At 52.7% G+C, this 57,671-nt stretch carries 52 protein-coding genes and 1 pseudogene (2 of these 53 cut by a window edge); 38 read left to right on the top strand and 15 right to left on the bottom strand.

Features of this window, described 5'->3' with window-relative positions; translation table 11 throughout:
• Together OGY04_RS09915 and OGY04_RS09910 are read left to right on the top strand one after the other, a co-directional pair.
• Positions 1 to 546 carry the 3' portion of a capsule biosynthesis GfcC family protein gene (locus OGY04_RS09915; protein WP_286585205.1) on the top strand. 192 nt of this gene lie to the left of the window's left edge, so 546 of the gene's 738 nt are visible here — the last part of the coding sequence; the start codon falls outside the window, past its left edge; it ends in the stop codon at positions 544 to 546.
• The gene (locus OGY04_RS09910; protein WP_286585204.1) at positions 546 to 2,642 is read left to right on the top strand and encodes a YjbH domain-containing protein; all 2,097 of its coding nucleotides are present in this window, start codon (positions 546 to 548) and stop codon (positions 2,640 to 2,642) included. The genes OGY04_RS09915 and OGY04_RS09910 overlap by 1 nt, the downstream gene beginning before the upstream one ends.
• Positions 2,643 to 2,739: 97 nt before the next feature.
• Here OGY04_RS09910 and OGY04_RS09905 read toward each other — a convergent pair whose 3' ends face one another.
• The gene (locus OGY04_RS09905) at positions 2,740 to 3,192 is read right to left on the bottom strand and encodes an acyltransferase (RefSeq protein ID WP_286585203.1); all 453 of its coding nucleotides are present in this window, start codon (positions 3,190 to 3,192) and stop codon (positions 2,740 to 2,742) included.
• 138 nt (positions 3,193 to 3,330) lie between these two features.
• Between OGY04_RS09905 and psiE the strand changes: the two genes are divergently transcribed.
• Positions 3,331 to 3,741 carry a phosphate-starvation-inducible protein PsiE gene (gene psiE, locus OGY04_RS09900; RefSeq protein ID WP_003031674.1) on the top strand — a complete coding sequence of 137 codons (411 nt, stop codon included), beginning with the start codon at positions 3,331 to 3,333 and terminating at the stop codon, positions 3,739 to 3,741.
• 45 nt (positions 3,742 to 3,786) lie between these two features.
• Here psiE and xylE read toward each other — a convergent pair whose 3' ends face one another.
• The 4 genes from xylE to malE form a co-directional block, all read right to left on the bottom strand.
• Complete coding sequence (gene xylE, locus OGY04_RS09895; protein ID WP_008786913.1) at positions 3,787 to 5,262, bottom strand: D-xylose transporter XylE; 1,476 nt, start codon at positions 5,260 to 5,262, stop codon at positions 3,787 to 3,789.
• A 324-nt stretch (positions 5,263 to 5,586) separates the two neighbouring features.
• Positions 5,587 to 6,477 (bottom strand): maltose ABC transporter permease MalG, encoded by an 891-nt coding sequence (gene malG / locus OGY04_RS09890; protein ID WP_003826575.1) that lies wholly within the window; start codon positions 6,475 to 6,477, stop codon positions 5,587 to 5,589.
• 14 nt (positions 6,478 to 6,491) lie between these two features.
• Entirely contained in the window at positions 6,492 to 8,036 is a 1,545-nt protein-coding gene (gene malF / locus OGY04_RS09885; protein ID WP_137377440.1) for a maltose ABC transporter permease MalF, read from the bottom strand.
• Between the two features lie 130 nt (positions 8,037 to 8,166).
• Entirely contained in the window at positions 8,167 to 9,357 is a 1,191-nt protein-coding gene (gene malE, locus OGY04_RS09880) for a maltose/maltodextrin ABC transporter substrate-binding protein MalE (protein ID WP_003031680.1), read from the bottom strand.
• 360 nt (positions 9,358 to 9,717) lie between these two features.
• Between malE and malK the strand changes: the two genes are divergently transcribed.
• The 10 genes and pseudogenes from malK to ubiA all read left to right on the top strand — a co-directional run bounded on the left by malK (position 9,718) and on the right by ubiA (position 20,587).
• Entirely contained in the window at positions 9,718 to 10,827 is a 1,110-nt protein-coding gene (gene malK, locus OGY04_RS09875) for a maltose/maltodextrin ABC transporter ATP-binding protein MalK (protein ID WP_048215134.1), read from the top strand.
• Between the two features lie 77 nt (positions 10,828 to 10,904).
• The gene (locus OGY04_RS09870; RefSeq protein WP_048215133.1) at positions 10,905 to 12,245 is read left to right on the top strand and encodes a maltoporin; all 1,341 of its coding nucleotides are present in this window, start codon (positions 10,905 to 10,907) and stop codon (positions 12,243 to 12,245) included.
• 113 nt (positions 12,246 to 12,358) lie between these two features.
• The gene (malM, locus tag OGY04_RS09865) at positions 12,359 to 13,306 is read left to right on the top strand and encodes a maltose operon protein MalM (RefSeq protein ID WP_286585200.1); all 948 of its coding nucleotides are present in this window, start codon (positions 12,359 to 12,361) and stop codon (positions 13,304 to 13,306) included.
• A 177-nt stretch (positions 13,307 to 13,483) separates the two neighbouring features.
• Positions 13,484 to 13,930: pseudogene (gene tnpA / locus OGY04_RS09860) on the top strand (IS200/IS605 family transposase).
• A 201-nt stretch (positions 13,931 to 14,131) separates the two neighbouring features.
• On the top strand, positions 14,132 to 16,357 hold the full coding sequence (locus tag OGY04_RS09855; RefSeq protein ID WP_286585198.1) for a type VI secretion system Vgr family protein: 2,226 nt from the start codon (positions 14,132 to 14,134) through the stop codon (positions 16,355 to 16,357).
• A gap of 2 nt (positions 16,358 to 16,359) precedes the next feature.
• Entirely contained in the window at positions 16,360 to 18,000 is a 1,641-nt protein-coding gene (locus tag OGY04_RS09850; protein WP_286585196.1) for a LysM peptidoglycan-binding domain-containing protein, read from the top strand.
• On the top strand, positions 18,000 to 18,518 hold the full coding sequence (locus OGY04_RS09845) for a hypothetical protein (RefSeq protein ID WP_286585194.1): 519 nt from the start codon (positions 18,000 to 18,002) through the stop codon (positions 18,516 to 18,518). The genes OGY04_RS09850 and OGY04_RS09845 overlap by 1 nt, the downstream gene beginning before the upstream one ends.
• Positions 18,519 to 18,562: 44 nt before the next feature.
• A complete protein-coding gene (locus tag OGY04_RS09840; RefSeq protein ID WP_267452283.1) occupies positions 18,563 to 18,847 on the top strand; it encodes a type VI secretion system PAAR protein in 285 nt (94 codons plus the stop codon).
• Between the two features lie 356 nt (positions 18,848 to 19,203).
• A complete protein-coding gene (gene ubiC / locus OGY04_RS09835; RefSeq protein WP_003826587.1) occupies positions 19,204 to 19,701 on the top strand; it encodes a chorismate lyase in 498 nt (165 codons plus the stop codon).
• A 13-nt stretch (positions 19,702 to 19,714) separates the two neighbouring features.
• Entirely contained in the window at positions 19,715 to 20,587 is an 873-nt protein-coding gene (gene ubiA / locus OGY04_RS09830; protein ID WP_003826589.1) for a 4-hydroxybenzoate octaprenyltransferase, read from the top strand.
• Between the two features lie 55 nt (positions 20,588 to 20,642).
• On the opposite strand, the gene plsB is transcribed toward ubiA, so the two are convergent.
• Positions 20,643 to 23,063, bottom strand: a complete 2,421-nt coding sequence (plsB, locus tag OGY04_RS09825; protein WP_008786919.1) for a glycerol-3-phosphate 1-O-acyltransferase PlsB — start codon at positions 23,061 to 23,063, stop codon at positions 20,643 to 20,645.
• A gap of 170 nt (positions 23,064 to 23,233) precedes the next feature.
• Here plsB and OGY04_RS09820 point away from each other — a divergent pair, with 170 nt between their 5' ends.
• The 4 genes from OGY04_RS09820 (at position 23,234) to OGY04_RS09805 (ending at position 26,114) form a co-directional block, all read left to right on the top strand.
• Complete coding sequence (locus OGY04_RS09820; RefSeq protein ID WP_286585191.1) at positions 23,234 to 23,602, top strand: diacylglycerol kinase; 369 nt, start codon at positions 23,234 to 23,236, stop codon at positions 23,600 to 23,602.
• 109 nt (positions 23,603 to 23,711) lie between these two features.
• On the top strand, positions 23,712 to 24,317 hold the full coding sequence (lexA, locus tag OGY04_RS09815; RefSeq protein WP_137370415.1) for a transcriptional repressor LexA: 606 nt from the start codon (positions 23,712 to 23,714) through the stop codon (positions 24,315 to 24,317).
• Between the two features lie 131 nt (positions 24,318 to 24,448).
• A complete protein-coding gene (gene dinF / locus OGY04_RS09810; RefSeq protein ID WP_286585190.1) occupies positions 24,449 to 25,768 on the top strand; it encodes an MATE family efflux transporter DinF in 1,320 nt (439 codons plus the stop codon).
• A gap of 136 nt (positions 25,769 to 25,904) precedes the next feature.
• Positions 25,905 to 26,114: a CsbD family protein gene (locus OGY04_RS09805; RefSeq protein WP_003031706.1), complete on the top strand. Its 210-nt coding sequence runs from the start codon at positions 25,905 to 25,907 to the stop codon at positions 26,112 to 26,114.
• Positions 26,115 to 26,163: 49 nt separating this feature from the next.
• Here OGY04_RS09805 and zur read toward each other — a convergent pair whose 3' ends face one another.
• Positions 26,164 to 26,682, bottom strand: coding sequence for a zinc uptake transcriptional repressor Zur (gene zur, locus OGY04_RS09800; RefSeq protein ID WP_003031709.1), 519 nt, complete (start codon positions 26,680 to 26,682; stop codon positions 26,164 to 26,166).
• A gap of 115 nt (positions 26,683 to 26,797) precedes the next feature.
• On the opposite strand from zur, the gene OGY04_RS09795 reads away from it, so the two are divergent.
• From OGY04_RS09795 to pspG, 3 genes are all read left to right on the top strand, one after another.
• Positions 26,798 to 27,286 (top strand): cupin domain-containing protein, encoded by a 489-nt coding sequence (locus tag OGY04_RS09795; RefSeq protein ID WP_286585189.1) that lies wholly within the window; start codon positions 26,798 to 26,800, stop codon positions 27,284 to 27,286.
• Positions 27,287 to 27,393: 107 nt separating this feature from the next.
• Positions 27,394 to 28,392: a tRNA dihydrouridine(20/20a) synthase DusA gene (gene dusA / locus OGY04_RS09790; protein ID WP_060683093.1), complete on the top strand. Its 999-nt coding sequence runs from the start codon at positions 27,394 to 27,396 to the stop codon at positions 28,390 to 28,392.
• Between the two features lie 133 nt (positions 28,393 to 28,525).
• Positions 28,526 to 28,768, top strand: a complete 243-nt coding sequence (gene pspG / locus OGY04_RS09785; RefSeq protein WP_003031713.1) for an envelope stress response protein PspG — start codon at positions 28,526 to 28,528, stop codon at positions 28,766 to 28,768.
• 179 nt (positions 28,769 to 28,947) lie between these two features.
• On the opposite strand, the gene OGY04_RS09780 is transcribed toward pspG, so the two are convergent.
• Complete coding sequence (locus OGY04_RS09780; protein ID WP_008786924.1) at positions 28,948 to 29,931, bottom strand: quinone oxidoreductase; 984 nt, start codon at positions 29,929 to 29,931, stop codon at positions 28,948 to 28,950.
• Between the two features lie 64 nt (positions 29,932 to 29,995).
• Between OGY04_RS09780 and dnaB the strand changes: the two genes are divergently transcribed.
• From dnaB to OGY04_RS09755, 5 genes are all read left to right on the top strand, one after another.
• Complete coding sequence (gene dnaB, locus OGY04_RS09775; RefSeq protein ID WP_003826610.1) at positions 29,996 to 31,411, top strand: replicative DNA helicase; 1,416 nt, start codon at positions 29,996 to 29,998, stop codon at positions 31,409 to 31,411.
• 16 nt (positions 31,412 to 31,427) lie between these two features.
• On the top strand, positions 31,428 to 32,507 hold the full coding sequence (gene alr / locus OGY04_RS09770) for an alanine racemase (RefSeq protein ID WP_003826612.1): 1,080 nt from the start codon (positions 31,428 to 31,430) through the stop codon (positions 32,505 to 32,507).
• 128 nt (positions 32,508 to 32,635) lie between these two features.
• A complete protein-coding gene (tyrB, locus tag OGY04_RS09765; RefSeq protein ID WP_258893365.1) occupies positions 32,636 to 33,829 on the top strand; it encodes an aromatic amino acid transaminase in 1,194 nt (397 codons plus the stop codon).
• A gap of 184 nt (positions 33,830 to 34,013) precedes the next feature.
• Entirely contained in the window at positions 34,014 to 34,727 is a 714-nt protein-coding gene (aphA, locus tag OGY04_RS09760) for an acid phosphatase AphA (RefSeq protein ID WP_003826615.1), read from the top strand.
• 127 nt (positions 34,728 to 34,854) lie between these two features.
• Positions 34,855 to 35,211 carry an MmcQ/YjbR family DNA-binding protein gene (locus OGY04_RS09755; RefSeq protein ID WP_008786927.1) on the top strand — a complete coding sequence of 119 codons (357 nt, stop codon included), beginning with the start codon at positions 34,855 to 34,857 and terminating at the stop codon, positions 35,209 to 35,211.
• Positions 35,212 to 35,295: 84 nt separating this feature from the next.
• Here the strand turns inward: OGY04_RS09755 and uvrA are convergent, their stop codons facing one another.
• Complete coding sequence (gene uvrA / locus OGY04_RS09750) at positions 35,296 to 38,118, bottom strand: excinuclease ABC subunit UvrA (protein WP_003826619.1); 2,823 nt, start codon at positions 38,116 to 38,118, stop codon at positions 35,296 to 35,298.
• Between the two features lie 251 nt (positions 38,119 to 38,369).
• On the opposite strand from uvrA, the gene ssb1 reads away from it, so the two are divergent.
• Complete coding sequence (ssb1, locus tag OGY04_RS09745; RefSeq protein WP_003826621.1) at positions 38,370 to 38,894, top strand: single-stranded DNA-binding protein SSB1; 525 nt, start codon at positions 38,370 to 38,372, stop codon at positions 38,892 to 38,894.
• A 66-nt stretch (positions 38,895 to 38,960) separates the two neighbouring features.
• Here the strand turns inward: ssb1 and OGY04_RS09740 are convergent, their stop codons facing one another.
• Positions 38,961 to 39,242, bottom strand: a complete 282-nt coding sequence (locus OGY04_RS09740; RefSeq protein WP_003826625.1) for a YjcB family protein — start codon at positions 39,240 to 39,242, stop codon at positions 38,961 to 38,963.
• Positions 39,243 to 39,794: 552 nt separating this feature from the next.
• Here OGY04_RS09740 and pdeC point away from each other — a divergent pair.
• The gene (pdeC, locus tag OGY04_RS09735) at positions 39,795 to 41,381 is read left to right on the top strand and encodes a cyclic di-3',5'-guanosine monophosphate phosphodiesterase PdeC (RefSeq protein ID WP_286585187.1); all 1,587 of its coding nucleotides are present in this window, start codon (positions 39,795 to 39,797) and stop codon (positions 41,379 to 41,381) included.
• Between the two features lie 2 nt (positions 41,382 to 41,383).
• Here the strand turns inward: pdeC and soxS are convergent, their stop codons facing one another.
• Positions 41,384 to 41,707: a superoxide response transcriptional regulator SoxS gene (soxS, locus tag OGY04_RS09730; RefSeq protein ID WP_003031731.1), complete on the bottom strand. Its 324-nt coding sequence runs from the start codon at positions 41,705 to 41,707 to the stop codon at positions 41,384 to 41,386.
• 86 nt (positions 41,708 to 41,793) lie between these two features.
• Here soxS and soxR point away from each other — a divergent pair, with 86 nt between their 5' ends.
• From soxR to OGY04_RS09710, 4 genes are all read left to right on the top strand, one after another.
• Complete coding sequence (gene soxR, locus OGY04_RS09725) at positions 41,794 to 42,252, top strand: redox-sensitive transcriptional activator SoxR (RefSeq protein ID WP_003826630.1); 459 nt, start codon at positions 41,794 to 41,796, stop codon at positions 42,250 to 42,252.
• A 608-nt stretch (positions 42,253 to 42,860) separates the two neighbouring features.
• On the top strand, positions 42,861 to 44,210 hold the full coding sequence (gene ghxP / locus OGY04_RS09720; RefSeq protein WP_003826632.1) for a guanine/hypoxanthine transporter GhxP: 1,350 nt from the start codon (positions 42,861 to 42,863) through the stop codon (positions 44,208 to 44,210).
• Between the two features lie 157 nt (positions 44,211 to 44,367).
• On the top strand, positions 44,368 to 46,014 hold the full coding sequence (locus OGY04_RS09715) for a Na+/H+ antiporter (RefSeq protein WP_003826634.1): 1,647 nt from the start codon (positions 44,368 to 44,370) through the stop codon (positions 46,012 to 46,014).
• 295 nt (positions 46,015 to 46,309) lie between these two features.
• Positions 46,310 to 46,801, top strand: coding sequence for an REP-associated tyrosine transposase (locus OGY04_RS09710; RefSeq protein ID WP_286585186.1), 492 nt, complete (start codon positions 46,310 to 46,312; stop codon positions 46,799 to 46,801).
• A gap of 75 nt (positions 46,802 to 46,876) precedes the next feature.
• Here OGY04_RS09710 and OGY04_RS09705 read toward each other — a convergent pair whose 3' ends face one another.
• Entirely contained in the window at positions 46,877 to 47,767 is an 891-nt protein-coding gene (locus tag OGY04_RS09705; protein WP_032942105.1) for a LysR family transcriptional regulator, read from the bottom strand.
• 101 nt (positions 47,768 to 47,868) lie between these two features.
• Between OGY04_RS09705 and OGY04_RS09700 the strand changes: the two genes are divergently transcribed.
• Positions 47,869 to 48,279, top strand: a complete 411-nt coding sequence (locus OGY04_RS09700; RefSeq protein WP_003826638.1) for a CidA/LrgA family protein — start codon at positions 47,869 to 47,871, stop codon at positions 48,277 to 48,279.
• Complete coding sequence (locus OGY04_RS09695) at positions 48,272 to 48,961, top strand: LrgB family protein (protein WP_003031745.1); 690 nt, start codon at positions 48,272 to 48,274, stop codon at positions 48,959 to 48,961. The genes OGY04_RS09700 and OGY04_RS09695 overlap by 8 nt, the downstream gene beginning before the upstream one ends.
• Positions 48,962 to 49,006: 45 nt before the next feature.
• Here the strand turns inward: OGY04_RS09695 and actP are convergent, their stop codons facing one another.
• From actP to acs, 3 genes are all read right to left on the bottom strand, one after another.
• Entirely contained in the window at positions 49,007 to 50,656 is a 1,650-nt protein-coding gene (actP, locus tag OGY04_RS09690; protein ID WP_008786931.1) for a cation/acetate symporter ActP, read from the bottom strand.
• Positions 50,653 to 50,967: a DUF485 domain-containing protein gene (locus OGY04_RS09685; protein WP_003031750.1), complete on the bottom strand. Its 315-nt coding sequence runs from the start codon at positions 50,965 to 50,967 to the stop codon at positions 50,653 to 50,655. Before OGY04_RS09685 ends, actP begins: the two co-directional genes overlap by 4 nt.
• Positions 50,968 to 51,209: 242 nt before the next feature.
• The gene (gene acs, locus OGY04_RS09680; RefSeq protein WP_286585185.1) at positions 51,210 to 53,168 is read right to left on the bottom strand and encodes an acetate--CoA ligase; all 1,959 of its coding nucleotides are present in this window, start codon (positions 53,166 to 53,168) and stop codon (positions 51,210 to 51,212) included.
• Between the two features lie 434 nt (positions 53,169 to 53,602).
• Between acs and nrfA the strand changes: the two genes are divergently transcribed.
• The 5 genes in view from nrfA to nrfF are tightly spaced (at most 44 nt apart) and all read left to right on the top strand, a layout consistent with a single transcriptional unit that may run on beyond the window.
• Positions 53,603 to 55,039 carry an ammonia-forming nitrite reductase cytochrome c552 subunit gene (nrfA, locus tag OGY04_RS09675; protein ID WP_286585184.1) on the top strand — a complete coding sequence of 479 codons (1,437 nt, stop codon included), beginning with the start codon at positions 53,603 to 53,605 and terminating at the stop codon, positions 55,037 to 55,039.
• 44 nt (positions 55,040 to 55,083) lie between these two features.
• Complete coding sequence (nrfB, locus tag OGY04_RS09670; RefSeq protein WP_003826649.1) at positions 55,084 to 55,650, top strand: cytochrome c nitrite reductase pentaheme subunit; 567 nt, start codon at positions 55,084 to 55,086, stop codon at positions 55,648 to 55,650.
• The gene (nrfC, locus tag OGY04_RS09665; protein ID WP_003031761.1) at positions 55,647 to 56,318 is read left to right on the top strand and encodes a cytochrome c nitrite reductase Fe-S protein; all 672 of its coding nucleotides are present in this window, start codon (positions 55,647 to 55,649) and stop codon (positions 56,316 to 56,318) included. The genes nrfB and nrfC overlap by 4 nt, the downstream gene beginning before the upstream one ends.
• Complete coding sequence (gene nrfD / locus OGY04_RS09660; RefSeq protein WP_032942109.1) at positions 56,315 to 57,271, top strand: cytochrome c nitrite reductase subunit NrfD; 957 nt, start codon at positions 56,315 to 56,317, stop codon at positions 57,269 to 57,271. The genes nrfC and nrfD overlap by 4 nt, the downstream gene beginning before the upstream one ends.
• A gap of 8 nt (positions 57,272 to 57,279) precedes the next feature.
• Positions 57,280 to 57,671, top strand: partial view of a heme lyase NrfEFG subunit NrfF gene (gene nrfF / locus OGY04_RS09655; protein ID WP_234096744.1) — the start only. Its footprint extends 1,822 nt past the window's final position; the window shows 392 of its 2,214 coding nt (coding positions 1-392); it begins with the start codon at positions 57,280 to 57,282; its stop codon lies beyond the right edge, outside the window.

Here is a 57,671-nt window from a genome sequence, read left to right as displayed (position 1 = left end):
GAGCGGGCAACGACGGAGGCGGAACGTCAGCAGCAGGCATTACTGGCTCGCCTGGCGACGCTGGGCGCTGAAGAAAGCGGTGACGATGCTGCCGCTATCAACACATTACGCCAGCAGATTCAGGCGTTGAAGGTGACTGGCAGGCAGATGATTAATCTTGACCCGGATGTTGTGCGCGTCAGCGAGCGAGGCAACCCGCCGTTGCAGGGCAATTACACGCTGTGGGTCGGAGCACAGCCAACGCATATCACGCTGTTTGGCCTGCTAAGCCATCCGGGCAAACAACCGTTTATGCCCGGGCGTGATGTTGCCAGTTATCTCGATGGGCAAAGTCGGCTCAGCGGCGCGGATCGTAGCTTCGCCTGGGTTATCTATCCTGACGGACGCACGCAAAAAGTACCGGTCGCTTACTGGAACCAACGTCACGTTGAGCCGATGCCCGGCAGCATCATTTATGTCGGACTCTCTGATGCTGTCTGGAGCAGCACCCCGGATGAAATTAATGCCGACATTCTTCGCACCCTGACCCAGCGGATACCCGAATAATGAGAAAAACTTACCTGCTCAGCTTACTGGCGCTGGGCGTAAGCGTTGCCTGCCACGGTGAAACCTGGCCCGCGCCCATTGGACCTTCGCAGTCCGATTTTGGCGGCGTGGGGCTGCTGCAAACCCCAACCGCACGCATGGCACGTGAGGGCGAAATGAGCCTTAATTACCGCGATAACGATCAGTACCGCTACTACTCTGCGTCGGTGCAGCTCTTCCCGTGGTTGGAAACCACGCTGCGCTACACCGATGTGCGTACCAAAAAATACAGTAGTGTGGAGTCGTTTTCTGGCGATCAGACTTACAAGGATAAAGCTTTTGATCTCAAACTACGGCTGTGGGAAGAGAGCTACTGGATGCCGCAGGTGGCGGTTGGCGCGCGAGATATTGGCGGAACTGGCCTGTTCGATGCGGAGTATATTGTGGCGAATAAAGCCTGGGGGCCGTTTGATTTCTCGCTTGGTCTGGGTTGGGGTTATCTCGGGACCAGCGGTAACGTCAGCAATCCGTTTTGCTCATACAGTGATAAATTCTGCTATCGCGATAACAGCTACAAGCAGGCCGGTTCTATTGACGGCAGCCAGATGTTCCACGGCCCGGCATCGCTGTTTGGCGGCATCGAGTATCAGACGCCCTGGCAGCCGTTGCGTCTGAAACTGGAGTATGAGGGAAACAATTACCAGCAGGATTTTGCGGGCAAGCTGGATCAGAAGAGCAAGTTTAACGTCGGCGCTATTTATCGCGTCACCGATTGGGCCGACGTTAACCTCAGCTATGAGCGCGGGAACACCTTTATGTTTGGGGTCACGCTGCGGACAAACTTCAACGATCTGCGGCCAAACTATAACGACAACGCCCGCCCGAAATATCAGCCACAGCCGCAGGATGCCATCCTGCAACATTCGGTGGTAGCTAATCAGCTAACGCTGCTGAAATATAACGCCGGACTGGCCGATCCTAAAATTCAGGTGCAGGGCGATACGCTGTATGTGACCGGCGAACAGGTGAAATATCGTGATTCGCGCGAAGGGATCGAACGTGCCAACCGGATCGTGATGAACGATCTTCCCGACGGGATCCGCACGATCCGTATTGCGGAAAATCGTCTTAACTTGCCGCAGGTGACGACCGAAACGGAGGTTTCCAGCCTCAAGCGTCATCTGGAAGGCGAACCGTTGGGCCATGAAACCCAGCTGGCGCAAAAACGCGTTGAGCCCGTGGTGCCGAAAACGACCGAGCAGGGCTGGTATATCGATAAGTCACGCTTCGATTTCCACATCGATCCGGTGCTTAACCAGTCGGTGGGCGGCCCGGAAAACTTCTATATGTATCAGTTGGGCGTGATGGGAACGGCGGATTGGTGGGTTACCGATCACCTGCTGACCACCGGGAGTTTGTTCGCCAACCTCGCCAATAACTATGACAAATTTAACTACACCAACCCGCCGCAGGATTCGCATTTGCCACGAGTGCGTACCCATGTGCGCGAGTATGTGCAAAACGATGTCTACGTGAATAACCTACAGGCCAACTACTTCCAGTCACTCGGAAACGGGTTCTACGGACAGGTTTACGGTGGCTATCTGGAAACCATGTACGGCGGAGCGGGGGCAGAAGTGCTGTATCGTCCGCTGGACAGCAACTGGGCGTTTGGTGTTGATGCCAACTACGTGAAACAGCGTGACTGGCGTAGCGCGCAGGACATGATGAAATTCACCGACTACAGCGTGAAGACCGGGCATTTGACGGCGTACTGGAATCCGTCATTCGCTCAGGATGTACTGGTGAAAGCCAGCGTGGGTCAGTATCTGGCGGGAGATAAGGGCGGAACGCTGGAAGTGGCGAAGCGCTTTGACAGTGGCGTTGTGGTAGGCGGCTATGCGACCATCACCGACGCCTCGCCGGATGAGTACGGAGAGGGTGATTTTACCAAAGGGGTGTACGTATCCGTGCCGCTGGATCTGTTCTCGTCAGGCCCGACCCGCAGCCGTGCGGCGATTGGCTGGACGCCGTTAACGCGTGATGGCGGCCAGCAGCTTGGACGTAAGTTTGGTCTGTACGACATGACCAGCGACAGAAGTGAGAACTTCCGGTAATCGAGCCGTTTGCCAGCCGGATGGCGCTACGCTTATCCGACCTACAAACTGCCTGTACTGCAGGCCGGATAAGGCATTTGCGCCGTCAGCAGGCAAGTTACAGGCGACGCAATAATTTTGCCGGGTTTCCTGCATACACGTCTTTCTCGGTGATCGATTTGGTCACCACGCTCCCCGCACCAATGACCGCGCCATCGCAGATGGTGACCGCCAGAATGGTCGCTCCACTGCCGATTGAGACATCGTTGCCAATCGAAATTCTTCCCCAACTGTTGCGGTCGGCGTTGGGTTTTCCTTCGCGAAACATATCGTTGGCGAACATCACGCCATGACCGATAAAACAGCGGGCGCCCAGGGTGACATATTCGCAGATGAAGGTGTGCGACTGAATTTTGCTGTCTGCGCCAATTTGCGTATTACCCTGGATTTCAACAAATGGCCCGACAAAAACGTTGTCACCCAATGTGCAATTGTAGAGATTTGCGGGTTCATAAATCACCACGTTCTCACCGCAGGTAACGTTGCGGACAGCGGATTGTCTTAGCTGCATACTTCATCCTGTGAAATGTGTCGTGACATTCATCATTCCCCGCTGACCTTTCTTGCACAAAACATAAACAAAAAATGTAGATCTCTGTCACATTTTTGCGTTATACAGGAACCTCGCCACTGAGTAAGAGGTGCTGTTATGACGTCGCTATCTCGTCCGCGCGTGGAGTTTATCTCCACCATCTTACAGACCGTGTTGAATCTGGGACTGCTGAGTCTGGGCCTGATCCTGGTTGTATTCCTCGGGAAAGAAACGCTGCATCTGGCGGATGTGCTGTTCGCGCCGGAACAAACCAGCAAGTATGAGCTGGTGGAAGGGCTGGTGGTTTACTTCCTCTATTTTGAATTTATCGCGCTGATTGTGAAGTACTTTCAGTCGGGGTTTCACTTTCCGTTGCGCTATTTTGTCTATATCGGGATCACCGCGATTGTGCGGTTGATCATTGTCGATCATAAAGCACCGATGGATGTGCTGATCTATTCCGCGGCGATCCTGCTGCTGGTGATCACCTTGTGGCTGTGTAATTCAAAACGGCTGAAGCGAGAGTAAAAGACAACGCGCCGCAATCGGGCTGCGGCGTGTTGCAGGTCAGGGTTACTGCGCAGAGGCTGGCTGGGTTTTCTCTGCGGCGGGTTCCCACAGTTCTTCAAGTTCTTCCAGCGTTTTGCCTTTGGTTTCCGGTACAAACTTCCACATAAACAGCGCCGCCAGAATACCCATACAACCGTAAATCCAGTAGGAGAAACCGTTGTGGAAATGGGAAACCAGCCACGAATTTTTGTCCATCATCGGGAAGGTCCAGGAGACGAAATAGTTCGCCAGCCATTGTGCGGCCACCGCAATGGCGAGCGCTTTGCCGCGAATCGCATTGGGGAAGATTTCTGCCAGCAGCACCCAGCAAACCGGTCCCCAGGACATGGCGAATGCGGCGACGTAAAACAGCATCGACAGCAGAGCAACCAGCCCGGAAGCTTGGGTATAAAACGCGGTACCGAGGCTGAACATACCGATGGCCATGCCCAGAGCGCCAATAATCTGCAGCGGTTTGCGACCAAATTTATCCACCGTCATAATCGCCAGCACGGTAAAGCTCAGGTTGATCACGCCAACAATGATGGTCTGTAACAGCGCCACATCGGTGCTGGCTCCCAGCGTTTTAAACACCTCCGGGGCGTAGTAGAGCACGACGTTAATACCGACGAATTGCTGGAAGATAGACAGCATTACGCCGATGACGATAACGCCTGCGCCAAACATCAGCAGGCGACCACCGGTTTTACGACCATGGTCCAGAGACTGATTGATCTCCTGCATGGCCTGGGTGGCGAGGGTGCTGCCCATAATTTTGCGCAGAATACCTTCCGCCTGCTCGTGTCTGCCACGCGCCATTAGCCAGCGCGGGCTTTCTGGCACGGTGTACAGCAGCAGTAAAAACAGCAGGGCGGGAATACTTTCGGACGCAAACATATAGCGCCAGCCATCGGTATTCAACCAGTTAGCGTCGCCAGAACGGGCGATAAAATAGTTAACGCAATACACCAACAGTTGACCAAAAATAATGGCGAATTGGTTAAATGACACCAATTTTCCACGAATATGTGCGGGTGCCAGTTCAGCAATATACATTGGTGAGAGCATTGAGGCTAAACCTACGCCAATACCACCAATGATACGATAAATAACAAATTCGGGAACGTATCCGGCCAAATAAACAGGTACGGCGTTATCTGGATTAATAGTTGTAAAACCTAATTCTGGCCAGGCGGAACCAATACCGGAAATAAAGAACAGCAGAGCCGCGATTTTCAGCGAGTCCCGGCGGCCAAACCGGTTACTGCAATAGCCGCCCAGTGCACCGCCGATGATGCAGCCTATCAACGCACTGGCGACGCAAAAGCCCAACAGCGAGTTGGCGGCGGATTCACTTAAATGTTGTGGCGCGACAAACACGGTATTCAGGGATTCTACCGTACCGGATATGACCGCAGTGTCGTAGCCGAATAATAGCCCTCCTAACGTTGCCACTAATGTAATCGAAAAAATATAACTGGAATTATATTGAGAGTTCATTCAGACCTGCCTTAGAGGATACAGCTCTTTTGATCAGTGTCGTGATGGTGAATTTAACAGGCAGGGAAGACAATTATCATTTTTTACATTGCAATTACGTTTTGTCTTTTCTGTGATCTTAATTCTGTTTAATTTATCTATATTCAGACAGGAAATAGAATTGCAGTGATGGAGAGCACGAAAGGAAATAATCGTAACAGTGATGCAAAATAACATAAAAAAAGGGCGCTCCGTAGAGCGCCGAATAACAGTCACAGGTTGGGATAACATAAGTTGAGGGTTGCAGTGGCATTGCCCGTTGCCGGGCAGGTACTTCGGTAAAACTTAACCTTTCACACCACCCGCGGTCAGACCGTTGACTAGCCAGCGCTGCGCCAGCAAGAACACCAGAGTGATCGGAATGGCTGAAAGTACAGCCGCGGCGGCAAAGTCGCCCCACAAATAGTTCTGTGGGTTGAGGTACTGCTGCATACCTACCGCAAGGGTATAGCTGTTCACATCACGCAGCAGCAGTGACGCGACCGGTACTTCGGTAATAGCGGCAATGAAAGACAGAATAAACACGACCGCCAGAATCGGAACGGAAAGCGGCAGCAGCACCAGGCGGAATGCCTGCCACGGCGTAGCGCCATCCAGCGCGGCCGCTTCTTCCAGTGAGCCGTCGATAGTTTCGAAATAGCCCTTAATCGTCCATACATGCAGCGCAATACCGCCGAGGTAGGCGAAGATCACGCCGCCGTGCGTGTTCAGGCCGATAAACGGAATGTACTGGCCCAGGCGATCAAACAAAGCATACAACGCGACCAGAGACAGCACCGCCGGGAACATCTGGAAAATCAGCATCCCTTTCAGCAGGGTTGCTTTGCCCGGGAAACGCATACGAGCAAAGGCGTAAGCACAGGTAGTGGAAAGCGTCACGATACCGATCGCGGTAATGCTGGCCACTTTCACCGAGTTCCACAGCCATAACAGTACCGGGAACGGCGGTGGCGTCACGCGGCCATCCGCGTGTTCAACGCTAAAGCCCAGCGCCAGTTTCCAGTGTTCCCAGGAGATGTTTTCCGGGATCAGGCTGCCGGTGGCAAAGTTACCTTCGCGCAGCGAGATAGCGATAACCATCAGCAGCGGGAACATGATCGCCGCGATAAAAATCAGCAGCCCTAAGTGCGTTGCGAATAAACGTAACTTTTGTGATTTCGGTTGGACCATAGCCATTGTCGTTATCTCCCTTAATCAAACTTCATACGTGTGGCTTTCAGGTTCACAATCGCCAGCGCACCAACCAGCAGGAAGATCAGCGTGGCAATCGCCGCCGCCAGACCGAAGTCCTGACCACCGCCGCCTTCAAAGGCGATACGGTAGGTGTAGCTTACGAGCAGGTCGGTATAACCGGCTGGTGTGGTGGTACCAAGACGGTCCGGACCACCGTTGGTCAACAGCTGAATCAGCACGAAGTTGTTAAAGTTAAAGGCGAAGCTGGCGATCATCAGCGGCGTCAGCGGCTTAATCAACAGCGGTAGCGTTATCTTAAAGAAGTTCTGGAACGGACCTGCGCCATCCATCGCCGAGGCTTCATACAGGTCGTCAGGAATCGCTTTCAGCAGACCCATGCACAGGATCATCATGTATGGATAACCGAGCCAGGTGTTGACGATAATAATCATCGAACGCGCGGTGGTTGGGTCGCTGAACCAGGCCGGTTTGATGCCAAACAGCGCGCTCAGCATCATGTTGATTTCACCAAAGCTCTGGTTGAATAAGCCCTTGAAAATCAGAATCGAGATAAACGACGGTACGGCATACGGAAGAATCAGCAGGACGCGGTAAATCGCTTTGCCTTTGAGAGACTCCCACTGTACGAGGCAGGCCAGCACCATGCCCACGGCAACGGTCAAAATAACGGTCAGTACCGAGAAGACCACCGTCCAGACGAAGATGGCGAAGAACGGTTTCTGGATGCCTTCGTCGGTAAACACGCGGGTGAAGTTATCCCAGCCGATGGCAACGGTGTAGCCAGGGCTGAGTTTTTCACTACCCCAGCTACCGTCAGCGTTAATCGACTGATAATAACCAATATCGTTGTTGGCGCGGTATTTTACGCCGCTCTGGCTGTTGGTGAGCGTACCGTCTTCAGCGAGCGTATAGAGTGGCTGCGTGCCGGAAAACTGGCGCAGCGAACTCATGGTAACTTTGCTTTCATCCGGCAGGATGGCGGTCAATTGGGTAAGCGCCTGGCGATTCTGCGTGATGATACGCAGCGTTGCACGTTCGCCTGCCGGCAGCGCCTCGGCTTCTTTCAGTTGCAGTTTCTGCTCGCCGCCAAATTTAAAGGCGTCAGAAAGGTAATTCTTGCCGGTTTCACCGTCGGTGAGGGCCAGTTGCCACTCATCACCCGCCGGATATAGGCCAAAGTTGTAGGTTTTCCCAGCCTGGTACGAACGATCCATCAGGACTTCCTGAGCACGCTCAAATGTCAGCTGGTTGGTACTGCTGTAGTTGGTAAAAGCAATGGCGATTGTACAAACCAGCGGAAACAGGACAAACAGCCCCATACCGGCAACGCCCGGGTAAACATAGCGCCAGGCATAGGCTTTACGGTTAGCGAAAATATACAGGCCAGCAGAGCTTAAAATCAGCGTCATGATGGCAAACAGGTACTCCCCCTGAGCGTACATCAAAACAACAAGGTAACCGACCAGCAGCCCAAGCAGACCCATCACTGACCATTTCAGCGTGTCGCTTTGCCACCAGTGTTTCTTTTTAATGACATCCATGGGGTTCAATCCTCAACAACAATGAAAACCTGTTGGTCAGCGTGCCTGATGGCGCTGCGCTTATCAGGCCTACAGGGTATGTAGGCCGGATAAGGCATTTATGCCGCCATCCGGCACGTTCACAACTGCATTACTTGGTGATACGACCCTGCGCGTCCTTCAGTGCGGCATCGACGGTCTGACGGCCGCTGGCTGCGTTGATCACTGCGGTACGAACGGCATACCAGAATGCGGACATCTGTGGGATGTTCGGCATGATTTCGCCTTTCTGGGCGTTATCCATGGTGGCGGCGATACGTGGGTCTTTCGCTAACTGATCCTGGAAGGATTTCAGCGCAACGGCGCCCAGCGGTTTGTCCTTGTTCACTTCATCCAGACCCTGATCGGTCAGCAGGTAGTTTTCGAGGAACTCTTTCGCCAGTTCTTTGTTCGGGCTGGCGGCGTTGATACCGGCGCTCAGAACGCCAACAAACGGTTTAGACGCTTTGCCTTTGAAGGTTGGCAGTAGCGTGACGCCGTAGTTGATTTTGCTCTTATCGATGTTGGACCACGCCCACGGACCGTTGATGGTCATCGCGGTATCGCCTTTGTTAAAGGCCGCTTCGGCGATGGAGTAATCGGTATCCGCGTTCATGTGTTTGTTCTTGATCAGATCAACCAGGAAGGTCAGACCCGCTTTCGCGCCAGCGTTATCCACGCCCACGTCTTTCACATCGTACTTACCGTTCTCAAACTTGAACGCGTAACCACCGTCGGCGGCAATCAGCGGCCAGGTGAAGTACGGTTCTTGCAGGTTAAACATCAGCGCGGATTTACCTTTCGCCTTCAGCTCTTTATCCAGTGCAGGAATTTCTTCCCAGGTTTTCGGTGGATTTGGAACGAGGTCTTTGTTGTAAATCAGCGACAGCGCTTCAACCGCGATCGGGTAGGCAATCAGTTTGCCGTTATAGCGTACGGCATCCCAGGTGAACGGATAGAGCTTGTCCTGGAACGCTTTGTCAGGCGTGATTTCAGCCAGCAGGCCAGACTGAGCGTAGCCGCCAAAACGGTCATGTGCCCAGAAGATGATGTCCGGGCCGTCGCCGGTCGCGGCAACCTGCGGGAATTTCTCTTCCAGTTTGTCAGGGTGCTCAATAGTGACTTTGATCCCGGTGTCTTTCTCGAATTTTTTGCCCACTTCAGCGAGGCCGTTATAGCCTTTGTCGCCGTTAATCCAGATAACCAGCTTACCTTCTTCAATCTTGGCGAGAGCCGAGGCGGAAAACATCATCGTCGTTAATGCAGACAATGCGAGGATGCGTGCGCCAGTTTTGATTTTCATAGTTCCCATCCTGTTTGGTGATTTTGCAGAGGTGGCTTAACGGTTACTAGTTTCTTTATACGACAACCTCTTTCCATCCTCCTTACCCCTACGCCCCACCCGCTCTTTATGTGATCTGTGTTACATAAATGTGAGTATTGCGTACTGGCGCACATAAAAACCCACCGATTTTTGCAGGCTGCATCACGAAATTCCTCTGAGGCTGGTGGCCCGGGTCTCAGACGCTGCTCTCTCATCCTCCCGCCTCCTCCCCCATAAAAAAGCCGGGGGGTGGAGGATTCACGCAGTCAAGGGATCGCGCATAGTCAGCCCATCATGAATGTTGCTGTCGATGACAGGTTGTAACGAAGGGAGAAGGGCATGGCGAGCGTACAGCTACGAAATGTAACGAAAGCCTGGGGTGACGTGGTGGTATCGAAAGATATCAATCTCGACATTCACGAAGGGGAATTCGTGGTGTTTGTCGGACCGTCAGGCTGCGGTAAGTCGACCTTGCTGCGTATGATCGCCGGACTTGAAACCATCACCAGTGGTGACCTGTTTATCGGGGAGACCCGGATGAACGACATTCCGCCCGCCGAACGCGGTGTGGGCATGGTCTTTCAGTCCTACGCGTTGTATCCCCATTTGTCTGTCGCGGAGAACATGTCGTTCGGCCTCAAACTGGCCGGGGCGAAAAAAGAGGTGATGAACCAGCGTGTGAATCAGGTTGCGGAAGTTCTGCAACTGGCGCACCTGCTGGAGCGTAAACCGAAAGCGCTTTCCGGCGGACAACGTCAGCGTGTGGCGATTGGCCGTACGCTGGTCGCCGAGCCGCGCGTATTCCTGCTGGATGAACCGCTGTCAAACCTCGACGCCGCTCTGCGCGTGCAGATGCGCATTGAAATCTCCCGCCTGCATAAACGTCTTGGCCGCACGATGATTTACGTCACCCACGATCAGGTCGAAGCGATGACGCTGGCCGACAAAATTGTGGTGCTGGATGCCGGTCGCGTAGCGCAGGTTGGTAAGCCTCTGGAACTGTATCACTACCCGGCTGACCGCTTTGTGGCGGGCTTCATTGGTTCACCGAAGATGAACTTCCTGCCGGTGAAAGTCACGGCAACGGCTATCGATCAGGTGCAGGTTGAACTGCCCAACCGCCAGCAAATATGGCTCCCGGTAGACAGCCATGCGGTACAGGTTGGCGCCAACATGTCTTTAGGTATCCGCCCGGAACATCTGCTGCCCAGCGATATCGCCGATGTCACCCTTGAAGGTGAAGTGCAGGTGGTCGAGCAGCTTGGTCACGAAACACAAATTCATATCCAGATCCCCGCCATCCGTCAAAACCTGGTTTACCGCCAGAACGACGTGGTGTTGGTAGAAGAGGGTGCCACATTCGCTATCGGCCTGCCGCCAGAGCGTTGCCATCTGTTCCGTGAGGATGGCACTGCATGTCGTCGGTTGCACCAAGAGCCGGGCGTTTAAGGTGTCCCATTAAAAAAAACGCAAATCCGTCAAGGTGAAGCGTTCAAAGAAAAGCAATGATCTCAGGAGATAGAACGATGATTACTCTGCGCAAACTCCCTCTGGCGGTTGCTGTAGCAGCAGGCATTATGTCTGTTCAGGCAATGGCTGTGGATTTCCATGGTTATGCTCGTTCCGGCATTGGCTGGACAGGTAGCGGCGGTGAACAACAATGTTTCCAGGCAACAGGTGCACAAAGTAAATACCGTCTTGGTAACGAATGTGAAACCTATGCGGAAATTAAATTAGGTCAGGAAGTGTGGAAAGAGGGCGATAAGAGCTTCTACTTCGACACTAACGTTGCCTACTCCGTTGCACAGCAAAATGACTGGGAAGGGACTGACCCGGCCTTCCGTGAAGCCAACGTGCAGGGTAAAAACCTGATTGAATGGCTGCCAGGCTCCACTATCTGGGCCGGTAAGCGCTTCTATCAGCGTCATGACGTGCACATGATCGACTTCTACTACTGGGATATTTCAGGTCCTGGTGCTGGTATTGAAAACATCGATCTGGGCTTCGGTAAACTGTCTCTGGCCGCAACCCGTTCTCAGGAAGCGGGCGGTTCATACGCGTTCAGCAGCCAGAATATCTATGACCGTACCAAAGACACCGCGAACGATGTATTTGACGTTCGTTTAGCGCAGATGGCTACTAACCCGGATGGTATGTTGGAGCTGGGCGTCGACTACGGTCGTGCTAACACCACCGACGACTACAGCCTGGCAGACGGCGCATCTAAAGACGGTTGGATGTTCACCGCTGAACATACCCAGAGCATGCTGAAGGGCTACAACAAGTTTGTGGTTCAGTACGCGACAGATTCCATGACCACTCAGGGCAAAGGCCTGTCTCAAGGTTCCTACGGCTCATCTAGCATTACTATTGATGGCGTGAACTATGCCAACAATGTTGTGAATAACAACGGTAGCCTGTTCCGCGTGCTTGACCACGGTGCAATTTCCCTTGGCGACAAATGGGACCTGATGTACGTCGGTATGTACCAGAACCTCGATATGGATAACGACCTGGGGACCGAATGGTACACCGTCGGTATTCGCCCGATGTATAAATGGACGCCAATCATGAGCACCCTGCTGGAAGTCGGCTACGACAACGTCAAATCTCAGCAGACCAGCGATCGCAACAGCCAGTACAAAATCACCCTGGCTCAACAATGGCAGGCTGGCGACAGCATCTGGTCTCGTCCGGCAATCCGTGTCTTCGCAACCTATGCAAAATGGGATGAAGAGTGGGGTTACATCAAAAATGGTAACAACGTATCTAAATACGCAGCTGCAACGAACTCTGGTATCAGCACAACCAGCCGTGGCGACAGCGATGAGTGGTCCTTCGGTGCTCAGATGGAAATCTGGTGGTAATTCAGCACTAACCTGACGTAAAGACCGAAAGAGGGGCGCAAGCCCCTCTTGATTACGGTTTAGCGCGCTATTGCCTGGCCACCGCTGAACCCATGCTATCTGAGGTGATAACAATGAAAATGAAGAAAAGTCTCGTTGCCCTTTGTTTATCTGCAGGGTTATTTGCCAGCGCGCCTGGCATCAGCCTGGCCGATGTAAATATTGTTCCGCAGAACACTACCGCGGCCCCAACCATTCCCACTGCGGCGCTGCAACAGTTAACCTGGACGCCAGTTGATCAATCCAAAACTCAGTCCACACAACTTGCCAATGCAGGTCAGCGTTTAGATGTTGCTGGTATTACTGGCCCTGTAGCGGCCTATAGCGTACCGGCGAACATTGGCGAGTTGACGCTGACACTGACCAGTGAAGTCAACAAACAAACCAGCGTATTTGCGCCAAACGTCTTAATTCTTGACCAAAACATGACGCCATCTGCGTTCTTCCCCAGCAGCTATTTCACCTACCAGGAGCCCGGCGTGATGAGTGCCGATCGTCTGGAAGGCGTAATGCGTTTGACGCCAGCGCTGGGCCAGCAAAAACTGTATGTTCTGGTCTTTACCACAGATAAAGATCTCCAGCAGACCACGACCCTGCTCGACCCGGCGAAAGCTTATGCCAAGGGCGTCGGTAACGCTGTTCCCGATATTCCGGACCCGATCGCCCGCCACACCACCGATGGTCTGTTGAAATTAAAAGTCAAAACCAGCTCGTCCTCCAGTGTGTTGGTGGGGCCGCTGTTCGGTTCTTCCGGCCCTGGCCCTGTCACTGTCGGCAATACCGCAGCGCCTGCAGTGACTTATGCGGCTCCGGCGGCAGCCGTTGCCGCTCCAGCGCCGCAGCCGGTGAAGAAAAGTGAGCCGATGCTGAACGACACGGAAAGCTATTTTAATCAGGCGATTAAGGATGCAGTTGCAAAAGGCGATGTTGATAAAGCGCTGAAGCTGCTTGATGAAGCGGAACGTCTGGGATCCAAATCTGCCCGATCCACCTTTATCAGCAGTGTAAAAGGCAAGGGGTAAACATCTCCCCACATTGTTGATTTTGCAACAACTGGTGCGTCTCCTGGCGCACCTTTTTTTATCAATTCTAAACCACCTCCTATGGAGGTGGTGATCGTTCATCTGGGGCTTTGCCCGTAGAATGCCCATGCTAAATACTGCCCCGGTTTGTTACCAGCAAATCAAGGAGTAAATAGCATGAGCAGATATGAATCCGCTTCCCACGTCTTCTATCGCTGTCAGTATCATCTCGTATGGACCCCGAAGTACAGATACAAAATCCTCAAGGGCAACCTTGGTAAAGAGCTTTACCGTAGTATTTACATCTACTGCAGTATGAAGAAATGCACGGTAGTAGAACTAAACGTGCAAATAGATCATATACATCTGGTTGTCAGAACCCCACCGAGTTTAAGTGTTTCCGAGTTAATGGGATTTGTGAAGGGGCGAACGGCCATCAGGCTGTTCGCGAAGTTTCCTTATCTCAGGAAGCACAAGCTTTGGGGTAATCACTTTTGACAAAGAGGATATTTTGTGGATTCAGTAGGGGCAAACGAAGAAATAATCCGACGATATGTGCGGTACCAGGACAAGGTAGCTAAAGAGGAAGAAGAAAGACAAATACAGCTGGGGCTGGAAGGGTAGTATTTAAGCCCCCTTTTAGGTGGCTTTTTACATCTGTAATAATTTGGCATATGTATATAATTTGATAATTTTTTTACTCTGCAATAGCATGTAATCTGAACGTTTTCTGAATTTGTGCTTATTTTATCCAAAATGCTTTTCCCTGCATTATTCGGGACGTATGGTTTTCTGCAAATGTATCAATACGTCACGGAGAAAATCATGTCACAGCAGGGCCTGCGGTTTACGCTGGATGTTGACGGATTAACGCCGACGGCAACCGCTGTCGTCAGCTTTACCCTCTACCAGAATATCTCCACGCCCTTTTTGCTCACTGTCGATATTGCCAGCGACTGGTCCGGCCTCACCGCCGTCAGTTTCCTCGAGAAAAACGCCACGCTGACCATCTGGCAGGGTAACACCCCACAGCGCTATCTCCATGGCATCATCACCGGGATGGAAACCGGGGAAAACAGCGGCTGGCAGATGAACTACAGCCTGACTATTTCGCCTCCGCTCTGGCGCTGTGGCCTGCGACAGAACTTCCGTATCTTTCAGCAGCAGGATATCCTGGCCATTTCCACCACCCTGCTGACTGAAAACGGCGTCACCGACTGGGTGCCCTCCTTTTATGAATCCCACCCGGCGCGGGAGTTCTGCGTTCAGTACGGCGAAACCGACCTCGGCTTTCTCATCCGACTGTGGGCTGAAGAGGGCATTTTCTTCTTTGACTGGTTCCACCCGACCAGCCCCGACCAGAAACTGGTGCTCTGTGATGACGTGGCCGGGGTCTCCACGCTGGGTGAGATGTCCTTTAACCCGAATACCCGCGAAGTCGCCACGGAATGCATCAGCGAGTTTCGTTACCGGGCGCAGGTACGCCCTTCCTCGGTGGAAAACCAGGATTACACCTTCAAAGCTCCTGGCTGGCTGGCTTACTTCAGCCATCACGCCCCGAACCTGAACGGTCAGCGCACCCAGTATGAAATCTTCGACTGGCCGGGACGCTTCAAGGACGAGCAGCACGGTCAGGACTTTGCCCGCTACCAGGCAGAAGGCCACCGGCAGGATGCTGAAACCGCTGCCTGCGAGAGTAACTCCCCGAAACTGTGGCCCGGAAAACGTTTCACCCTCACCGGCCACCCTTCATTAACGCTGAACCGGGAGTGGCAGGTCACCGGCAGTGTGCTGAAAGGAAAGCAGCCACAGGCGCAGCATGGCCACCAGGGTGAAGGCACCAAGCTCAGTAACAGCCTGGACGTCATCCCGGCTGACCGGACATGGCGCTCCTCCCCCCTGCCCAAACCTTCCGTTGACGGTCCGCAGAGCGCCATTGTCACCGGCCCGGCGGGCGAGGAAATCTTCTGCGACGAACACGGTCGAGTCCGGGTGCGTTTTCACTGGGACCGTTATTGTCCGGGGAACGAAGACAGCTCCTGCTGGATTCGGGTGTCGCAGGCATGGGCCGGAGCCGGATTTGGCAACCTCGCCATCCCGCGCGTGGGCCAGGAAGTGATAGTCGACTTCCTCAACGGAGACCCGGACCAGCCCATTATTATGGGTCGCACCTACCACCAGGACAACCGTTCGCCGGGCAGTCTGCCGGGCACCAAAACGCAGATGGCCATCCGCTCGAAAACTTACAAAGGCGGTGGTTTTAACGAGCTGCGCTTCGAGGATGCGACGGGCCAGGAGCAGGTCTATATCCATGCGCAGAAGAACATGGATACCGAGGTGCTGAACAACCGCACCACTGATGTGAAAGTCGACCACACGGAAACCATCGGCAATAACCAGAATATCACCGTGAAACTCGGACAGACGGTGAAGGTGGGTAAAGAAAATGCAGGCGGGCATGACCAGACCATCACCGTGGCGCATGACCGGAGCATTACGGTACGCAACGACCAGACGCTGAAGGTGAAGAACGACCGGATGGTGAGCATCAGCCATGATGACGGGCTGTATGTGGCGAATGACCGTAAGGTGACGGTGGACGGGAAACAGGAGAACAGCACGTGCGGCGACCATATCAGTCTGGTGAAAGGCAGCCACAGTCTGGAAGTAAAAGGCGACCTGGCGCGGAAGGTGTCGGGGGCGCTGGGGATAAAAGTGGAAGACGATATTGTCCTGGAGAGCAGCAGCCAGATAAGCCTGAAAGTGGGCGGTTCGTTTGTGGTTATCCACCCGGGTGGCGTGGACATTATGGGGCCGAAGATAAACCTCAACAGTGGGGGCAGTCCGGGAGCGCCAGTAGGGACTCTGCAACCAGGCTTATTGAAGTCGCTGTCAGATGAGGACAGTGGTTCCGAGGATTCTGGTGGGGCAAACGAATCGGATCAGACAACAACTGAACCTGAATTAAATCATATGTTTGGGTCCATAAAAGGTATTGATGGTATTCAAAGTAAAGAGCTTGTATTCAGACGGTTTACTGAAGAGGAATAAAAGTGACTGGCAAACCCACCCCATTTTTTGATGAACCACAGGATAAACCAACAAAATATGATGGCCTATTTGGCTGGTCTGCTGACTGGAAATGTTATCTTGATCAGGAGGATAAGCCTGTACCATTAGATGATATCTGGTCATTGTCACCGGATAAGCGTAGCGTGGTTGTTCTTAAAGGAGATACGCTTGGACAAATTGCAAGTGAATATAACTGTTCTGTTGAGGAACTTACTGAATATAATAACATAAAAAACCCGGAGTTGATCTACCCCGGACAGGTAATAAATATTCCTCAATGTCATTACACTCTAACTGACGCAGAAAAAAAGAAAGATGATAACCAATGTTCGTTATCGTTATCTTTTGAAGATCTGATAGAAAAGCCTCTTTCCGGATTGAAGGTTAAAGTAACATCAGCACTGGGTGAGGTTTTCGAGTTTATAACTGACGGTCTGGGAAAGATTGATGAATTTACAGTGCAAGCCGAATCTGAAATTACAATAACCGTGTCCAGTGGTATGGGGAAGATAAAGGAGGTTGCCAGATTCATATCTCAGGAAGGTAAATTAAATGCTATTATTTCAAGCCCCAAGGTAAGAGTAAAAGGAAAAAGTGCAGCAATAACCGGTCCGGCAGGCAATGCTGACAGTAAAAGTGATGAAATTAATAAAATCAACGTTGGCCGAGACTCTGAGGGCACGCCCAGAGTTCATATAAACCATACCTGCCCTAACAGTTATGATCTTATGCTAGGTAAGAATGTTATTTACTGGAATGAGATTATTCGCGCATCTGAGCGGAGTGGCATTATACCTCAGAGTATTGCGGCAGTTATTCATGCTGAAGCGGCTAAATATCGTGGTGGAGTCTGGAAACCAACCTCAGTGTGTAAGGATTCAAAAAAATCGACAAAACAAAATACGATATATAAAAGCTCAGCGGCTGGTATGACACAATTTTTAAATGGTACATGGATGACGGAGACGTTAAAGGAAGGGACATATCTTTATGAAAAGGCATCTGAACAAGGACTGGTAGCAGACAGGCCCTTACTCAATGAAAATGGTGTGGTGGTAAAAAACAAAAAAAATGAGATCGTATATGAAAAAAAATTTCAGGTTTCTACAGATAAATGGAAAAATCTCAGGGAATTAAAAAATGGCAGATATATCACAGGAATAACGCCGTACCTGGACCATGCAACGGCAGACGTGCAGCAATGGTTAAATCTGCGATTTAAACCGGAATATGCCATTATGGCCGCAGTTGATTATGGCATCGCCAATCTGGCATCGCTGAAAGAGGCAGGATATAATATCGACGGACTTAATGATGCTGAAAAGGCCAAGATCATATATTTAACTCATCACCTGGGTCTGAGTGACGCAAAACGTTTTATTAAAAATGAAATTAATGAAGATAAGGCAAAAAAATTATTAACAGCACAGGTGGGCGATGAATCAGCCAAAGCAAGGTCCAAAATAGCAGGGTATGTAAAATCACACAGGCAATGGCTGATAGATTATATAAATAGAAACATTGATTTAAGTAATTATTTTTGCCATGAGAAAACAGCCCGAAATATCCCTGAAAATATTGATCTAATAAATACAATTATAAAAATTAATGAGGCAGTATAATGGCCAAACATTTTACTACCTTCTTAACCTTACTAATATTCTCATCTACAGGCATAGCTGATTGCAATTCTGATTCATCATTTTGTTATTATACTAAGCTTGGGATTCTCGACCAAATAACAAGATCCAAATCTGCCGATGATTACTCTTACCTAACCCTCAACGGAGTCAATATATACAAGGCAAAAACCGATTACATGTCATTCATGGATGATGATATGCTTGATGATGATATGGGTTTTTTCAAGAATAACAAATACTTTACCACTAAGACAGTTATTACATATACTTTAAACGAGCGTTGCCTTGATAAAATAGAATACCAAGGCTTTTGCAGTATTAGTGTGGTTCTCGACTTTTCTGGCAACAAACCCATTATTTCCAATGGTTTTACCCCAGACTCAGGAAATTCAGTTATCGACTGGGTCTCATGGGGAAAAGCAAATGCGATCATTGTATTTGAGGATGGATCAAAATTTAAATATATGAATGGACATGTTGAGCACATCATTAAATAAAATCATCTCATACTTACACTGACTAAATATTATGAAGGTTCCTCATGCCTACAGCGGCCCGACTTAATGACAAAGGTACCCAGCACGATGGTTATCACGAAACCGTTATTACTGCGGGTTCTCCAACGGTTTCTGTCGACGGACTACCTGCTGCCCGTATGGGCGACCCACTGACACCCCACGATAAACCCAAACATCCGCCTCACCCACGTAAGATAGCCAGTGGTTCAGGCACTGTGTTTATTGACGGCCTGCCTGCCGCCAGAACCGGTGACGTCATTGACTGCGGCGGCGTGGTTATCGGCAGCGGTACAGTCAACATTGGTTGATATACGCTGATATTAAAGGGAAAAAGTTATATCACTAAAATGGACAGCGCTTAACACTGGAAGTGGAGGGGGCATGGTGATTGACACTGCCGTTGTCGGTTTATAGCGGTCAAGTAATACTGGTCACTGGTTAGCTAAATTTTTTGCAAATCAGAACCTGCGATGTGCCAGCAGAGTCGAGCACAACATAAAATTACTCTGCTTTTAACTAGAGGGCAGGGTTCCCCGTAATTTTTAGCTTTCTATGCTAATTGTTACACTTATGTTGCCCTGCCGATCACTTAATCGTGTTTGCTCACCCCGTAATGCCTTTTCTGCGATACAATGCCTTTAGGTTATAAATCGGAGAGTAAGGCATGCCACACCCTGCGTTAACGCAACTGCGTGCGCTGCGTTATTTTGATGCGATTCCGGCGCTGGACGCCCAACTGCTCGACTGGTTGTTATTGGAAGATTCCATGACCAAACGTTTTGAGCAGCAGGGGAAAAAGGTCACCGTAACGTTGATTCGCGAAGAATTCGTTGGGCAAAATGAGGTGGCTGAAGAACTGACGCTGCTGCCTAAAGAGTCTCGTTATTGGTTACGTGAAATCCTGTTATGCGCGGATGGTGAACCCTGGCTTGCCGGACGGACTGTGGTGCCTGAATCAACCTTGTGCGGCCCTGAACTGGCCTTACAGAACCTGGGGAAAACCCCGCTCGGACGCTACCTGTTTACGTCATCGACATTGACCCGAGATTTTATTGAGATTGGCCGCGATGCAGCGCTGTGGGGGCGTCGTTCCCGCCTGCGGCTGAGCGGTAAGCCACTGATGCTTACCGAGCTTTTTCTGCCTGCGTCGCCGTTGTACTGAGAGGAAGATAAAGATGGAGTGGAGTCTGACGCAGAATAAGCTGCTGGCGTTTCACCGCTTGATGCGTACGGATAAGCCAATCGGCGCCTTACTGCTGCTCTGGCCTACGCTGTGGGCTCTGTGGGTGGCGACCCCAGGCATGCCGCAACTGTGGATCCTGGCGGTTTTTGTCGCTGGCGTTTGGTTAATGCGCGCCGCCGGATGCGTGGTGAATGATTATGCCGACAGGAAATTTGACGGGCACGTCAAACGCACCGCGAATCGACCGCTGCCGAGCGGGGCTGTCACCGAGAAAGAAGCCCGAACGCTGTTCGTCGTATTGGTGCTGCTGGCCTTCCTGCTGGTTTTGACCCTCAACACGATGACCATTTTGTTGTCCGTTGCGGCATTAGCATTAGCGTGGGTTTACCCGTTTATGAAGCGCTATACGCATCTGCCGCAGGTGGTGCTGGGGGCGGCGTTTGGCTGGTCGATCCCGATGGCGTTCGCCGCCGTGAGTGAATCCGTACCACTGAGCTGCTGGCTGATGTTCCTTGCGAATATTCTCTGGGCGGTGGCTTATGATACGCAGTATGCCATGGTTGACCGGGATGATGACCTGAAGATTGGCATTAAATCGACAGCGATCCTGTTCGGTCAGAACGACAAGCTGATTATTGGTATTTTGCAGGTAGGCGTGCTGGTGCTGATGGCGCTGGTGGGCTGGTTAAACGGGTTGGGACTGGGCTATTACTGGTCTCTGCTGGTGGCGGGCGCGCTGTTTGTCTATCAGCAGAAACTGATCGTTAACCGTGAACGTGATGCCTGCTTTAAAGCGTTTATGAACAATAACTACGTCGGCCTGGTGCTGTTCTTAGGCCTGGCAATGAGCTACTGGCATTTTTGATTTTGGCTTAGCCTGCAAAATAAAAAACCGGTCATTCCGACCGGTTTTTTTATGCTTACTCGCCCTGAGTGGCGCTCTCGATGGTCAGACGCACATCTGACGTGACCAGTTCGGCCAGCATCTGATAGATCTTCATCGTCTCTTCCGGTTCGGCATCTCCGGTATCGCTGATGAATCCCTCGTCACGCAGCGTCAGCACCAGAGAGCTGAACACGGCTTTATCGAAGAATTCCGGCGCGTTAATGCCGTGCAGCACTGAGAGGCGTTGCGCCACGGTGCGGCTTTCTTTCTCCAGCGTGCCACGGTTGATGGACGGGTTCGCGCTCAGCAGCCAGAAGGTAATGGCGTAGCGCTGCAACGTCTCGCGAGCACCTGCGGCCAGCAGCTGTAGCGTGCGGGAGCGGGCTGGATTGATATGCAGTTCGTCATCGGTCAGGGTGATGAGTCCCTGGCGCTGCATTTCGCTGGCCAGTTCGTCAATCACTCCGGCAAGCTCATCACGCTCCCAGCGTAAGAACAGCTCCGCTTTCAGCATCGGGTACAGCGCATCAATATGCTGCTGCAACGCGGCGCGTGAAATACGACGATGCTGAGTCACAATGGCTGCCATCAACGAAGGCAGAACCAGCATATGCGCAATGTTATTGCGGTAGTAGGTCATCAATACCGCCTGCTCGCGCGGCAGAATAATGATGTCACCGATGGTGTCTTTCTCGACCTCAAACTTGTTCATCTGCAAGGCGTGGTCGATCAGTTCACTGGCGCTCTGTGCCGGCACAGTCGAATCCGCAGCATACGGCACATTGCGCAGCAGGCTCAGGTAGCAGTCGAGTTGTTCGGTCAGCTGTTCACGGGTCAGAGAGCGCTGGCGGGAGGCCAGTAAAGCAGTACAGCACAGGTTCATGGCGTTGGCCGCGCCTGCGTTGTTAATGCGTACCATCAAATCGGCGGCAATGTTATTCACCGTCGGCGTCAGCCAGGCCGGGCGGATAGACTCGATAGGGTCGATAGATTCACGCCACTCCGGCACATGCTGGTTGAGGTAAGTCATCAATGGCATTGGTTCACCAAAGTTGACGTAGCCCTGACCCAGGTTACGCAGCTTGCTTAAGCCACGCAGCATTTGCGGCAGGCTTTCTTTCTCTTTCGTCGCGCCACGCAGCTCTTTTGCGTAGGTGCCCACTTCCATTACGTGCTCATAGCCGATGTAAATAGGAACGAGGGTAATCGGACGTGTACCGCCGCGCAGCATCGCCTGAATAGTCATCGACAGCGTGCCGGTTTTCGGGTCGAGCAGACGACCGGTACGTGAACGGCCCCCTTCGACAAAGTACTCAACCGAGTAACCACGGCTGAACAGCTCGCCCAGGTATTCACGGAATACGGTGGAATAGAGCTTGTTGCCCTTGAAGGTACGACGAATAAAGAACGCGCCCAGACGGCGAAAAATCGGACCCGCGGGCCAGAAGTTCAGGTTGATACCGGCTGCGATGTGCGGCGGCACCAGACCCTGATGGTACAGAACGTACGACAGCAGCATATAGTCCATATGGCTGCGGTGGCACGGAACGTAAACGATTTCATGCCCATCATGCGCCAACTGGCGTACACGTTCAGCATTGTGAACGTTAATCCCCTGATACAGACGGTTCCAGGTAAAGCCCAGAATACGGTCCGTCAGACGAATCATTTCGTAGGAGAAGTTGGCGGCAATCTCTTCCATCAGCGCAATGGCATTTTGCTGCGCTTTTTCGTGGGAGATTTTTTTACTGCGCGCTTCATCTTCTACCGCACGAGCGATCGCTTTTGAAGCTAACAGCTTATTAAACAGATCCTGGCGGGCAGGGAGGCGCGGGCCGACAGCGGCCAGGCGCTGGCGAGCAAAGTGCATACGCGCCACGCGAGCCAGCTTCTGGGCGATGATCTTATCCGTACCGTGTTCATCCGCCATACGACGCAGAGAAACTGACGGGGAGAAGCGGACAAAACTGTCGCGACCCAGCCAGGACACCGCAAAGAATTTCTGTACGCCGTTTAGCATACGTAACGGCGGATTGACCTCGCCTTTCTCACGCCCTGGCGCACGGCCAAACATCACCGAAACCGGCACCATCTGCACATCCAGATCCGGATTGCTGCGATGCAAGTCGAGATAGTTGTGGAACAGCTTGATGGACTCTTCTTTCGGCGTGTAATAGGTGAATACACGCGGACCGCCGTGAATAAACACGTAGCGCGGTAACAGCGTTCCGTCTATCTCTAGTGGTTCCAGGGGATCGGGGAGGTCGTGCACCAGACATTGGGCACGCAGCGTCAGCAAGTCTGCTTTCGAATTGTACGGTAGGACGTACATAATGGGACGCGAAGTATCGAGTCCCAATTCCGGAGCAGGTTCTGCTGGAATAGACTTGCTTTTTACCAGGACGCTTAATGGTAAATTCAGTAATTTGTAGTAAATTCGTGGCCAGCCGGACATAAACGATGTAAAGCCTCTGGTTAATAATGCAAATGCGCTGCAAGGATATCAGAAAGTTTAGTGAATTTCTGTGGTATCCGGTCATACTTCGCGCTGCTTTGCCACACCCTGAACAAACGGGGTAACGTTACAATGACATTGACGCTAATAATGTAAAAAGGTTCTTTTTGATGGCCAATAATACCACTGGATTCACCCGAATTATCAAAGCTGCAGGTTATTCCTGGAAAGGTTTTCGCGCCGCATGGATTAATGAGGCGGCATTCCGTCAGGAAAGTGTTGCCGTCCTGCTGGGCGTCGCCATCGCCTGCTGGCTGGATGTTGATGCAATTACCCGCGTGTTGTTGATTAGTTCTGTGATGCTGGTGATGATCGTTGAAATCCTCAACAGTGCGATTGAAGCGGTAGTTGATCGTATTGGTTCTGAGTACCACGAACTTTCCGGTCGGGCGAAAGATATGGGGTCGGCTGCGGTATTGCTGTCTATTTTTGTCGCTCTAATCACCTGGGGCATCCTGTTGTGGTCGCATTTGCGATAAGGCTTCCACAACTGCATAAATCTCCTGTTTTTTGTGCAGTTTGCGGTTCCAAAATCGCCTTTAGCTGTATATACTCACAGCATAACTGTATATACACCCAGGGGGCGGAATGAAAGCGTTAACGGCCAGGCAACAAGAGGTGTTTGATCTCATTAGAGATCACATCAGCCAGACAGGTATGCCACCGACGCGTGCGGAGATCGCGCAGCGTTTGGGGTTCCGTTCCCCAAACGCAGCTGAAGAACACCTGAAAGCGCTGGCGCGTAAAGGTGTGCTGGAAATTGTATCCGGCGCATCGCGCGGTATTCGACTGTTGCAGGAAGAAGAAGGGTTACCGCTTGTGGGGCGCGTGGCAGCCGGTGAGCCACTTCTGGCGCAGCAGCACATCGAAGGCCACTATCAAGTCGATCCTTCACTGTTCAAACCGAACGCCGATTTTCTTCTGCGCGTTAGCGGTATGTCGATGAAAGATATCGGGATTATGGACGGTGATTTACTCGCTGTGCATAAAACCCAGGACGTGCGTAACGGCCAGGTTGTTGTTGCCCGTATTGATGACGAAGTTACGGTTAAGCGCCTGAAAAAGCAGGGAAACAAGGTTGAACTCCTGCCAGAAAACAGCGAATTCAAACCTATCGTTGTCGACCTGCGCGAACAAAACTTCACTATTGAAGGGCTGGCAGTAGGCGTCATCCGTAACGGTGAATGGCTGTAATTTTCTGTTGAATCCCTGTAGGCCGGATAAGACGATGACGTCGCCATCCGGCAACGTGCCCGGTAGCGCTGCGCTTGCCGGGCCTGCATCACATTATCCAGTACGTCTAACTTCTTCTCAGGCCCTCCTGTATGCCTTTCTTTACCTCTTCTGATAAAGCACTCTGGCACCTCGCCTTACCCATGATCTTTTCCAATATCACCGTTCCCCTGCTGGGACTGGTGGATACCGCGGTGATTGGTCATCTTGATAGTCCGGTCTATCTTGGCGGTGTTGCGGTTGGTGCTACGGCAACCAGTTTTCTTTTTATGCTGCTGCTTTTTTTGCGCATGAGCACCACCGGTCTTACCGCCCAGGCATTTGGTGCGAAAAATCCGCAGGCGCTGGCGCGCGCACTGGTGCAGCCGCTCATGCTGGCGCTGGGGGCGGGGGTGCTTATCGCACTTTTTCGTACGCCGATTATCGATCTGGCTCTGCACATTGTTGGCGGAAGTGAAGCGGTACTGGAGCAGGCCCGACGTTTCCTCGAAATTCGCTGGTTAAGCGCACCCGCCTCGCTGGCGAATCTGGTGCTGCTCGGCTGGCTGCTTGGCGTTCAGTATGCGCGTGCGCCGGTTATCTTGTTGATTGTCGGCAATATTCTCAACATTGTGCTCGATATATGGTTGGTGATGGGCCTGCATATGAACGTGCAGGGTGCGGCACTGGCAACGGTGATTGCTGAATATGCCACCTTGCTGATCGGCCTGATGATGGTGCGCAAAGTCCTGCATATGCGCGGAATTTCGCTGGCAATGCTGAAGCAGGCGTGGCGTGGCAACTTCCGCCGTTTGCTGGCGCTTAACCGTGACATCATGTTGCGCTCGCTACTGCTGCAGCTCTGTTTTGGCGCAATCACGGTGCTGGGTGCGCGTCTGGGAGGCGATATCATTGCGGTTAATGCCGTTCTGATGACCCTGTTAACCTTTACCGCCTACGCGCTGGATGGATTTGCCTATGCCGTGGAAGCGCATTCGGGCCAGGCCTATGGGGCGCGAGACGGTAGCCAGTTGCTGGACGTCTGGCGGGCGGCCTGCCGACAGTCCGGTATTGTGGCTATTTTGTTTTCGTTGATTTATGCCCTGTTTGGCGAGCAGATTGTTGCGCTGCTGACCTCGCTGCCGCAGATCCAACAGCTGGCCGATCGCTATCTTTTCTGGCAGGTGGTGTTACCGCTGGTGGGTGTCTGGTGTTATCTGCTCGACGGAATGTTTATTGGCGCGACGCGCGCGGCAGAAATGCGCAACAGTATGGCCGTTGCCGCCACAGGATTCGCATTAACGCTGCTGACTTTGCCGTGGCTGGGAAATCATGGCTTGTGGTTGGCGTTAACCGTTTTCCTGGCGTTGCGCGGGCTTTCACTGGCCTTTATCTGGCGACGTCACTGGCGTAATGGAACCTGGTTTGCCTGAGCGGGATGGTTAAAAATTCCGAATAGTAAATAAAACCCAGAATCACTGACTACACTTATTCTCACGTCCAGCAAAAACAGCATGTGTCTGGACATGGCACTCTCGCTATTCACAACCTAACGATGAGGACTTGATGATGAATAAAGACGAAGTCGGCGGCAACTGGAAGCAGTTTAAAGGTAAAGTGAAAGAGCAATGGGGCAAACTGACCGATGATGATATGACGGTCATTGAAGGTAAACGTGACCAACTGGTCGGTAAAGTCCAGGAGCGTTACGGTTACGCGAAAGATCAGGCGGAGAAAGAAGTTAACGATTGGGAAAAACGTAATGATTACCGCTGGTAATTAACCCTTCCCTCCTGAGAGTACAAGGATGTACGCTCTTCCCGCTTACCTAGCGCCCAACTTTCTTCTTCACCTGAATCGTATGGTCATGCTGGCACTCGCCAGGATGGCGACATGACTCAACTTCCACACAGGCCGGACACAGCCCGTGGGCTTCAATAACGTTATGCCGCAGTGCAAAGCCCATTTTTGCTGCTAGTGTATGCATGATGTCTTCCACGCCTTCCGCACACTCTTCTTTTACCACGCCACAGCGGTCGCAAATGAACATTGCTGAACTGTGGGTTGGCTGATCGAACAGATGACAAAGCACATAGCTGTTGGTGGATTCCACCTTGTGCACGAAACCTTGTTCCAGCAGAAAATCGAGCGCACGATATACGGTAGGTGGCTTAGCCTGCGGCTCAGTTTCCCGCAACAGGTCGAGCAGGTCATAGGCGCTGATCGCACCTTCCTGCAGGCTCATCAGGCGCAGTACTTCGAGGCGTTGTGGCGTAAGCCGCACGTTGCGTTGCGCGCAGAGTTTTTCAGCTTGAGCCAATAACTCTTGCGTAGTGGTTTTGTCCATTTGGCGCCTCGATTTGCGTGGAAGGTTAATCCCTTACTTTAACATGTTCTGCTTAAAACACCGAGATCCACCGTGGTGTGCTATACCTGACGCATCGCAATACTGGAAAAAAACCATGAAAAAACCCGATTGTATTCGCCACTGGCGTGAGGTTGAGGGGGCTGATGACTCCACTTATCCTGACAGCGATGAGCTATTTGCTATTGGCGCGCCGCTTGCCCGCAAGTTGGGGTTAGGACGACTCGGCATTCATCATGAACGCCTGCCGCCGGGTCGGCGTACCTCGTACCCGCACGCCGAAAGCGATGAGGAAGAATTTATCTACGTGCTGGAAGGTTATCCTGAGGCCTGGATTAACGGGTATTTATGGAAGCTGGAACCGGGCGACAGCGTCGGTTTCCCGGCAGGTACAGGCGTGTGCCATACCTTTATCAATAACACCAGTGAAGAGGTGCGCCTGTTAGTCGTGGGTGAGGCGAACAAAAAATACAACCGCATTTATTATCCACTTAACCCGGTCTATGCCGCTACACGTGAGGATCGCTGGGTCGACCATCCGCCGCAGTTTTTTGGATCTCACGACGGAAAACCGGGGCGTAAATAGCTTTTGTTTAGGGTCAGGGGGAGTGAGCCGCGAGGATGTGGCTCACTATCGTAACGGTCTATGCTATAGTAGCGCCCCTTTTTTAACCGGATGCTTGAATATTCGCCATGCTGCCTGAATCTCAGTCTACCGCTTTTCCCGCTCATCGTTTTTCTATCGCGCCGATGCTCGACTGGACGGACAGACACTGCCGCTACTTTTTGCGCTTACTGTCCAGCCAGACGCTGCTCTATACGGAGATGGTAACCACTGGGGCAATCATTCATGGTAAAGGCGATTATCTGGCGTATAGCGAAGAAGAACATCCGGTCGCATTGCAACTGGGCGGGAGCGATCCTGCGGCGCTGGCGCAGTGCGCAAAGCTCGCTGAACAGCGGGGCTACGACGAAATCAATCTCAACGTGGGTTGTCCTTCCGACCGCGTACAGAATGGCATGTTTGGCGCCTGCCTGATGGGGAATGCGCAACTGGTCGCCGATTGCATCAAAGCAATGCGCGACGTGGTGTCGATTCCGGTAACGGTGAAAACTCGTATCGGCATTGATGATCAGGACAGCTACGAATTCCTCTGCGATTTCATCAACACGGTATCTGGCAAAGGCGAATGTGAGATGTTTATCATTCACGCCCGCAAGGCCTGGCTGTCCGGGTTAAGCCCGAAAGAAAACCGCGAAATTCCACCGCTGGATTATGACCGTGTTTATCAGTTAAAGCGTGATTTTCCGCATCTGATGATGTCGATCAACGGCGGCATTAAATCGTTGGAAGAAGCGAAAATTCATCTGCAACATATGGATGGCGTGATGGTGGGGCGTGAGGCGTATCAAAACCCAGGCATTCTGGCGTCCGTTGACCGCGAGATTTTTGCAGCTACCACCGAAGATACCGATCCAGTCGCCGTGGTGCGTGCCATGTACCCGTATATTGAGCGTGAACTGAGTAAGGGAACCTATTTGGGACATGTGACACGCCATATGTTGGGGCTGTTTCAGGGCATCCCTGGTGCCCGTCAGTGGCGTCGCTATCTGAGCGAGAATGCACATAAAGCCGGGGCAGATATTAACGTTCTGGAGCACGCGCTGAAGCTGGTGGCAGACAAGCGTTAAGTTTTCACCAAAAGTTAGTTAATTTCACCACGCCCTGCGCTTTGTCGCGGGGCGTTTTCTTTATAAATCAACGCATTATTTTTGGCATGTTTCTTGTAAAGCAATGGAGAGAATTTCATTTCGGGAGAGAGCCATGCTGGAACTACTTTTTGTGATTGGATTTTTTATCATGCTGATGGTCACCGGCGTATCTTTGCTGGGCGTTCTGGCTGCATTGGTCGTAGCCACCGCCGTGATGTTTCTGGGCGGACTATTTGCCTTGATGATTAAACTGTTGCCCTGGCTGCTACTGGCTGTTGCCGTGGTGTGGGTGATCAAGGCGATAAAAGCGCCAAAAGTCCCACAGTATCAGCGCAATAACCGCCGGTTTTACTAAGGTATTGAGCGGTACGTCACAACCTGCAACATTGCCTTTAGAACCAAATAGGAATTGATTATCAAATCTGTCACTATTGCCAGGTTAACGAATTCATCGAGCTGTACCCTACATACAGCCGAACTAAAAAAAGAAAGGGCTTCCTGCGGGAAGCCCTAATTCTTTCTTTCCCCGTCATCTTAAGGAATTAGCAAACTCGATCCCTGCGTGGCACGGCTTTCCAGTACTTCATGAGCACGCTGTGCATCGTGCAGTGCGAACGTTTGACCAGGCGCGACATCCACTTTGATCACTCCACTGGCAATCAGCGAGAAAAGCTCATTGCTGGCTTCGGTTAATTCGCGGTGATTGGTGATGTAACCCTGTAGAGAAGGACGGGTCACGTAGAGCGAACCTTTCTGGTTCAGAATGCCTAAGTTCACGCCGGTCACCGGCCCGGAAGCATTACCAAAGCTGACCATTAATCCCCGGCGCTGTAAACAATCCAGCGAGGCTTCCCAGGTATCTTTCCCCACCGAGTCATACACCACTCGCACTTTTTTACCGCCAGTTACCTCTTTCACTCGCTCAACAATGCTCTCTTCACGATAGTTAATGACCTGCCATGCGCCAGCCTGCAGTGCAATTTGCGCTTTTTGCGCACTGCCGACGGTACCAATCAGCTTCGCACCCAAGGCTTTTGCCCACTGGCAGGCAATCATGCCGACGCCGCCCGCAGCCGCATGGAACAAAAACGGCTCATCAGGTTGAATTTCATAGGTTTTACGTAACAGATAAAAAACGGTTAGCCCTTTAAGAAACGAGGCGGCAGCTTGTTCAAACGAGATAGCGTTAGGCAGGATGGCGGCTTTATCGGCCGGAACGTTATGCACTGAGCTGTAGGCGCCAAGAGCAGACTGGGCGTACACCACGCGATCGCCAGCTTTAATGTGTGTCACTTTGCTGCCGACTTTGCTGACTACGCCGGCAGCTTCGGTACCCAGACCGCTGGGCAGGGAAGGCGGTGGATAAAGACCACTGCGGATGTAGGTGTCGATATAGTTGATCCCAATCGCTTTGTTCTCGACCTGGATTTCGTTTTCCGCCGGGTCTACGGGCGTAAACTCCACTGCCTTGAGTACATCAGGGCCACCATGCTTGTGAAATTCAATACGTGTTGCCATGCTTCCTCCAAAAGAAATGTGGTAATCTTTCGACCCAATCATTATCTCGGTAACTCCATTCACTATGGCAGGAAATAAACCCTTCAACAAACAACAGACTGATGCTCGTGAGCGCGATCCCCAGGTCGCCGGGCTGAAAGTACCGCCGCACTCGATTGAAGCGGAACAGTCGGTGTTGGGCGGTTTAATGCTGGATAACGAACGCTGGGACGATGTCGCCGAGCGTGTGGTGGCGGAAGATTTTTATACCCGACCGCACCGACATATCTTCACGGAAATGCATCGCCTGCAGGAGATGGGAAAACCTATCGATCTGATCACGCTGGCAGAGTCGCTGGAAGTTCAGGGACAACTGGACAGCGTCGGCGGTTTTGCTTACCTGGCTGAGTTGTCTAAAAACACGCCAAGTGCGGCGAATATTAGCGCTTATGCGGATATCGTCCGCGAACGCGCCGTTGTTCGTGACATGATTTCAGTTGCAAACGAAATCGCGGAAGCCGGTTTTGATCCGCAAGGACGCTCCAGTGAAGATCTGTTGGACCTTGCAGAATCCCGTGTCTTTAAAATCGCGGAAAGCCGCGCTAATAAAGACGAAGGCCCGAAAAATATTACGGATGTGCTCGACGCCACCGTCGCGCGTATCGAGCAGCTGTTCCAGCAACCGCACGACGGCGTCACCGGGGTGAACACCGGTTATGACGACCTCAATAAAAAGACTGCTGGTTTGCAGCCGTCAGACTTAATTATTGTCGCCGCGCGTCCGTCGATGGGTAAAACGACATTTGCAATGAACCTCGTTGAAAATGCGGCGATGTTGCAGGATAAGCCGGTTCTTATCTTTAGTCTTGAAATGCCCTCAGAACAGATCATGATGCGTTCCCTGGCCTCGCTCTCACGCGTAGACCAAACTAAAATCCGTACCGGTCAACTGGATGATGAGGACTGGGCGCGAATTTCCGGAACAATGGGTATTTTGCTGGAGAAACGAAACATCTATATTGATGACTCTTCCGGCCTGACGCCAACGGAAGTGCGTTCGCGTGCCCGTCGTATCGCCCGTGAACACGGCGGTATCGGACTTATCATGATCGACTACCTGCAGCTGATGCGCGTGCCGTCGCTTTCCGACAACCGTACGCTGGAAATTGCTGAAATTTCCCGCTCGCTGAAAGCGTTAGCGAAAGAACTGCATGTACCGGTGGTGGCGCTGTCGCAGCTTAACCGCTCTCTGGAACAACGTGCCGACAAGCGTCCGGTCAACTCGGATTTGCGTGAGTCTGGCTCCATCGAGCAGGATGCCGACTTAATCATGTTTATCTATCGTGATGAGGTTTATCACGAAAACAGCGACCTGAAAGGGATCGCAGAAATCATTATTGGTAAGCAACGTAACGGCCCGATCGGAACGGTTCGCCTGACGTTTAACGGACAGTGGTCGCGATTCGACAACTATGCCGGTCCTCAATATGACGATGAGTAATTTCTAAGGAATACAAATGCAAGCGGCAACTGTAGTCATTAACCGCCGCGCTCTGCGACACAACCTGCAACGTCTGCGTGAACTGGCTCCAGCCAGCAAACTGGTTGCGGTCGTGAAAGCGAACGCCTACGGCCATGGTCTGTTAGAGACCGCGCGAACGCTCCCCGATGCGGACGCTTTTGGTGTCGCTCGTCTTGAAGAAGCCCTGCGCTTGCGAGCGGGAGGGATCACGCAGCCCATCCTGCTGCTGGAGGGATTTTTTGATGCCTCCGATCTGCCGACTATTTCCGCGCAGCGCCTGCATACTGCCGTCCACAACCAGGAGCAGCTCGAAGCCCTGGAAGCCGCTAAACTGGCTGAACCCGTTACCGTCTGGATGAAGCTCGACACCGGTATGCACCGCCTGGGCGTACGCCCTGAGCAGGCCGAGGCGTTTTATCAGCGCTTAACACAGTGTGAAAACGTGCGCCAACCGGTCAATATCGTCAGCCACTTTGCTCGCGCGGACGAGCCTGAGTGTGGCGCGACCGAAAAACAGCTCGATATCTTCAACAGTTTTTGTGAAGGCAAACCGGGGCAGCGTTCGATTGCCGCGTCGGGTGGTATTTTGCTGTGGCCGCAGTCTCACTTCGACTGGGCGCGTCCGGGGCTGATTCTGTATGGCGTATCGCCACTGGAAAATCACTCCATCGGCGCTGATTTTGGCTGCCAGCCGGTAATGTCGCTGACCTCAAGCCTGATTGCGGTGCGCGAGCACAAAGCGGGGGAGCCGGTTGGTTATGGTGGAACCTGGCTGAGTGAGCGCGACACGCGTCTTGGCGTGGTAGCGATGGGCTATGGCGATGGTTACCCGCGCGCAGCGCCTTCGGGGACGCCGGTACTGGTCAATGGCCGTGAAGTGCCGATCGTCGGTCGCGTCGCGATGGATATGATCTGCGTCGATTTAGGCCCCGAAGCGCAGGATAAAGCCGGCGATTCGGTGATTCTGTGGGGCGAGGGCTTGCCCGTTGAACGTATTGCTGAAATGACGAAAGTAAGTGCTTACGAACTTATTACGCGCCTGACCTCAAGGGTAGCGATGAAGTATATCGATTAGCAGCATGATGTGCCGGACAGGTGGTTACGCCGCCTTCCGGCAATATTCCTCTCAACATCCTCTCGATCTTCTCCCACTTCCGGTTTATTGTGTTCTTAACCCCTGCCTGTAAACCCGGAGAACCACACGTGTTTCAAAAAGTTGACGCCTACGCCGGCGACCCGATCTTATCGCTCATGGAGCGCTTCAAAGAAGATTCACGTAGCGACAAAGTGAATCTCAGTATCGGCCTGTATTACAACGAAGACGGCATTATTCCTCAGCTTAAAGCTGTGGCGGAAGCGGAAGCCCGCTTCAATGCCAAACCGCATGGCGCTTCGCTGTATCTGCCGATGGAAGGTCTGAACACGTATCGCCATACTATTGCGCCGCTGCTGTTTGGCGCAGAACATCCGGTTCTCCAGCAGCAGCGCGTCGCAACCATTCAGACGCTGGGCGGCTCCGGTGCGTTAAAGGTTGGCGCAGACTTCCTGAAACGTTATTTCCCTGATTCTGGCGTGTGGGTCAGCGATCCGACCTGGGAAAACCATATCGCGATTTTTGAAGGTGCCGGATTCGAAGTAAGCACTTACCCATGGTATGACGACACGACCAACGGCGTGCGTTTCAACGACCTGCTGGCAACGCTGAATACCCTACCGGCGCGCAGCATCGTGCTGCTACATCCGTGCTGCCATAACCCGACAGGGGCGGATTTAACGCCTGCGCAGTGGGATAGCGTTATTGAGATCCTGAAAGCACGCGATCTGATTCCGTTCCTGGACATTGCTTACCAGGGTTTCGGCGGCGGAATGGAAGACGATGCCTATGCGATTCGCGCCATTGCCAGCGCCGGATTGCCTGCTCTGGTCAGTAACTCATTCTCGAAGATTTTCTCCTTATACGGCGAGCGTGTCGGTGGACTGTCAGTGGTATGTGAAGATGCTGAAGCCGCCAGTCGCGTTCTGGGGCAGCTAAAAGCGACGGTGCGTCGGAACTACTCCAGCCCGCCAAACTTTGGTGCGCAGGTAGTTGCCGCGGTACTGGGTGATGACGCGCTGAAAGCCAGTTGGCTGGCGGAAGTTGAAGAGATGCGTACCCGCATTCTGGCGATGCGCCAGGAGTTGGTTAACGTATTGAATACGGAGATCTCAGGCCGTAACTTTGACTACCTGCTGCAACAGCGCGGGATGTTCAGCTATACCGGGCTTAGCGCAGCCCAGGTTGATCGTCTGCGTGATGAGTTCGGTGTATACCTGATCGCCAGCGGTCGCATGTGCGTGGCCGGGTTGAATCACGGTAACGTGCAGCGCGTGGCGAAGGCATTTGCCGCCGTCATGTAATCGACTTTGCAGGCCTGATAAGCGTCGCGCCATCAGGCCTGTTTTCCAATGTGATCGTGCTCCTTTTCCAGGACAAAACCAGAGAAAATCCTTCCTTTCCCTTCCCCTAAGGGGTAAGGTCAGATAGTTTTTTGACCAGTTGTTAATAAAAAAATGATAACTAACTGACTACTTAGGGAAAAATATGCGCAAGTTTACGTTGGCACTGAGTGCCGTTTGTTTATTGTTCACGCTAAATCAGCCAGCCCAGGCACTCGTTTCTTCTCCCTCTCAGCTCAATCCAGGCACTAACGTTGCAAAACTCGCTGAGCAGGCACCCATTCACTGGGTCTCCGTGGCACAAATTGAAAACAGTCTGACCGGACGTCCACCGATGGCCGTCGGGTTTGATATTGATGACACCGTCCTCTTTTCCAGCCCTGGCTTCTGGCGCGGTAAAAAAACGTATTCTCCGGACAGTGAGGATTACCTGAAGAATCCGGCCTTCTGGGAAAAAATGAACAATGGCTGGGACGAGTTTAGTATTCCAAAAGAAGTCGCGCGCCAACTGATTGATATGCACGTGCGTCGCGGTGACAGCATCTTTTTCGTGACCGGGCGTAGCCAGACGAAGACTGAAACGGTGTCGAAAACGTTGTCTGATAACTTTCACATCCCAGCTGGAAATATGAATCCGGTCATTTTTGCCGGCGACAAGCCGGGTCAGAACACCAAAACGCAGTGGCTGCAGGATAAAAATATCCGCATGTTCTACGGTGACTCCGATAATGACATTACCGCCGCTCGCGACGTGGGTATTCGCGGTATTCGCATTTTGCGCGCCTCTAACTCCACTTATAAGCCGTTGCCACAGGCCGGTGCGTTTGGTGAAGAGGTGATCGTCAACTCGGAATATTGAGGACGCTGGCTGCGGGTTGCTGTTTTTTTAAACAAATTTACATTACTGGCTTTTACCTTTTGCGGACTTGCTGCACACTGAATAAAAGATGTTCTCATGAGGCAATATGCTGGTAAGGGGAATAAAGATGACGAATTCGGAGTTGCTGCAATACTGCATGGCAAAAACGGGCGCGGAGCAGAGCGTTCACAGTGACTGGAAGGCCACGCAAATCAAAGTCGAAGATGTGCTTTTTGCCATGGTAAAAGAGGTGGAAGAACGCCCGGCGGTGTCTCTGAAAACCAGCCCTGAACTGGCAGAACTGTTGCGCCAGCAGCATAGCGATGTTCGGCCAAGCAGGCATCTCAATAAGGCGCACTGGAGTACGGTGTATCTGGACGGCTCGCTGCCGGATTCACAGATTTATTATCTGGTCGACGCCTCTTATCAGCAGGCTGTGAACACGTTGCCGGAAGATAAACGCCGGATACTGACGCAGCCCTGATCCGTTTCGCCGGATGCGGCGCTTGCGCCTTATCCGGCCTACAGGCTTTATGCGTATTCTGTAGGCCAGACAAGTGTTGCGTAATTACAACAGCGGTTTGAGGAAGCGGGCCGTGTGTGAGGCTTCACACTCAGCGACAGTTTCTGGTGTGCCGGAGACAAGGATTTCGCCGCCGCCGCTGCCGCCTTCCGGACCGAGATCGACAATCCAGTCTGCGGTCTTAATCACGTCCAGATTGTGCTCAATCACTACGATGGTGTTGCCCTGATCCCGGAGTTGATGCAGCACGTCCAACAGTTGCTGAATATCCGCAAAATGCAGACCGGTGGTCGGCTCATCGAGAATATACAGCGTTTGCCCGGTACCGCGTTTGGACAGTTCGCGCGCCAGCTTCACGCGCTGTGCTTCACCGCCCGAGAGCGTGGTAGCGGACTGACCCAGTCGAATGTACGTCAGGCCAACGTCCATCAGCGTTTGCAGCTTACGCGCCAGCGCCGGAACGGCATCGAAGAACTCACGTGCTTCTTCAATCGTCATATCCAGCACTTCGTGGATAGTCTTGCCTTTGTACTTAATTTCTAACGTTTCGCGGTTATAGCGCTTGCCTTTGCACTGATCGCACGGCACGTAGATATCCGGCAGGAAGTGCATTTCGACTTTGATCACGCCGTCGCCCTGACAGGCTTCACAGCGTCCGCCACGGACGTTAAAGCTGAAACGCCCCGGCGTGTAACCGCGTGCTCGTGACTCCGGTACACCGGCAAACAGTTCGCGCACTGGTGTAAATACGCCGGTGTAGGTTGCCGGGTTAGAGCGCGGCGTACGGCCAATCGGGCTTTGGTCAATGTCGATCACTTTGTCGAAATGCTCCAGGCCCTGAACGTCGCGATACGGCGCAGGTTCAGCCAGCGTCGCACCGTTCAGCGCCGTCTGTGCAATCGGGAACAGTGTGTCGTTAATCAGTGTCGATTTACCCGAACCGGAAACACCGGTAATGCAGGTAAATAAACCTACCGGCAGCGTCAGGGTGACATCTTTCAGGTTGTTACCGCGTGCGCCGGTGAGTTTCAGCACTTTCTCTGGGTCAGCCGCAACGCGCTGTTTAGGCACTTCAATCTTGCGTTTACCGCTCATGTACTGGCCGGTCAGCGACTCAGGCACTGCCATGATGTCGTCAAGCGTCCCTTCGGCGACGACCTGACCGCCGTGAACTCCCGCGCCCGGGCCGATATCGATAACGTGGTCAGCGGCGCGAATCGCGTCTTCATCGTGCTCGACCACAATAACGGTATTACCCAGATTACGCAGGTGGATAAGCGTACCCAGCAGACGTTCGTTATCGCGCTGGTGCAGGCCAATAGACGGCTCATCCAGTACGTACATTACACCGACCAGACCCGCGCCGATCTGGCTTGCCAGGCGAATACGCTGGGCCTCACCGCCGGAGAGTGTTTCCGCCGACCGCGATAGCGTCAGGTAGTTGAGGCCGACGTTGACCAGGAACTTCAGACGATCGCCAATCTCTTTAAGAATTTTCTCGGCAATCTTCGCCCGCTGACCTGCGAGCTTCAGATTGTTGAAGAAATCCATTGCATGACCGATGCTCATGTCAGAAATCGCAGGCAGCGGCGTATTTTCAACAAATACGTGACGGGCTTCCCGGCGTAAACGCGTCCCTTCACAGCTGGCGCAAGGACGGTTACTGATGAACTTGGCTAATTCTTCACGTACTGCGCTGGATTCCGTCTCTTTATAGCGGCGCTCCATATTGTGCAATACGCCTTCGAACGGATGGCGACGTACGGACGTATCACCGCGATCGTTCATGTATTTAAATTCGATATTCTCTTTACCGGAACCGTACAGTACCACTTTATGCACAGCAGGGTTCAGGCTGGCCCACGGGGCTTCAACGTCGAATTTATAGTGTTCCGCCAGAGACTTAAGCATCTGGAAGTAATAGAAGTTACGGCGATCCCAACCGCGGATAGCACCACCGGCCAGCGACAGTTCCGGGTTTTGGATCACCCGATCAGGATCGAAATATTGCTGCACGCCGAGACCGTCACAGGTTGGACACGCGCCCGCCGGGTTGTTAAAGGAGAACAGCCGCGGTTCCAGTTCGCGCATGCTATAGCCGCAGATAGGGCAGGCGAAGTTGGCGGAGAACAGCAGCTCCTCCGCTTTCGGGTCGTCCATATCGGCAACGACCGCCGTACCGCCGGACAGTTCCAGCGCGGTTTCAAAGGATTCCGCCAGTCGTTGGGTGAGATCGTCACGGACTTTAAAGCGGTCAATCACCACTTCAATGGTGTGTTTCTTTTGCAGCTCAAGCTTGGGCGGATCGGAAAGGTCACAGACTTCACCGTCGATACGGGCGCGGATATAGCCCTGGCCTGCCAGGTTTTCCAGCGTTTTGGTGTGCTCGCCTTTACGCTCTTTGATCACCGGCGCCAGCAGCATCAGACGCTTACCTTCCGGCTGCGACAGGACGTTATCCACCATCTGGCTTACGGTCTGCGCTGCCAGGGGGACGTCGTGATCCGGACAGCGCGGCTCGCCAACGCGGGCAAACAGCAGACGCAGATAGTCGTGAATTTCGGTAATTGTACCTACCGTGGATCGCGGGTTATGGGACGTCGATTTTTGTTCAATTGAGATGGCAGGAGAGAGCCCCTCAATGTGGTCGACGTCCGGTTTTTCCATCAGCGACAGAAATTGACGCGCGTACGCGGAAAGGGATTCAACGTAACGACGCTGCCCTTCGGCATATAAGGTGTCGAAAGCGAGCGAAGATTTGCCTGAGCCCGAAAGCCCGGTGACGACAATCAGCTTGTCGCGCGGGATGACGAGGTTGATGTTTTTGAGATTATGGGTGCGGGCGCCCCGAACTTCGATCTTATCCATTCATCTTTCCCGGATTAAACGCTTTTTTGCCTGGCTGCATGGTGCTACCGGCGATCACAAACGGTTAATTATGACACAACCTGACCTGAATGGATATACAGTATTGGAATGCAAAACGCAGACGTCTGTGCAACAATGTCTGGCTGGGGTTGTTTACTGGAATCAACTTCGCAACGTAGTAAAAGCGCTATTGGAAATGCTACAATCCCGCGCTTACACTTATTCAGTAACGTTTTTCAGGAGACACGATCATGGCCAGCAGAGGCGTAAACAAGGTGATTCTCGTCGGTAATCTGGGCCAGGACCCGGAAGTACGCTATATGCCGAATGGTGGCGCAGTTGCCAACATTACGCTGGCTACTTCCGAATCCTGGCGTGATAAAGCGACCGGTGAAATGAAAGAGCAGACTGAATGGCACCGTGTTGTGTTGTTCGGCAAACTGGCGGAAGTGGCCAGCGAATATCTGCGTAAAGGTTCTCAGGTCTATATCGAAGGTCAGCTGCGTACCCGTAAATGGACCGATCAGTCCGGTGTAGAAAAGTACACCACAGAAGTTGTGGTTAACGTTGGCGGCACCATGCAAATGCTGGGTGGTCGTCAGGGTGGTGGTGCTCCGGCAGGTGGCGGTCAGCAGCAGGGCGGTTGGGGTCAACCTCAGCAGCCGCAGGGTGGCAACCAGTTCAGCGGCGGCGCACAGTCTCGCCCGCAACAGTCAGCGCCGGCAGCACCGTCTAATGAGCCGCCGATGGATTTCGACGACGATATTCCGTTCTAATCCCACTGCGCTACGCTGAAAATAATGGCTACCTCAAGACTGGGGTAGCCATATGCAATTTTGTTATCAGTTCAACACCATCGGCCAATCTGGCGGTGTGTGGCTCATCACGTCAACCATTACGGTTTCAATGTTCTTCCAGATAGCGGACATATCCACCAGGGTTATGCCGAGCAATCCAGTCGCAAACCAGCAGGCAAAAACCAGCCCCAAACCGCTGCTAATGACGGCCAGGCCAATATAATCTGATTTACGAAAACGGATATTGAGCGTACTGGCTAAAAACATCAGCACCGCGCTGAGTAGTTGCCACCGCAGAAGAACCACGCCAGTTGTTATTGTCGCCATGAAAAACGTCCTCAGAAAGTCTGGATGCCCAGGACAGCGCGGGGGTGTTCACCGAGGGTGTGATACTCTGGCTATCGACGGGCAATAACATGAATGAAACATTGTTTCTGTTACATGATTTTTGTGAACTATATCACATCTGGTCGTTTGTTCACCAGTATTGGCCGTTATTTTTGCAGGTTTATAACCACTCTAAATGTGTGGTTTTGTTTAATGAAGAGTTGATAATAAATAACCATGTTTTAAACATGCATTTAGTCTACTTGTTATATTTATCCTAAATTAAACGTTAAAAAAAATTAATGAATTTCTTAAATGCAGCCAGGATAATGCTCATAAAAAATTACTCCGTGGGGATAATAACGTTATGAAATAAGCATAACTTTAAGTTTGCCTTACGGAAAAATAATATCATCATCAACTATTATCAGACTTTTACATAGAGAAGTCTGTTGCTAATACTGATAGATTCATGCAACTTAATCAGTCGGTGTTTATAGCATCCTGCCTTGATGGGTTCTGGCATATACGAAACAGGGAAATAGGGCTGACATGAATCACAGAGCGCGACGCAAGATGCTGAAGTTCCTGGGAACATTCATGGTGGTATTGTTCCCCGTGGTGCTGGCGATATGGTTTGCGCACATCCGGGCGATGACCGAAACCCATAGCCAACTCCGCTCTTTTGCTCAACTGGTGTTAAATAAAACAGAATTGGTGATCCTACAAGCTGATTTGGCGCGTGATATGGCCCAGTTGTATCAGGGTAAGATGTGTACCCCGGCACATCAGAAAAGTATGCTAAATATTATTCGCGGTCGTTTATATATCAGTGAGCTAATTTATGCGCAGGGCGATCACTTTTTGTGCTCTACGTCGATGGCGCCGCCTGTTACTTATATTATGCCGACAGCCGATTATAAACGTACGCCGGATATCGCCATCTATTACTACCGCGATACCCCTTTTTTCGCTGGCTACAGAATGACGTACATGCAACGCGGGAACTACGTAGCAGTCATCAATCCATTGTCCTACAGCGAAGTCATGTCAGATGATCCGGATCTCTCCTGGGGCGTGTATGACACAGTAACAGATACGTTTTTCTCTGCTAGTGAAGCGGCAAATATTGCGCAATTCGCGCCGCTCATACGCGGTGAAGCCTCGACCTTTCAACAAGACGATCGCTTCTACACCATCGTGCATTCAGAAAAACGTCCAATTGCGATTATTGTGTCGACCTCAGACAACCGCGTAAGTCAGATTTTCTATCACGAGGCGGCATTAACCATTCCCTTCGGGATTATCTGCAGCATCCTGATACTGCTAATGTGGTGGCGCACGCGCCAGGAATACTTATCTCCCCGGCGCTTATTAAAACGCGCGATCAAAAAACGTCAGCTTTGCCTGCATTACCAGCCGATCATTGATATTAAGAATGGGCAATGTGTTGGTGCTGAAGCTCTGCTGCGCTGGCCGGGCTGTAAAAGTGAGGTGATGAGCCCGACGGAGTTTATTCCACTGGCTGAAAAAGAGGGAATGATTGAGCGGATCACGGATTATGTCGTTGAAGAGGTGTTCAACGATTTGGGGGATTTTCTTTCGGCGCATCCTCAGCTTTCTATATCGATTAACCTTTCCGCTTCTGACTTTCATTCATCCCGATTGATTGCCCTGATTAACGACAAAAATCGTGAGTACTCCGTGGCGGCCCAGCAAATTAAAGTTGAAGTGACCGAGCGTGGGTTCATAGATGTACATAAAATGACCCCCGTAATCCAGGCGTTCCGCAAAGCGGGTTATGAAGTGGCATTTGATGATTTTGGCACGGGATATTCCAATCTGCATAATTTGTCAGCGCTGAATGTCGATATCCTGAAGATCGACAAATCGTTTATTAGCACGTTGTCCACTAACAGCACCAGTCACTTGATTGCCGAACATATTATTGAGATGGCACAAAGCTTACACCTGAAGACGATTGCGGAAGGGGTGGAAACGAAGGAGCAAATCGAATGGCTGCTTGAACGCGGCGTACAGTATTGTCAGGGCTGGTATTTTGCGAAGGCGCTGCCGCCGCAGGAGTTCATGCACTGGATACAACGGTCGCCCGCCATACTGACGCAGAGCGGGCAATAATCTTACAGACGATGGCGGTAGTCGCTGGGAGTACGATCAAATTCGCGGCGAAACACACGCGAGAAGGTTTGTTGCGACACATAACCAAGATCCATCGCGATATCAAAAATAGGTCGCTCAGTTGTCCGTAGTTCAACGGCGGCCAGCAAAAGTCGACGCTGGCGGATGTAGTCACCCAAGGTCTGGCGCGTCACCGTGCGGAACATTCTTTGTAAATACCACTTCGAGTAACCTGATTTTTTCGCCACCGCCTCAATGTTCAGCGGTTGATCGATATGTTCATCAATCCATTCAATAAGGGTCTGAATAATCTGCTGATGGGACATAGGGCTGCCTCTTTCTCAGTATTCGATTCGTCGTTTTGTCTGTGGGCGAGTATAATTCCTCAAGTTAACTTGAGGTAAAGCGATTTATGGAAAAGAAATTACCCCGGATAAAAGCGCTGCTCACACCAGGTGAAGTCGCCAAACGTAGCGGCGTGGCGGTATCGACCCTGCATTTCTATGAAAGCAAAGGGTTAATCAGTAGCATGCGCAACAGCGGCAATCAGCGGCGATACAAACGTGATGTGTTGCGTTACGTCGCGATAATTAAGATTGCTCAACGCATCGGGATCCCGCTGGCCACGATCGGTGACGCGTTAGGTGTATTACCTGAGGGGCATTCGCTTAGTGCCAAAGAGTGGAAGCAGCTCTCTTCGCAATGGCGTGAAGAACTGGACCGACGCATCCATACTTTGGTGGCGCTACGCGATGAGCTGGATGGGTGTATTGGTTGCGGATGCTTGTCACGCAGCGATTGCCCGTTGCGTAACCCAGGCGATCAGCTTGGCGAGCAGGGGACCGGAGCGCGCCTGCTGGAAGATGATTAATTGGTTTAAAATATGTGACGGGTATGAAGGATATAAAACTAAAGCGCCACAGAGGGCGCTTTAGTTTGGTTCCGGTCTTTGTCTTTCACTCTATCCCGCTGGTTCACGGGAGGGTTTCCCCCGACATCAACACCCCTCAGTCGAGCACATTAGGGGAGGTTCCGGCCTGTGTTGATAATGTAAGTGTAAGCCACCTCCCTCCATTTGCCAGTGAAATGGTGATTTTTTAGCCAAAAAATTTTACGCATCTTCACCTGTTTTCTTGCGCGAGTTGCGCGAAATAAACACGCCGATGTTGTAATAACTCCGCGAAATTTGTTGCCAAATTGCGCATTGACGATAACGTTTGCGCATCGACTGGTTATTTCTTGCGCGTTATAAGAAGAAATGAGTAAAAAGCGGCAAAGTTCAGTTGAAAACCAGCGTATGATCGCTGGATAATCGTTTGCTTTTTTTTACCACCCGTTTTTTATGCGCGGAGCTAAACGTTTGCTTTTTTGCGACACCCCTATTGACGCAAACCTGGCACATGGAGAAAACGTTTAGCAGGCAGTGGATTGTCCAGCACGCATAATGACGAAAAAATAAACTCTCAGGGGATGTTTTCTATGTCTACGCCTTCAGCGCGTACCGGCGGTTCACTCGACGCCTGGTTTAAAATTTCGCTCCGCGGCAGTACCGTTCGTCAGGAAGTCGTTGCCGGATTAACGACCTTCCTGGCCATGGTCTACTCCGTTATCGTGGTTCCGGGGATGCTGGGTAAAGCCGGGTTCCCACCTGCTGCTGTATTTGTGGCGACCTGTCTGGTCGCGGGCGTCGGTTCTATTGTGATGGGCCTGTGGGCAAACCTGCCGCTGGCAATTGGTTGCGCCATTTCTCTGACCGCATTTACCGCATTCAGCCTGGTGCTGGGCCAACATATTAGCGTGCCCGTTGCGCTGGGTGCGGTGTTCCTGATGGGTGTCCTGTTTACCATCATTTCCGCGACCGGTATCCGTAGCTGGATCCTGCGCAATCTGCCGCAGGGCGTTGCGCATGGTACGGGGATTGGTATCGGCCTGTTCCTGCTGCTGATTGCGGCAAACGGTGTCGGTCTGGTAATTAAGAACCCGCTGGACGGCCTGCCGGTTGCGCTGGGTGACTTCGATACCTTCCCGGTCATTATGTCGTTGATTGGTCTGGCGGTGATTATTGGCCTCGAAAAACTGAAAGTACCGGGTGGCATTCTGCTGACCATTATCGGTATTTCCGTGGTTGGTCTGATTTTCGACCCGGCCGTGCATTTCTCCGGCATTTTTGCCATGCCGTCTCTGAGTGATGAAAACGGCAATTCGCTGATCGGCAGCCTGGATATCATGGGGGCACTGAACCCGATTGTCCTGCCGAGCGTGTTGGCGCTGGTCATGACCGCTGTCTTCGATGCAACCGGAACCATCCGCGCGGTAGCCGGACAGGCGAATCTGCTGGATAAAGACGGACAGATTATCGACGGTGGCAAAGCGCTGACCACTGACTCCCTGAGCAGCGTGTTCTCTGGTCTGGTGGGTGCAGCTCCGGCGGCGGTTTACATTGAATCCGCAGCGGGTACGGCTGCAGGCGGTAAAACTGGCCTGACAGCGATCACCGTTGGCGTGTTGTTCCTGCTGATTCTGTTCCTCTCTCCGCTCTCTTATCTTGTACCTGTGTACGCAACGGCACCTGCGCTGATGTATGTGGGTCTGTTGATGCTGAGCAATGTTGCGAAAATCGATTTCGCTGACTTTGTCGACGCAATGGCAGGACTGGTTACGGCCGTATTTATCGTGCTGACCTGTAACATCGTTACCGGCATCATGATTGGCTTTGCTACCCTGGTAATTGGCCGCATCGTTTCTGGTGAATGGCGCAAACTGAACATCGGCACCGTGGTGATCGCCATCGCGCTGGTGGCCTTCTACGCCGGCGGTTGGGCTATCTGATTCTGATTTTCTGACGATCCTAAAAACGGGTGGCTTTGGCCGCCCGTTTTCATTTTCAGAACACACTCGTTGTCTTTTGCGTTACTCTCAATTAGATAGAATTGAGGCACGACGCCTCTCATTAGCAATCATAAGAAACATCGCAAACAGGGAACGCATGGAAATCTTTTTCACCATACTCATCATGACCCTTGTGGTCTCGCTGTCGGGGGTATTTACTCGCGTATTGCCCTTCCAACTTCCTTTACCCCTTATGCAGATCGCCATCGGCGCCTTGCTGGCGTGGCCGACGTTTGGTTTGCATGTGGAATTCGATCCTGAGCTGTTCCTGGTTCTGTTCATCCCGCCGCTGCTCTTTGCCGATGGCTGGAAGACGCCAACGCGTGAGTTTCTCGAGCACGGGCGAGAGATTTTCGGCCTGGCACTGGCGCTGGTGCTGGTCACGGTGGTCGGCATTGGATTTATGATTTACTGGCTGGTGCCGGGGATCCCTCTCATCCCAGCCTTTGCGCTGGCTGCTGTGCTATCGCCAACCGATGCCGTCGCACTTTCCGGCATTGTGGGAGAGGGACGTATACCGAAGAAAATCATGGGTATCCTGCAGGGCGAAGCGTTGATGAACGACGCCTCCGGTCTGGTCTCTCTGAAATTTGCCGTCGCCGTGGCGATGGGCACAATGGTATTCACCGTTGGTGGCGCAACGCTTGAGTTCTTCAAAGTGGCGATTGGCGGCATCCTGGCTGGTTTTGTCGTCAGTTGGCTGTACGGCCGCTCCCTGCGCTTCCTCAGCCGCTGGGGCGGTGACGAGCCGGCAACGCAAATCGTCCTGCTGTTCCTGCTGCCGTTTGCGTCTTACCTGATTGCGGAACATATCGGCGTTTCCGGTATCCTCGCAGCGGTCGCTGCCGGGATGACGATCACCCGTTCCGGGGTGATGCGCCGCGCGCCGCTGGCGATGCGTTTACGTGCTAACAGTACCTGGGCGATGCTGGAGTTTGTGTTTAACGGCATGGTCTTCTTGCTGTTAGGGCTACAGTTACCGGGAATTCTGGAGTCTTCTTTGGCGGCGGCCGAGGCCGATCCGAATGTTGAAATCTGGATGCTGTTTACCGATGTCGTGCTGATTTACGTGGCGCTAATGCTGGTGCGTTTTGGCTGGCTGTGGACCATGAAAAAGTTCAGTCTGCGCTTCCTGAAGAAAAAACCGATGGAGTTTGGATCCTGGACGACGCGTGAAATCATGATCGCCTCTTTTGCCGGTGTACGCGGGGCCATTACCCTCGCCGGTGTGCTCTCCATTCCTCTGTTGTTACCGGACGGTAGTGGCTTCCCGGCGCGATATGAGCTGATCTTCCTTGCCGCAGGCGTGATCCTGTTCTCGTTGTTTGTTGGCGTGGTGATGCTGCCGATTCTGCTACAACATCTGGAAGTGGCAGACCACTCGCAGCAGCAGAAAGAGGAACGTATTGCCCGCGCCGCCACGGCAGAAGTGGCGATTGTCGCGATCCAGAAAATGGAGGAGCGACTGGCCGCAGACACCGAAGAGAACATCGATAACCAGTTGCTCACCGAGGTGAGTTCACGCGTGATTGGTAACCTGCGCCGACGCGCCGACGGGCGCAACGATGTGGAAAGCTCGATGCAGGAAGAAAACCTCGAGCGACGTTTCCGCCTGGCAGCGCTGCGTTCAGAACGCGCGGAGCTTTATCACCTGCGCGCCACGCGTGAAATCAGCAATGAAACGCTGCAAAAACTACTGCACGACCTGGATTTGCTGGAAGCGCTGTTGATTGAGAATCAGTAAACGATAGCGCCTGATGCGGCCTACAAGACCGGCATACCGATGTAGGCCGGATAAGGCGCTAGCCGCATCCGGCGAAGGGGTGCCTGATGCGCTACGCTTATCAGGCCTACAAAACCGGCAATAGCGATGTAGGCCGGATAAGGCTTTAGCCGCATCCGGCGAAAGGTGGGCCAAATGCCGCGCAACTGGCTGCAAGAAATTATTCATCGTGTAATTTGTGAGTGGCTTTCCTGAACGAATCCATCCCTCTTGTCGATTCCCTCTTTTCTCCATACGGTTGAGGAAAGGGGGAAACATGTCCAACTATCGACGAAATTACATCAATGGGGGAACCTGGTTTTTTACGGTAAATCTGCAGGACCGTCGAAGCCATCTTCTGACTGCCAACATTCACGCGCTTCGGTGTGCAATCGCTGCGGTCAAAAAGGTTAGGCCTTTTCGCATCAATGCGTGGGTCGTTTTACCCGAGCATATGCATTGTATATGGACGTTACCTGGCAATGATGCGGATTATTCCTCTCGCTGGCGGGAAATTAAGAAGCATTTCACCCACTCATTGTCTTCCCGACATATCTGGCAATCTCGCTTTTGGGAGCACACCATCCGTGATGAACATGATTATCGCCAGCATGTTGATTATATTTACATTAACCCGGTGAAGCACGGTTGGGTAAAGCAGGTACAGACTTGGCCTTTTTCAACATTTCATCGTGATGTGAGGCACGGTTTGTACCCGCAAGATTGGGCAGGTGAAATCATGGATTTTAATGCGGGTGAACGTGCCTGATGCGCTATGCTTATCAGGCCTACAACACCGGCATACCGTTGTAGGCCGGATAAGGCGTTAGCCGCATCCGGCATTTTACGACGCTTGCGGTAGCCAAAACCCTTCACAGCATTTGAGCCACGCCTGGGCGCTGTGCGACAGATACACGCCTTCGCGCCAAATCATGCCCAACTGCCAGCGTAAGTCACTCTCCAGAGGGATCCAGCGCAACGTTTGCTTATCCAGCCGCTGGCAAATCGGCTCCGGTAAAATGGCAATCCCGACCCCGGCTTGTACCATTGCCGCCAGAAAATCCCACTGCCCGCTGCGCACCGCGATGCGGGGTTTGACGTTGTGTTGGCTAAACAGCTCAAGCAATTGGCGGCTCAACGCGAAATCTTCGTTGTAGATAAGCAGCGGATGTTCCGCCAGCGCCTCGGGGGAAATGGATTCGCACGTTGTCCACTGACCGGAGCGAGGAACCAACACGCAGAGTGGATGGCTAAAAAGCGGTAAGGTTGCCAGACCGCTCTCTTCTTCAACTGGCAGCGCGGTCATCGCGACATCCAGGTCACCGTTCATTACCGCCTGCTGAACGGTTAAGCCGCCAAATTCAGAGACCTTCAGCTCAACGCCGGGATAGCGCTGGCGAAACAGGCCGATCGGCCCGGCCATCAACATCCCCACCATGGGCGGGATACCGAGGCGCAGCACGCCCTTGTTGAGGTGATTTATGTCACTGAGTTCCGCTTCAAGCTGGCGAAACTCGGCAAGGATCGCCAGGCCGCGTTCGAAAACGACCTGCCCGGTATCGGTTAACAGCAGTCGCCGACCATCGCGGATTAACAGCGTGCAGTTAAGCTCGTCTTCAAGGTTCTTCAACATCTTGCTGATGGTGGGCTGGGTGACAAAAAGCTTCTCCGCTGCGCGGGTAAAGCTCTGCTGACGAACCACTTCAACAAAATATCGCAGCGTTCTGATATCCATGATTATTCCTTAAGACTATGCCTGCAATGAGTTTAATTCATTTCAGTCCTGGAAGGGGGCTCTCTATACTGGCGCTCTCTATTTTTTAAGGACATACCCTCATGGCTGTGGCGATAAGCCGCGTGACGCCTGCCGTTATTCATCGACTCCAGATTCCTGTTCAGGTTCTGTTGTACGCAGGTCTTTTTGTATTTGCTCAATATCTTGTCTCCTGGCTGCATCTGCCGCTTCCCGCCAACCTGGTCGGGATGGTGCTGATGCTGGCGTTAATTGTCTGTCGGGTTATCCCGCTGAACTGGATTCGCGCAGGTGCTCGCTGGTTACTGGCTGAAATGCTGCTGTTTTTTGTTCCGGCGGTGGTCGCCGTTGTGAACTACACGCAGCTGTTGCTGGTTGATGGCTGGCGTATATTTGCCGTGATTGCGATCAGTACGCTGATGGTGCTCGGCGCAACGGCGTGGGTGGTGGATAAAGTGTATCGCTATGAAATGCGCAGGCTAAACCGTGAGTAATTTCCAGTTAAGCGTGTTGTGTCTGGTGATTACGCTGGGTATCTACTTTGCCAATAAGCGCCTGTATCGCCGTTTTCGTAAATTACCCCTGATGCCATTAGTTCTCACCCCAGCCCTGCTGGTGCTGATGCTGGTTTTCGGCCATATCTCCTGGCAAAACTATATCGGTGAATCGCACTGGTTGCTGTGGCTTTTAGGCCCGGCGACCATCGCGTTTGCCGTTCCGGTGTATGACAACCTTGCCGTGATTAAGCGTCACTGGATGTCGCTGACGGCTGGCGTGGTTACGGCAACGCTGGTGGCCGTCACCAGTTCCGTATGGCTGGCGCGCCTGTTTATGTTGCCTGATGAGATCCAACGCAGTCTGGCGGTGCGCTCCGTCACCACACCGTTTGCGCTGGCGGCGGCAGAACCGTTGGGCGGGCAGCCGGACCTGGTGGCATTGTTCGTGGTGGTGACCGGCGTATTTGGTATGGCGGTCGGCGATGTGCTGTTTTTACGGCTTTCCATTCGTGAAGGGATGGCGAAAGGCGCAGGATTTGGCGCAGCATCGCACGGCGCAGGCACGGCACGCTCTTATGAACTCGGTCAGCAGGAAGGGGTCGTTGCCAGCCTGGTGATGATGCTTTCCGGCGTGGTAATGGTGCTGGTGGCACCGCTGGTGGCGAGGCTGATGTTCTGAGAAAGGATGTAATCCTCCGGCCCGAAAGCCGGAGGAGAAGGGAAGTTAGTGCGCGCGACCTTGTTCTACGCCGTACCCGGTCTGGGAACGGATGAACTGAGCACGGAACTGCTCGCGTTCGCGGTTGCCTTCTTCTGAGTTGTCGGTGGCAGAGAAGAACCAGATCCCGAGGAATGCTACGCTGATGGAGAACAGCGCCGGATACTCATACGGGAAAATGGCTTTTTCGTGACCGAGGATCTGGACCCAAATCGTTGGACCAAGAATCATCAGCACCACTGCCGTCAGCAGGCCTAACCAGCCACCCAACATTGCGCCACGCGTGGTCAGTTTCGACCAGTACATAGAGAGCAGAATGATGGGGAAGTTACAGCTCGCCGCGATGGCGAACGCCAGGCCGACCATGAAGGCGATGTTCTGGTTTTCGAACAGCACGCCGAGCACGATGGCAATCACGCCCAGCACCAGCACGGTGATTTTCGAAACCCGCAGCTCTTCACGTTCGGTGGCGCCTTTGCGGAACACGTTAGCGTACAGGTCGTGAGACACTGCCGATGCGCCCGCCAGCGTCAGACCGGCAACCACCGCCAGAATGGTGGCAAACGCCACGGCTGAGATGAAGCCGAGGAACAGGTTACCGCCCACCGCATTCGCCAGGTGAACCGCCGCCATGTTATTACCGCCAATCAGCGCGCCCGCAGCATCTTTGTACGCCGGATTTGCACCTACCAGCATGATTGCGCCAAAGCCGATGATAAAGGTCAGGATATAGAAATAACCCATAAAACCGGTGGCGTAGAACACGCTCTTACGTGCTTCACGGGCATCGCTAACCGTGAAGAAGCGCATCAGGATGTGCGGCAAGCCCGCCGTACCAAACATCAGGCCGAGACCTAACGACAGTGCGGAGATTGGGTCTTTTACCAACCCGCCCGGGCTCATAATGGCTGAACCTTTCGGGTGTACCGCCATCGCTTCGGTGAACAGATTATTGAAGCTAAAGCCGACGTGCTTCATCACCATAAAGGCCATAAAGCTGGCACCGAACAGCAACAGTACGGCTTTGATGATCTGTACCCAGGTGGTCGCCAACATGCCGCCAAACAAAACGTACATCATCATCAGCACGCCAACCAGTACGACAGCGATGTGATAGTTCAGACCAAACAGCAGCTCAATCAGCTTACCTGCGCCAACCATCTGCGCGATCAGATACAGCGCAACCACCACCAGGGAACCACAGGCGGACAGTATACGGATTGGCCCTTGCTTCAGACGATAAGACGCAACGTCTGCAAAGGTGTAACGACCCAGGTTACGCAAACGCTCAGCAATCAGGAACAGGATAATTGGCCAGCCGACCAGGAAGCCGAGTGAATAGATCAGCCCGTCATAACCGGAGGTAAAGACCAGCGCGGAAATCCCGAGGAACGATGCCGCCGACATATAGTCGCCCGCAATCGCCAGCCCGTTCTGGAAACCGGTGATGTTACCGCCAGCGGTGTAGTAATCATTACGTGAACGTACGCGCTTAGACGCCCAGTAGGTAATGCCGAGCGTAAAGATGACGAAAATCAGGAACATAATAATCGCCTGCCAGTTGGTTGGCTGGCGTTGGACTGCACCGCTAATAGCATCCGCCGCGTTTGCGGCGAAGGGCAGCGTGGCGGCAAGCGCCGTCAGGACTCTCTTCATGATGCTTTAACCTCGTGCAAAACCGCATTGTTCAGGCGATCGAATTCACCGTTTGCCCGCCAGATGTAGATCCCGGTCAGGATGAAGGAGATAAGGATCACACCGACCCCAATCGGAATACCGCGGGTGACGCTGGTTCCCGCGTGTAGCGGAGTACCCAGCCAGCCCGGCGCAAAGGCAATCAATAATATAAAGCTGATATAAACTGCCAGCATGATGATGGACAGAATGGTGGCAAACCGTTGCCGTTTTTCTACTAACTCCCTGAAACGCGCACTGTCTTCTATCCGCTGATAAATTTGGTCATTCATCACAGAGCTCTCCAGAGGTCCCCCTGCGTCTTTCGTGCTACAGGTTCGTTGGCCGCACTCGCCCACCCCAGTCACATAGTGAACTATGCTCTTGGGGATGTGCTCGCTTGCCGCCTTCCTGTAACACGAAATCCTTTGGGGGAGGTTTTTTATATTTCCCTCCCGGTGAAGAGAGGGTAGGGTCAGATTTGTAGGCCGGATAAGACGCTTTCGCGTCGCCATCCGGCATTTTCAGGACTTTGTTATGATGGCATCGCGATGGCCTGCTTCTCTTCGAGCAGTTTCTCCACGACGCCAGGATCGGCGAGGGTCGAGGTATCGCCCAGATTGCTGGTATCGCCCGCCGCGATTTTGCGCAGGATGCGGCGCATGATTTTGCCGGAGCGGGTTTTCGGCAGTGAGTCGGTCCAGTGCAGCACGTCTGGCGTTGCCAGCGGGCCAATTTCTTTACGCACCCAGTTGCGAACCTCGGCGTACAACTCAGGTGACGGCTCTTCACCGTGATTCAGCGTGACGTAGGCGTAGATCGCCTGGCCTTTAATATTATGCGGAATTCCCACCACCGCGGCTTCGGCAATCTTCGGATGCGACACCAGCGCTGATTCGATTTCAGCCGTTCCCAGACGGTGGCCAGAGACGTTCAGCACATCGTCCACACGTCCGGTGATCCAGTAATAGCCATCTTCGTCACGGCGCGCGCCGTCGCCGCTGAAGTACATATTCTTGAAGGTAGAGAAGTAGGTTTGCTCAAAGCGTTCGTGATCGCCAAACAGCGTTCTCGCCTGGCCTGGCCACGAGTCGGTAATCACCAGGTTACCTTCCGTCGCGCCTTCCAGTGGATTACCTTCGTTATCGACAATCGCAGGCTGTATGCCAAAGAATGGACGGGTTGCAGAACCGGCTTTCAGCTCGGTAGCGCCCGGCAGTGGGGTGATCATGAATCCCCCGGTTTCGGTCTGCCACCAGGTATCGACGACCGGACATTTTTCGTTGCCGATCTTCTTCCAGTACCACTCCCACGCTTCCGGGTTGATCGGCTCGCCAACGGAACCCAGGATACGCAGCGACGAACGGTCAGTACCTTCAATCGCTTTGTCGCCTTCTGCCATCAGTGCGCGAATGGCGGTCGGTGCGGTATACAGAATATTGACCTGGTGCTTGTCCACAACCTGCGACATACGCGCAGGCGTTGGCCAGTTTGGTACGCCTTCGAACATCAGCGTGGTTGCGCCGCAGGCCAGCGGGCCGTACAGCAGGTAGCTGTGTCCGGTTACCCAACCCACGTCAGCGGTACACCAATAGATATCGCCCTGATGGTAATCAAACACGTACTTAAAGGTGGTTGCAGCGTAGACCAGATACCCGCCGGTGGTGTGCAGCACGCCTTTCGGCTTGCCGGTTGAACCGGAGGTATACAGGATAAACAGCGGATCTTCCGCGTTCATCTCTTCCGGTTGATGTTCTGAGCTGGCTTTCTCGATAAGATCGGACCACCACAGGTCACGGCCTTCCTGCCACTCCGTTTTACCACCGGTACGTTTGAGGACGACCACATGTTCAACGGTTTTTACGTTTGGATTTTTCAGCGCATCATCCACGTTCTTTTTCAGTGGGATAGCGCGTCCGGCGCGTACGCCTTCGTCGGCGGTGATCACCAGGCGTGAATTGGAGTCGATAATACGTCCGGCGACGGCTTCCGGTGAGAAACCACCGAAGATGACAGAATGCACGGCCCCAATGCGGGCACAGGCCAGCATGGCAACCGCAGCTTCTGGCACCATCGGCATATAAATGGCCACCACGTCACCTTTTTTAATGCCTAAATCCAGTAGCGTATTGGCGAAACGGCAGACATCGCGATGCAACTCGCGATAGGTAATGTTTTTGCTTTGGGTAGCGTCATCGCCTTCCCAGATAATGGCGGTACGATCGCCGTTTGCCTGCAGATGGCGGTCAAGGCAGTTTGCGGCCAGGTTCAGGGTGCCGTCTTCGTACCATTTAATAGACACGTTGCCTGGTGCGAAGGAGGTGTTCTTCACCTGGCTGTACGGCTTGATCCAATCAAGAATCTTTCCCTGCTCGCCCCAAAATGTGTCGGGTTCGTTAACGGATTGCTGGTATTTCTCTGCGTACTGCTCCGGATTTATCAGGCAACGATCCGCAATGTTTGCGGGAATAGCGTGTTTATGTATTTGGCTCATGGCTTTTGTTCTCCTTGTAGGATGTTAATAATATGTCTCATAAACGTTAAATGTAGGGGCTTTGAGAGTTTTGTTTAGTATTTGCGCGGCAGATCACGCAATAAACGAATTGTGCAAATTAGCGACAAACTGAATTTTGAAGGGAACTAGCAAAAATTGATTAAATCTCGCGATAACATGCAGTTATCTAAAGGATTGTTGAAAAGGTGATCTGTCTCTGAATTAGACAAAAGAGTGAGAGATTAGAGGGGTGTTATAACTCTAAAGTGGTATTTTACATACACTTACAATTGATTAAAAACAACATTTTCAGTGTGGTTTCTTGTTACAAATAGGGTGGAGCAATGTCATGACAGTATTCGTGTGGTTGCTGTTGTGGAAAACAATAAAAGAACCGCCATTGCAGATAATGGCGTCATCTGGATGAGACCCCTATGGCAAGGATAAAATCACGCGTACGCCGTTTCTTCAGCCTGTTATTACCTTTATTATTTATTTCTGCTGTTCACGCTGAACAAACTTCTGTACCTGCAAAAACCGTCACCGTTGAAGCGAAGAATGAAACCTTCGCACCTCAGCATCCCGATCAATATCTCTCCTGGAAAGCCACGTCTGGGCAATCAGCCCGTGAAGATGCACTGGCAGAAGATCCGCGTCTGGTGATCCTGTGGGCGGGATACCCATTCTCGCGCGATTACAACAAACCGCGGGGACACGCGTATGCCGTGACCGATGTCCGTGAAACCTTACGTACCGGCGCACCAAAAACGGCAGAAGATGGTCCGTTGCCGATGGCCTGCTGGAGCTGTAAAAGCCCGGACGTAGCGCGTCTTATCCAGAAAGACGGTGAAGATGGCTACTTCCACGGTAAATGGGCGCGCGGCGGTCCGGAAATTGTTAACAACCTCGGTTGTGCGGATTGCCATAATACCGCGTCACCAGACTTCGCCAAAGGCAAGCCAGAACTGACCCTGTCGCGTCCTTATGCAGAACGCGCGATGGAAGCCATCGGTAAACCGTTTGAGAAAGCCGGTCGCTTTGACCAGCAATCCATGGTCTGCGGCCAGTGCCACGTGGAATACTACTTCGACGGTAAAAACAAAGCCGTTAAGTTCCCGTGGGACGACGGCATGAAAGTCGAGAACATGGAGAAATACTACGACAACATTGCTTTCTCTGACTGGACCAACTCCCTGTCTAAAACGCCGATGCTGAAAGCGCAGCACCCGGAGTATGAAACCTGGAGCGCGGGCATTCACGGCAAGAACAACGTGACCTGTATCGACTGTCACATGCCGAAAGTGCAAAACGCGGAAGGCAAGATCTATACCGACCATAAGATTGGTAACCCGTTCGACAACTTCCCTCAGACCTGCGCGAACTGCCACACCCAGGACAAAGCATCCCTGCAAAAAGTGGTCGCCGAGCGTAAACAGGCTATTCATGACCTGAAAATCAAAGTTGAAGATCAGCTGGTTCGTGCGCACTTCGAAGCGAAAGCCGCATGGGATGCGGGCGCGACTGAAGCGGAAATGAAGCCGATTCTGGAAGATATCCGCCACGCACAATGGCGCTGGGACCTGTCTATCGCCTCACACGGCATTCATATGCACGCCCCGGAAGAAGGTCTGCGGATGCTGGGTAGCGCAATGGATAAAGCCGCCGACGCGCGTACCAAACTGGTCCGTCTGCTGGCGACCAAAGGCATCACGCATGAAATTCCGTTGCCGGATATCTCGACCAAAGAGAAAGCCCAGGCGGCGATTGGTCTGAACATGCAGCAAATCAATGCTGAGAAGCAGGACTTCATCAAAACGGTGATTCCGCAGTGGGAAGATCAGGCGCGTAAAAACGGTCTGTTAAGCCAATAACCCCATTTCGCCCCGCAAGGGGCGGATAACTCAACGGAGTGAATATGAGCGTATTACGTTCGTTATTAACTGCTGGGGTGCTGGCGTCAGGCTTGTTATGGAGCCTGAGTGGAATCACTGCCACGCCAACGCCGCAGGAGTCGGATCAACGCTGGACGGTTACCCAACAGCGTAATCCGGATGCCGCCTGTCTGGACTGTCACAAGCCGGATACCGAAGGCATGCATGGTAAGCATGCGGAAGTCATCAACCCGAATAACAAACTGCCGGTCACCTGCACCAACTGTCACGGCCAGCCGTCACCGAACCACCGTGAAGGGGTGAAAGATGTGATGCGCTTTAATGAGCCGATGTACAACGTGGAGCAGCAGAACAGCGTCTGTATGTCCTGTCACCTGCCTGAGCAGCTGCAAAAAGCGTTCTGGCCGCACGATGTCCACGTAACCAAAGTGGCGTGTGCCAGCTGTCACTCACTGCATCCGAAGCAAGACACGATGCAAACGCTGAGCGATAAAGGACGGATCAAGATTTGCGTCGATTGCCATAGCGATCAGCGTAACAATCCGAACTTTAACCCGGCGTCGATTCCGTTGCTTAAGGAGCATCCATGAGTTGCTCTCGTCGCCAGTTTATCACCGGCGTCGGCGCGCTGGTGGCAGTGAGCGGGACGGCGGGGCGCGTTGTGGCGAAGACGCTGAACATCAACGGCGTGCGTTACGGTATGGTACATGATGAGTCATTATGCATCGGCTGTACGGCCTGCATGGATGCTTGTCGCGAAGTCAACAACGTGCCGGAAGGCGTATCGCGTCTGACGATTATTCGCAGTGAGCCGCAAGGAACGTTTCCTGATGTGAAGTATCGCTTCTTCCGTCACTCGTGCCAGCACTGCGACCACGCTCCCTGCGTTGACGTCTGCCCGACGGGGGCATCGTATCGTGATGCCGCCAGCGGCATTGTGGATGTGAACCCGGACCTTTGCGTTGGCTGCCAGTACTGCATTGCCGCGTGTCCTTATCGCGTGCGCTTTATCCATCCGGTGAGCAAAACGGCGGATAAATGCGATTTCTGCCGGAAAACCAACCTGAAAGCGGGCAAACAGCCCGCCTGCGTTGAGTCATGTCCGACGAAGGCGCTGACGTTTGGTAATCTGGACGATCCCAACAGCGATATCTCCCGTTTGTTGCAGCAGAAAACGACCTACCGTTACAAGCTGGCGTTGGGTACAAAACCGAAGGTCTACCGCGTTCCCTTTAAATTTGGGGAGGTGAGCCAATGACATCCGCTTCTGCATTTCATTTTGAATCACTGGTGTGGGACTGGCCCATTGCCATCTATCTGTTCCTGATAGGTATCTCTGCCGGACTGGTCACGCTGGCGATTCTGCTGCGTCGCTTCCATCCGGAGGCGGGCGGTTCGGACAGCACGCTGCTGCGCACTACGCTGGTGTTAGGGCCGGGGGCGATTATCCTCGGTCTGTTAATTCTGGTGTTCCACCTGACGCGTCCATGGACCTTCTGGAAACTGATGTTCCACTACAGCTTCACTTCGGTGATGTCGATGGGGGTCATGCTGTTCCAGTTGTACATGGTGGTGTTAGTGCTGTGGCTGGCAAAAATCTTTGAAAAAGAGGTAATTGCTCTGCAACAGCGCTGGCTGCCGCGGTTAGGTATCGTGCAGAAAGTATTGACGCTGATCGCGCCGTTCCATCGTGCGCTTGAGACGTTAATGCTGGTGCTGGCGGTCCTGCTCGGGGCGTACACCGGTTTTCTGCTGTCGGCGCTGAAATCTTACCCGTTCCTGAATAACCCGATCCTGCCGGTGCTGTTCCTGTTCTCTGGGATCTCCTCCGGCGCCGCGGTGGCGCTGATCGCCATGGCGTTACGCCATCGTAGCAACCCGCACAGTACCGAAGCGCACTTTGTGCATCGTATGGAAGTCCCGGTGGTATGGCTGGAGATCTTCCTGCTGGCGGCGTTCTTCGTCGGTCTGGCGCTGGGCGATGACGGCAAAATGCGCGCGCTGGCGGCGGCACTGGGCGGTGGATTCTGGACCTGGTGGTTCTGGCTTGGCGTGGCTGGGCTTGGGCTGATACTGCCGATGCTGCTAAAACCCTGGGCCAACCGCAGTTCGACGTTTCATGGCGTGCTGGCAGTCTGCGGCGCCAGCCTGACCGGCGTACTGCTGCTGCGTTTTTTTATACTCTATGCGGGTCAGCTAACCGTTGCGTAAGGTGATATCTGGACGTTCTCCTTCCTGAAGCCGGTTTTCTGGCGCTGTTATTAAGCCTTGGGGTCAACGTGTTGACCCCGCTTGCCGTGCTGGTGGGTGTCCGCCAGCGCTGGCAAGGGGTGATGCGGCTTGCAACGGTGGGCGTGTGGGCGCAATTTACCCTGCTACTGCTGGCTTTTGCCATTCTGGTATTCTGCTTTTTGACCAGCGACTTTTCGGTGGTCTACGTTGCTCAGCACAGCTACAGCCTGCTGCCGTGGGGATTAAAACTGGCGGCGGTGTGGGGCGGTCATGAAGGATCGCTGCTGTTGTGGGTGCTGTTTCTTTCCGGCTGGAGCGCGCTGTTCGCTTTACGCTATCGGCGTGATACCGACGCGCTGTTTCCGCTGACGCTCAGCGT

The sequence above is a fragment of the Citrobacter sp. Cpo091 genome, assembly GCF_030332645.1.
Lineage (GTDB): Bacteria > Pseudomonadota > Gammaproteobacteria > Enterobacterales > Enterobacteriaceae > Citrobacter > Citrobacter portucalensis.
This window is presented reverse-complemented; position numbering and strand designations above follow the sequence as displayed.

Coding starts and splice junctions, on each gene's coding strand:
- OGY04_RS09910 (WP_286585204.1), top strand. CDS start 546: ATGAGAAAAACTTACCTGCTCAGCTTACTGGCGCTGGGCGTAAGCGTT.
- OGY04_RS09905 (WP_286585203.1), bottom strand. CDS start 3,192: ATGCAGCTAAGACAATCCGCTGTCCGCAACGTTACCTGCGGTGAGAAC.
- psiE (WP_003031674.1), top strand. CDS start 3,331: ATGACGTCGCTATCTCGTCCGCGCGTGGAGTTTATCTCCACCATCTTA.
- xylE (WP_008786913.1), bottom strand. CDS start 5,262: ATGAACTCTCAATATAATTCCAGTTATATTTTTTCGATTACATTAGTG.
- malG (WP_003826575.1), bottom strand. CDS start 6,477: ATGGCTATGGTCCAACCGAAATCACAAAAGTTACGTTTATTCGCAACG.
- malF (WP_137377440.1), bottom strand. CDS start 8,036: ATGGATGTCATTAAAAAGAAACACTGGTGGCAAAGCGACACGCTGAAA.
- malE (WP_003031680.1), bottom strand. CDS start 9,357: ATGAAAATCAAAACTGGCGCACGCATCCTCGCATTGTCTGCATTAACG.
- malK (WP_048215134.1), top strand. CDS start 9,718: ATGGCGAGCGTACAGCTACGAAATGTAACGAAAGCCTGGGGTGACGTG.
- OGY04_RS09870 (WP_048215133.1), top strand. CDS start 10,905: ATGATTACTCTGCGCAAACTCCCTCTGGCGGTTGCTGTAGCAGCAGGC.
- malM (WP_286585200.1), top strand. CDS start 12,359: ATGAAAATGAAGAAAAGTCTCGTTGCCCTTTGTTTATCTGCAGGGTTA.
- OGY04_RS09855 (WP_286585198.1), top strand. CDS start 14,132: ATGTCACAGCAGGGCCTGCGGTTTACGCTGGATGTTGACGGATTAACG.
- OGY04_RS09845 (WP_286585194.1), top strand. CDS start 18,000: ATGGCCAAACATTTTACTACCTTCTTAACCTTACTAATATTCTCATCT.
- OGY04_RS09840 (WP_267452283.1), top strand. CDS start 18,563: ATGCCTACAGCGGCCCGACTTAATGACAAAGGTACCCAGCACGATGGT.
- ubiC (WP_003826587.1), top strand. CDS start 19,204: ATGCCACACCCTGCGTTAACGCAACTGCGTGCGCTGCGTTATTTTGAT.
- ubiA (WP_003826589.1), top strand. CDS start 19,715: ATGGAGTGGAGTCTGACGCAGAATAAGCTGCTGGCGTTTCACCGCTTG.
- plsB (WP_008786919.1), bottom strand. CDS start 23,063: ATGTCCGGCTGGCCACGAATTTACTACAAATTACTGAATTTACCATTA.
- OGY04_RS09820 (WP_286585191.1), top strand. CDS start 23,234: ATGGCCAATAATACCACTGGATTCACCCGAATTATCAAAGCTGCAGGT.
- lexA (WP_137370415.1), top strand. CDS start 23,712: ATGAAAGCGTTAACGGCCAGGCAACAAGAGGTGTTTGATCTCATTAGA.
- dinF (WP_286585190.1), top strand. CDS start 24,449: ATGCCTTTCTTTACCTCTTCTGATAAAGCACTCTGGCACCTCGCCTTA.
- OGY04_RS09805 (WP_003031706.1), top strand. CDS start 25,905: ATGAATAAAGACGAAGTCGGCGGCAACTGGAAGCAGTTTAAAGGTAAA.
- zur (WP_003031709.1), bottom strand. CDS start 26,682: ATGGACAAAACCACTACGCAAGAGTTATTGGCTCAAGCTGAAAAACTC.
- OGY04_RS09795 (WP_286585189.1), top strand. CDS start 26,798: ATGAAAAAACCCGATTGTATTCGCCACTGGCGTGAGGTTGAGGGGGCT.
- dusA (WP_060683093.1), top strand. CDS start 27,394: ATGCTGCCTGAATCTCAGTCTACCGCTTTTCCCGCTCATCGTTTTTCT.
- pspG (WP_003031713.1), top strand. CDS start 28,526: ATGCTGGAACTACTTTTTGTGATTGGATTTTTTATCATGCTGATGGTC.
- OGY04_RS09780 (WP_008786924.1), bottom strand. CDS start 29,931: ATGGCAACACGTATTGAATTTCACAAGCATGGTGGCCCTGATGTACTC.
- dnaB (WP_003826610.1), top strand. CDS start 29,996: ATGGCAGGAAATAAACCCTTCAACAAACAACAGACTGATGCTCGTGAG.
- alr (WP_003826612.1), top strand. CDS start 31,428: ATGCAAGCGGCAACTGTAGTCATTAACCGCCGCGCTCTGCGACACAAC.
- aphA (WP_003826615.1), top strand. CDS start 34,014: ATGCGCAAGTTTACGTTGGCACTGAGTGCCGTTTGTTTATTGTTCACG.
- OGY04_RS09755 (WP_008786927.1), top strand. CDS start 34,855: ATGACGAATTCGGAGTTGCTGCAATACTGCATGGCAAAAACGGGCGCG.
- uvrA (WP_003826619.1), bottom strand. CDS start 38,118: ATGGATAAGATCGAAGTTCGGGGCGCCCGCACCCATAATCTCAAAAAC.
- ssb1 (WP_003826621.1), top strand. CDS start 38,370: ATGGCCAGCAGAGGCGTAAACAAGGTGATTCTCGTCGGTAATCTGGGC.
- OGY04_RS09740 (WP_003826625.1), bottom strand. CDS start 39,242: ATGGCGACAATAACAACTGGCGTGGTTCTTCTGCGGTGGCAACTACTC.
- pdeC (WP_286585187.1), top strand. CDS start 39,795: ATGAATCACAGAGCGCGACGCAAGATGCTGAAGTTCCTGGGAACATTC.
- soxS (WP_003031731.1), bottom strand. CDS start 41,707: ATGTCCCATCAGCAGATTATTCAGACCCTTATTGAATGGATTGATGAA.
- soxR (WP_003826630.1), top strand. CDS start 41,794: ATGGAAAAGAAATTACCCCGGATAAAAGCGCTGCTCACACCAGGTGAA.
- ghxP (WP_003826632.1), top strand. CDS start 42,861: ATGTCTACGCCTTCAGCGCGTACCGGCGGTTCACTCGACGCCTGGTTT.
- OGY04_RS09715 (WP_003826634.1), top strand. CDS start 44,368: ATGGAAATCTTTTTCACCATACTCATCATGACCCTTGTGGTCTCGCTG.
- OGY04_RS09710 (WP_286585186.1), top strand. CDS start 46,310: ATGTCCAACTATCGACGAAATTACATCAATGGGGGAACCTGGTTTTTT.
- OGY04_RS09705 (WP_032942105.1), bottom strand. CDS start 47,767: ATGGATATCAGAACGCTGCGATATTTTGTTGAAGTGGTTCGTCAGCAG.
- OGY04_RS09700 (WP_003826638.1), top strand. CDS start 47,869: ATGGCTGTGGCGATAAGCCGCGTGACGCCTGCCGTTATTCATCGACTC.
- actP (WP_008786931.1), bottom strand. CDS start 50,656: ATGAAGAGAGTCCTGACGGCGCTTGCCGCCACGCTGCCCTTCGCCGCA.
- OGY04_RS09685 (WP_003031750.1), bottom strand. CDS start 50,967: ATGAATGACCAAATTTATCAGCGGATAGAAGACAGTGCGCGTTTCAGG.
- acs (WP_286585185.1), bottom strand. CDS start 53,168: ATGAGCCAAATACATAAACACGCTATTCCCGCAAACATTGCGGATCGT.
- nrfA (WP_286585184.1), top strand. CDS start 53,603: ATGGCAAGGATAAAATCACGCGTACGCCGTTTCTTCAGCCTGTTATTA.
- nrfB (WP_003826649.1), top strand. CDS start 55,084: ATGAGCGTATTACGTTCGTTATTAACTGCTGGGGTGCTGGCGTCAGGC.
- nrfC (WP_003031761.1), top strand. CDS start 55,647: ATGAGTTGCTCTCGTCGCCAGTTTATCACCGGCGTCGGCGCGCTGGTG.
- nrfD (WP_032942109.1), top strand. CDS start 56,315: ATGACATCCGCTTCTGCATTTCATTTTGAATCACTGGTGTGGGACTGG.